The sequence below is a fragment of the Streptomyces pseudoechinosporeus genome, assembly GCF_054783935.1.
In genome coordinates this window covers 351,885-401,573 of record NZ_BAAGPS010000009.1, presented here as the reverse complement: position 1 = coordinate 401,573, position 49,689 = coordinate 351,885, and the positions used below count along the sequence as shown (strand labels likewise).

Genomic DNA, 49,689 nt, shown 5'->3' with positions numbered 1-49,689 from the left:
CTCCATTCGTCAGGCCGCCGCTGCGGCCGAGGCAGGCGGGTCCTCAGCTCCTGCGAGGAGTTCGATGAGGGCCACCCGGGCCCGTGCCACCCGCGAGCGGATCGTCCCGACGGGGCAGCCGCTGAACTCGGCGGCCTCTTCGTAGGGCAGTCCCGCCAACTGGGTGAGGACGAACGCCTGGCGGCGCTCTGAGGGCAGGGCGTTCAGCAGGTCGAGCAACGCCACACCTTCCTCGAAGCCGGGCAGGCCTCTCGGCTGAGCCCTCTCGGCCCGTATCGTCCAGTCGTCCGCGTCGGCCAACCGCGGCCGCGTGGCGGCGTACCGCCAACTGTCGATCACCGTACGACGCGCGATGGACAGCAGCCACGTACGCGCCGACGAGCGCCCTTCGAACCGGTGCAGGCTGCCGAGCGCCCGCAGAAACGTGTCCTGCGCCAGGTCGTCGGCGAGCTGGCGATCGGAGGAGAGGTGGGTGATGTAGCGGACGACGTCGGGATGCAGGGCCCGTACGAACCGGTCGACGGCGTCAGGGTCACCACCGCGGGCGGCCAGCGCCCAGGCGGTGGCCGCCTCGTCGCGCGATGCCGCACCGGACTCGTCCGTCGTCTCGTACCCCGCCTCACGCGTTTCGCGCGAGGCGGTCAGGACAGGAGTGATCACCTGTATGTCCTTCTCGGGTTGTCCGGGACCCGGCAAGGCGGCATGCGCGACCGCGCACTCGCGAGCGACGCGCTTGGCGCGCAGGGGTGCGCGGTGCGCTGCTGCGGAAACGTCCCGGAACGGGAGGGAAGTGGGATGGGGCCGTACGACGTGAACGACCCGTGCCCGAAAGCCCTGCCCTCCGGCCCTGGCGTCGACGACGCGGCGCTCGTGGGGACGAGGGAATGGCCTCGGGGAACCGGCTGTCTCAGGCGACAGCGGTTCCGGCCGGAGGCCCCCGAGAAATGATCGTGTGAGCGAGAGTCAGCCTTGGTACCCGTGCCGAACGCTCGCGCGTCGGCCGCGGGCGCGGCCGGTGGGGCGGCGTGGCGGGCAGGGCGATCGGCAGCCGCAGCGGAGCGGCCAGCCATCCCTCGACCGCTCGCAGGACACGGAACGCGGCCCGCTCGCCGTGGGCCAGCCACAGGCCGCTCAGCAGGGCGGCCAGGGTGTGGGCGGCGAGCATCCCGAGTGACGACGTGCCACTCATGTCGTGAGCCATGTGACCGAGGTGCCCCGCATGCGCCGAGTGGCCCATGCCCATGGAGCCCATGTCGATCGCGTCCATGGAGGTGGAGCCCATGGGCATGCCGCTCGGGTCACCACGCATGTGGTGCACCGCGGAATCCGTGCTGGCCCCCGACGCCGCCGACTGGGCCGACGAGAAGGTCCAGTGGAGCGCGCCCTGGGCGAGGGCTACAGCGGACACCACCAGCGTGAGCCCGCGTTCACGGCCCGCCAGACACCAGCCGACACCGCTCGTGGCGACGAACCCGGCGGTCATCGTCCACCAGGGCACGGTGGAGCCCGACATCAGTACGTGGCCGAGGGCCGCGAGCAGCACGCAGACGGCCGCGAACACCGCGGCCCGTGTCGTGCGCGCACACCACCCAGCAGTCATGTCGGCCTCATCCTTGCATCCGAGCCCCGCTCGTCACAGGTGGGTACGCACAACACCCGGGCCTGCCACTCACCCCGGAATGAGTGATACAGGACACGCCAACGTGCCGGAACTCAACGGAGGACCCGCCCGACTTCTGGGGGTGGGGAAGTCACGTTCCGTCCTGGCCCCGGCGAACCACGACCACGGGGTGGTTCACGGCCCCGCTGCGCTCGAAGTGCAGCGTGAACGAGACGAGATCACCGGGCCGCCAGTCCGGATCGGCCGCCACTGTCACATCAAGGTCGTACGGGGACATGGTGAGGCTGTCACCGGCCGGGACTGCGACCGAGGCCACCGTCTGCGCGGAGGTCGGGCGGGTGCTGCTCGCACGGGGGCGGCAACTGGTCGACACCCATCTCCTCATGTTCACTGGGGAGTTGAGGGCTGCCGGGGCGGTACGGGCCAACACATCGGCAACCGAACCGTGGGCTGAAAGGCCGGGGCCCGGGGATTTGTGTTCGCCCGGCCCCTCAGCCCACGGGCGCAGCGGAGCCGTCGCCGTCGTGGCTCACGATGCCGGCCGACCGGGCTGCTTCGGCGCCCGCACACCCGGCACCGGCGTCTGCCCGGCGGCCTTCCGCTCCGCATCCAGGGCACGTCCGGCTGCCCGCAGCGTGCCGAGGACCGCGGTCATCTCGCGTACGGACTGCTCGGGAATCACCGACCCGATACGCAGCTCCAGCTCCTCCTCGAAGACCTTCAGCGCCCCGTTCACCAGCTTGCGCCCCTCAGACGTCAGCTCGACGACCGAGGAACGGCGGTCGTTCGGGTTGGCCCGCCGCGCGCACCAGCCCGCCGCCTCCAGACGGTCGACCACCTTGCTCGTGCCGCCCACCGTGATCGAGAACTCCTCCGCGATGTCCTGGATCCGCCGCCCGGGCCGCCGCAGCAGCAGATGCAGCACCTCGAACGAGGTCAGCGGCAGGTCGTACTCCGCCCGCAACCGCCCCTCGATGCCATTCCACAGCTCGATCTCCAGCGAGACCAGCTCCCGGTACAGCAGCTTCAGGTCAGCGTCAGCCATCACTCATCTTCCGTAGAATTATCTTCCATAGGCTGTTAATTGTATGCCGTTGCGGCCCTCCATCAGGCGCACCCGACAGAGGCGGACTGCCTGTCCTGCCCGGACCGCACCCGGTGCACGTCCTCCGCGACCCGGCCCCTCTCTGTAGCGGTGCTGCCCTGGCCGCCGCATGAGACCCAGACGCGCAAGCGGCTCGACCAGCAGACCGAGCAATGGCAGTGCAATTACGCGATACGCGCCGGCATCGAGGCCACCCTCTCGCAGAACGTCCGGACCCACGGGCTACGACGTTCCCGCCACCGCGGCCTGGTCGACCCCCAGGCGGCCAGGAAATCGGGGCAATCCATTCCTTGTGTCACACCAAAAGAATCATATACATTACATGGAAACAACTTCCGAGGATTGATTCTGTGAGTGCGGGTCGTTGGTGAACCCGAAGATGCCGTTGGAGGGAGAACCGATGATGCACAGCAGCGCGGGCGATGCAGTATCCGCGCCGACCGGGGCCGCAGGCGAGGGTGCGGGGGATCCGCCCCTGACAATCCAGGTGCGCGGGGCGAAGGTCCACAACCTCAAAGACATCGACGTGACGGTGCCGCTCCGCCAACTCGTCGCGGTGGCAGGCGTGTCCGGCTCCGGCAAGTCCTCGCTGGCGATGGGGGTCCTGTACGCGGAGGGATCACGCCGGTACCTGGAGGCGCTGTCCACGTACACCCGCCGGCGCATGGCGCAGGCACCTCGCGCGGCGGTGGACAGTGTCGAGCATGTGCCCGCGGCGCTCGCGCTGCGGCAGCGACCCGGTGTCCCCGGGGTGCGCAGCACCTTCGGTACGTCGACCGAGCTACTGAACGTCCTGCGCCTGTTGTTCTCCCGCCTGGGAGCACACCTGTGCCCCAACGGCCACCGGCAGGACCCGACGATCGACGTTGCCGCTGGGCTGGACCTGACCTGCCCTGTGTGCGAGGTGACGTTCTACCCGCCGGGCGCGGAGTCGCTGGCCTTCAACTCGGACGGCGCGTGCCCGCGGTGCACCGGCACCGGCATGGTCCGGGAAGTCGACGAAGCAGCTCTCGTCCCGGATCCGCAACGCACCATCGCCGAGAAGGCGGTGGCTCCGTGGTCGATGTTCGGGCTGACGGTGATGCCGCAGGTCGTCGCCGAGTTCGGGGTTCGCACCGATGTGCCGTACGCGGAACTGACCGCCCACGAGCGGGACATCGTCATGCACGGCCCCGCCGAGAAGCGGCACATCAGCGTGCGGTCCAAGAACGGCAAGCTCTTCGAGCTGGACTTCACCTACCGCAACGCCCGTCAAGCGGTCGAGGATGCCTTGAACAACGCCACGACCGAGCGTGGTCTGAACCGGGTGAACAAGTTCATCAGCGCCCAGACCTGCCCTGCCTGCGGTGGCACTCGGCTCAGCGAGCAGGCGCGCGCCACCCTTGTCGACGGCATCAACCTTGCCGAGGCCGCCGCGAAGACTCTTGACGACCTCGTCGTGTGGGCCCCTGCCCTCACCGACACCCTGCCACCGGAGATGCGCCCGATGGCGCGGAACATCGTCGCCACTCTGCTGGAGGCCGCCCGCCGCCTGGTCGAACTCGGCCTGGGCTACCTCGCCTTGGATCGGGCCAGCTCAACCCTGTCGACCGGTGAACGGCAGCGTGTCCAGCTGGCCCGCGCGGTGCGGAACCAGACCACTGGAGTGCTCTACGTCCTGGACGAGCCCTCCATCGGCCTGCATCCCTCGAACGTGGACGGTCTCCTCGGTGTAATGCGCGACCTGCTGCGCGACGGCAACTCCGTCGTGCTCGTCGACCATGACGTCCAGGTCCTGCGCGAAGCCGACTGGCTCATCGAGATCGGCCCCGGCTCCGGTACCGAAGGCGGCACCGTCCTGGCCGCCGGCGACGTCACCGCCCTCGGCAAGGACCCCGACTCCCTGATCGGCGGATTCCTCGTCGGCCGCGAGCCCGCCCTCGTACGCGACCGAGCCGACCGCGACGCGATGTTCGACCAGGGCCGCATCCACTTGGACACCCGCCCCCTGCACACGGTGCACGCCCTGGCCGTCGACGTCCCCCAGGGGCGTCTGACCGCGGTGACCGGCGTGTCCGGATCGGGCAAGACCACGCTGATCCTCGACAGCCTCGTCCCCGCCCTCCGGGCGCAAGCCGCCGGCCGCCCGCTGCCCGGTCATGTCTCGAAGGTGGACGCGCAGGGGATCACCCGGGTGAACATGGTCGACGCCACCCCCATCGGCGTCAACGTCCGGTCCACCGTCGCCACCTACAGCGGCGTCCTCGACGACCTGCGTCGTGCCTACGCCGCCACCGGCACGGCCAGGCAACAGAGCCTGACCGCCGCGGACTTCTCGTACAACACGGGCTCCCTGCGCTGTCCCCGCTGCGAAGGCACCGGCCAGATCTCCCTGGACGTGCAGTTCCTCCCCGACGTCGATATCGCCTGCCCGGCCTGCGACGGCGCCCGCTACGCTCCCCGAGCCGCCGACATCCTCCGTCCGACCCCCAGCAACCCCGACGGCGGGATCAGCCTGCCCGACCTGCTCGCTCTCACCGTGCGGCAGGCCATCGAGCAGGTCGGAGACATCCGGCGGGTGCGCACCCGGCTCCAGTCCCTCATCGACCTCGGCCTCGGCTACCTCACCCTCGGCGAGGACACCCCGGCCCTGTCCGGTGGCGAGGCGCAGCGGCTGAAGCTCGCCACCGAGCTCACCCGCAACCAGTCCGACGCCCTCTTCATCCTCGACGAACCCAGCGTCGGACTCCACCCCCTCGACATCCGTACCCTCCTGGACGTCCTCCAGCGTCTGGTCGACAACGGCGCCACCGTCATCGTCATCGAGCACGACCTCGACATGATCACCAACGCCGACCATGTCATCGACATGGGACCCGGAGGCGGTGCCGTCGGCGGCACCGTCGTTGCCACCGGGACCCCCGACGACATCACACAGCACCCGCACAGCATCACCGGCCGCTACCTCGGCAAACACCTCACCTGACGACGTGCGTCCGTGCATCGGTTCCATAGGGCGGTGTTCAGCGGGTGACGGTCACCCCCACGACTCCCCCTTCGGTCGATCGGCTTCTTCGACCGGTGCCGCGGCAGGGACGGGGACGCGCCGGGGCAGCAGCCCCTCGGCGCGCAGTCCGTCCCAGACCGCGGCCGGCATCGTTCGCCGCAGCTGATCCACTGTGTCGCGGACCTCCTCGGCGGAACGAGCTCCGGACAGTACGCTCGCGACCGCCGGATGGCCGAACGGGAAGCGCAGAGCGGCTGCGCGCAGCGGTACGCCGTGGCGTTCGGTGACCGCCTTCATGCGCAGGGCCCGGTCCAGCACATGTGGTGGGGCTGGCGCGTAGTCGTACGTGGTCCCGGGTTTCGGGTCGGTGAGCAGACCCGAGTTGAACACCCCGCCGACGATGACACTCCTGCCGCGGGCGGCGGCCTCCGGCAGTACCTCAGCAAGCCCCTCCTGCTCCAGCAGGGTGTAGCGGCCGGCGAGCAGCACCACGTCGATGTCGGTCTCGCGCAGGAAGCGGGCGGGGAGCGCGCACTGGTTCACTCCGATGCCGATCGCCTTGACGACGCCTTCCCCGCGCAGCCGTTCCAGCGCTGGGTATGCCTCGGTGAGAGCCTGCTCGGCGTGGTGGTCCGGGTCGTGCAGCAAGGCGATGTCCACACGGTCCAGGCCAAGGCGGTCCAGGCTCCCTTCCAGGGAGCGCAGGACTCCGTCGCAGCTGAAGTCCCAGACTCGCCGGTGAGTGTCGGGCACGGCGAAGCCGTGGGCGAGATCGTCGCCGCGGCCGCCTTCAGGGTTGGGTTCGAGCAGCCGCCCGACCTTGGTGGACACGGTGTACGCGTCGCGGTCGCGTCCGCGCAGCGCGGCGCCCAGGCGTCGCTCGGACAGCCCGAGTCCATAGTGCGGGGCGGTGTCGAAGGTGCGTACGCCCGCGTCCCAGGCCGCGTCCACCGCGGCGAACGCGGCCTCGTCGGTGACCGGGCGGAAGAGGTTGCCGATGCCCGCGGCCCCGAACGACAGCTCGGTGACCCTGACACCGGTGCCGACCGGCGTCGTCGCTCTCATGCGCCGACCGCCGGGCGCAGCCGGAGCCCCTGCATGCCACCGTCGACGGCGAGGGCGATGCCGGTGACGGAGGCCGCGGCGGGGCTCGCCAGGTAGATCACGGCCGCCGCCACCTCGTCCGCGGTGACCAGCCGTCCCAGGAGCTGGCGTGCGTCGAGGGCGGCGCGTTCCGTCTCTGGGTCGCCTGCGGCGTCCAGGAGCCGGGTCACCCAGGGTGTGTCGGCGGTGCCGGGGTTGACGCAGTTGACACGGATGCCCTCACGGACATGGTCCGCGGCCATCGCCAGGGTCAGCGACAGCACCGCACCCTTGCTGGCGGAGTACAGGGCGCGCTGGGGGAGGCCCGCGGTGGCCGCGATGGAGCATGTGTTGACGACCGCCGCGTGCGACGAGCGCCGTAGATACGGCAGGGCGGCCCGGGTGGTGCGCACCGTCCCTAGGACGTTGACGTCGAGGACGCGGTGCCACTCCTCGTCCGGGTTGTCCTCGACGGTACCGACGGCGCCGATGCCCGCGTTGTTGACCAGGATGTCCAGGCCACCGAGCTGCCCGGCAGCGGTCTCCACGGCGACGCGTACCGAGGCGTCGTCGCCGAGGTCGGCCTCGAAGTCGTCGCCGTGGTACTCGAAGTAGCCGAACAGCGTGTCCTCGCGCAGGAAGATGCTGTAGTTGCGGATGTTCGCGGCCCGCAGCGCGCCCTCGACGCCCGGCCAGACCGCGGAATGCAGGCGCAGATACAGCTCACGGTGCTCGGGCCGCAGGCGGATCGTCTGGGCAACCCGTTTCATCGGGTCCTTCCGGTGAGTGTGGGCGGCGTTGCCGGACAGCCCGCCATGGGCCTGCCTGGTGACGCACTGGCGTGGCCGTCCGCACGGCGTGGGGCTTGGCACGACGCCGACGTCAGGGAACGCCGGTTGAATACGGCGGCGGCGCCAAGGGTGCGGCTGCCGCCTCACTCCTTTGTCGCGCCGGCGAGCATGCCGGACACGAGAGCGCGTTGGGAGAAGAGGAACACGATCAGAACAGGGACGATGGTCACCAGGGTGGCCAGGGCCAGTTCGGGCCGCATGATCTGGTTTCCCGCGCCGCTGGAGGTGTTGAACAGCGGCGAGGCGGCGAGCAGGTTGTTCAGCCCCACCTGCGCCGGATATTGGGAGCTGTCGGGCAGCATCACGAACGGCAGGAAGAAGTTGTTCCAGTTGCCGACGAAGTTGAAGAAGCCGACCAGGGCGATCACGGGCTTGGCCAGCGGCATCGCGATGAGACGGAAGACCTGCCACTCCGAGCAGCCGTCGATGCGCGCTGCGGCCAGCAGGTCGGAGGGGACGTTGGAGGAGAAGTAGATGTAGGTGAGGTAGACCCCGAACGGGAAGAAGGAGAAGGGCAGGATGACCGACCAGATCGTGCCGTCCAGGTGCACGGCGTTCATCCCCAGGTACAGGGGCAGCACCATCGCGGCCGTCGGCATGAGCATCACGAGCATGGTGATGGTCAGCAGCATCCGTCGCCCGATGAACTGGGTGAGAGCCAGCGCGTACCCGGCGGGGATCGACGTCACCAGGGTCACGGCCAGCGCGCCGAACGTGTAGAGCGCCGAGTTCAGCAGCCAGGTGAGGATGGTGCCGTCCTGGAACGCGTAGAGGTGGTGCCAGGTGTCGGCGACCGCGCCGAGAGAGCCGAAGGAGAACGGGTTGTCCCGCACGATCTGGCTGTCGGTCTTGGTCGGGGCCAGCAGGAGCCACACCACCGGCACGCAGAAGAACAGCGCGGACAGGCCCATGACGATGAGCCAGGCCAGCCGGGCGGCCAGTGAGCTTGGGCGGCGCTTCCAGCGCATGGGCTTCCTCGGGCTGGTGCGGGCGCCGGCGGTACGGGGCGGCGGGGTTCGGCGGGCTGTGGTCGTGGGAGCGGTGGTCATCCTTCGTCCCTGTCGAACAGGCCGGTACGGAAGACGACGAGCGCCGCGCAGGCGAGGCCCAGGATGAGGAGGTCGACGGAGAGCGCCGCCGCGCCGTTGAAGTCGCCTGCCTGGAAGGCGTACTGGTAGGAGAGCTGGTTCGGTGACCAGCTGTCGGGGATCATGCCCCAGCTGGCGAGGGAGACCAGTTGCGGCTCGACGAAGAGCTGGGTGCCGGCCGCGAAGGCCAGGATCAGCATGTACGCGATCCACTTGGTGATCATCGGGATCTGGATGCGCAGGGCGATCTGGAACGTGCTGGCGCCGTCGATGCGGGCAGCCTCCAGGATCTCGTCCGGGATGCTGTTGAGCGCGCCGTACATGACCACGATCCAGCCGCCGGCCCCGGTCCAGAAGGCGATGACGGTGAAGAGCACCGGCAGGTGACCGGGGGCGTTGACCTCGGCGAGGGTGTTCCAGCCGAAGCCCTTCAGCAGCCAGCCGACGGGGCTGGCCGCCGGGTCGAGGAGGATCAGGAAGAGCAGTACGCTCGCCACCCCGGCGAGGGCACCCGGTAGGTAGAACAGGAACCGCAGGCTGGTGGAGGCCCTGCGCATGCGGCCGTGCAGCATCAGGGAGAGCAGCACCACCAGGATCATCAGGCTGGCCAGCCAGACCACCAGGTACAGGCCGATGTGGAGGAAGGCCGGTCCGAAGCGGTAGTCGGCGAACGTCCGGGTGAAGTTGCCGAGTCCGACGAGCTGGTTGCGGGAGTTGGACAGCGCCAGCCACACCGCGTAACAGGTGGGCAGGACGCCGAAGGCGAACAGCAGGAGGACGTAGCCGGAGACGAAGACGTAGCCGGCGCCTCCGGCGGGGTTGCGGGCGGAGCGGCCGCGTCGGCGGCCGCTCCGCTCCGTCGCGAGGTGGGTGGTCATGGGTCCGCTTCGCTAGTTGACGGTGTAGCCGAGGGACTTGGCCTTGTTGGTGATGGCCGTCTGCCAGGTGCCCAGAGTGTCGGTGAGGGTCTTGCCGGAGTTCAGGGCGGGGACCACGGTGGAGGAGTAGATCGCTTCCTGGCTGTACTGGGTGGCGGACCAGCCGGGCCAGATCAGTTCCGCGGCTTCCTCGAAGACGGGGCTGATGTCCTTGGCGAAGTAGCCGGTCTTCTTCTGGTTGGCGAGCCAGGTGGTCGCGGCCTTCTTGTACGCGGGGTAGGTGCCCGCGGTGCCCTGGTAGTCGTCCGAGGTCGTCATCCAGGTGACCAGGTCGGCGGCCGCCTTGAGGTTCTTGCTGTGGGAGGAGACGAACCACAGACCACCGCCGACATTGCCGGTGTAGTTCTTGGCGTCGCCCTCGAACTTCAGCGGGGAGGCGGCGGCGATCTGCCCCTTGGGGATCTTGAAGGTGGAGTTGAAGAGCACCTGGCCGTACCAGGAAGGGCCGGGGAGCATCAGGACCTTGCTCGCCTGGTTCTTGATGAAGCCGGCGCTGAAGACGGTGTCCTTGGAGACCGAGCCCTTGGCGATCAGGGTGTCGAGCAGCTTGGCCATCCGGGTGCACTTGGCGTCCTGCAGATCCACCTTCACCTTCTTGGCGCCGGTAGTGGTGCTGGCCGTGCATTGGCTCGCCCAGAAGTACACCTCAGGAGTCCAGGCGTCTCCGGCGGTGCCGACCAGGTAGCCGGGGTGCTCCTTGGCGACCTTCTCGCCGAGTGCCTGGTACTCCTCCCAAGTGGTCGGGACCTTGTACCCGAACTTGTCCATGAGGGACTTGTTGTACCAGAGCACGTTCTGGGCCAGGTCGTTGCGGAGGCAGTAGGTGTTGCCGTTGAAGGTGCAGGGATTCAGCGCGCCGTCCGCGAAGCCGTCGAGGGTGGTCTTCGGGATGATGTCCCGGTTGACGGGGGCGGCGTAGGGCGTCTTGCCCTGGGAGGCCCAGGTGCCGTCGTTGACGTTGGCGCTGAAGGCGACGTCGGGCCAGCCGCTGCCGGTCCGGTCGAACAGCTGCACCTTGGTCTGCAGGTCATTGGCCCCGTTGGCGTCGCCGCTGTATGTGACGATCTTCATCTTCACGTCCGGGTGCGCCTTCTGGAAGGCCTTCACGCCAGGTACACGGGTGGCGTCCGCCCAGACCGTGATCTCACTGCCCTGCTGCTGAGCCACGGGCTTGAAGGCCGCCGGGGAGGAAGTCGCCGTGGGTGTGGGGTCCGCGCTGCCGCAGGCAGCGAACGCGAGCAGGGAGACGGCGCCCAGGAAGGCGACGGCCGTGTGCCTGAGTCGGCGGCGGGAGGAAACCGGAACGTCGTCGTTCATGACTGACCTCAGATCTTGGGAAAGGGCGCACAGCGGTGAGAGGTGCCGCGTTCGGGGTGTTCGAGACGGGCCGTCGGTCCTGGGGCTCCGGTCATCAGGCCCGGGGCGGGGTGACGGTCTTCTTGTCGACAAATGCCTGAAGGGCGGGAGGGTAGTCCAGGCCCGCCGGAAGGGCGACGCCCGGACCGGTGGGGGCATGAACGAGGCCATGGGCGTCGATGCCGCTCTCGCGGCTGATGGGATTGCCCATGACCAGCGACTCGTAGTAGGTGGTGTTCGAGATGGCCATGCACAGGTGCCGGTTGGGGATCTCCGGCCCGTGCACCTCGGCACGCAGCCGGTAGGCGTCGGCGAGGTGGGCGGTGCGCATCGCGCCGGTGAAGCCGCCGCGCAGTTGGGTGGAGGCGCGGACTCCGAAGGTGGCGGCGCCGGCCTGGATGAAATCGGCCGAGTTCATGTGCGCCCCGTCGGAGGTCTCGGCCACGAGGAGGGGAACGGCCACCGCGTCTGCGAGGCGCTTGTACGCGGTGACACTGAACTCCCTCATCGGCTCCTCGTACCAGAGGTAGCCGACGTCCGAGAGAGCGTGCCCGAGATAGATCGCGTCGGGGAGGTCGAAGCCCGCCGACCCGTCGAACATCAGCGGGATGTCATCCCCCACATGTTCACGCAAAGCCACCGACAGGCGGGCGTCGCGGCGGGCGTCACCCCAGGCGTGGAGCTTGATGGCCGGGTAGCCGAGCTCCAGGGCCTGGTCGGCGATGTCCAGGTACTCCTCGACCGAGGAGTAGGTGACAGTGGAGGCGTAGGCGGGTATCGAGGTGCGGTAACCGCCGAGCATCTGCCAGGTGGGCCGGTCGGCGAGTCGTCCGGCCAGGTCCCAAAGCGCGGTGTCGACCAGACCCAGCAGATAGAGCGGTAGCTCCTCCGTGCGGTCCAGCTCCCACATGCGGTGCCAGAGCCATTCCCGCTGCAGGGGATCGTGCCCCACCAACTCCTTGCGCAGTACGCGGTCCAGCAAGTCCGCCAGGATGACACCGCTGCCTCGCCGGGGGGACATCGCCACCCCCTCGACCCCTTCGTCCGTGCAGATGCGCAGCACCGCGGCCTCGCCCTCGGACGGGCTGCCCAGGAGTCCGTCCCGCCAGACGAAGGGCGGACTGACTCCCGGCACCCGGACCCGATGGCACTCGACTTCGGTAATGCGCACGGCTTGCACCCCTTGGGCGGGAAAGTACTGCTGAGAAATTTTCGTGTAACGTAAGTCGTCATACGAATGCTGTCAAGGAGTTTCCGCGCAGTAGACTCGCCGTCATCCGCATCAGCAAGGGGGACATGCATGGCCAAGGAGAGCACCGGCAGAACAGGAGAGCCTCCTGTTCTCAAGCCCTGGCCCAAGCGTCCGGCTCGACTGGCGCAGGCCGTCATGGAGAGCCTGACCGACACGATCGTGTCGGGCGCCATTCCCCCAGGATCGACCCTGCCGGTGGAACCCGAGCTCTCCGAGACGTTCGGCGTCAGCCGGATCACCATCCGCGAGGCGGTCAAGTCCCTGGAGGCCAAGGGGCTGGTCCAGGCCCGGCAGGGCTACGGCACCACCGTCACTCCACCCGAGGAATGGAACCTCCTCGACCCCGTCGTGCTCGCCGCGACCGTCCAGCATGACGACCAGCTCGTCGTCCTCGACCAGTTGGTCGACATCCGGTCGACGCTGGAGGCCCAGATGACAGCCCAGGCCGCGGAGCTGGCCACCGACGACGACCTGCGAGCCATCGAGCAGCTACTCGTCCGGCTCGACGAGGAGACCGTCGTCCCGGCACGCTTCATCGAGACCGATGTGGCCTTCCACGACCGGATCATGCAGGCATCCCACAACAGGCTCGGGCGTTCCATCATCCGGATCCTCCACGCCCAGGCGCGCACGACGTTCCTGTACAACGGCACACCGGACGCGACCGCATGCGAGCAGGCCAACGAGGAGCACCGCGCGGTCGCCGAGCGGCTGCTGGCCCGGGACTCCGACGGGGCCGCGCAAGCCATGGCGGCACACATCCAAACCGCGTGGAGCCGCCGCCGCCTGCCAAACGTAAGCTCCCCCGCCTCCTGAGAGCACCCGCACCGACCTCGCCCCCGAGCCGACAGGCCGGGGGCGTTCGCATGCCCGGGCCAACTCCGGCCGAGTCGGCATGCGCGATCTATTGACGAAATTCATATGACGTCTAATGTTACATCGCCATTTCCCTTCCCCTCCCGTCGCTGGGTTCTCCCCTGCCCGCCATGGGCACCGCAGGCCCCTCTGAACCACCCGGAAGGTGTCACGTGCGAACACTCCGCATCCGTCCCGCGGTTCCCAACCGTCTCAGATCATGGCTGGCCACAGCCGCCGTCCTCACCGCCTCGACCGCCACGGTCCTCGTCCAGGCCGGCCCCGCCTTCGCGGCCGGCACGACGCTCCACGCCTCACCGAGCGGCTCCGGCACCGCCTGCTCCGTGAGCCGGCCGTGCTCCGTCACCCAGGCCAAGACCAAGGTGCGGGCGATCAACAACTCCATGACAGGCAACATCACCGTCGAGCTCGCCGACGGCACCTACCGGCTCTCCTCGCCACTCGCCTTCACCTCGGCGGACTCCGGCACAGGCGGCTACACGGTGACCTGGAAGGCCGCACTGGGCGCCCACCCCGTCATCACCGGAGCGCAGAAGGCCACCGGCTGGACCGTGCAGGACTCGGCCAAGAACATCTGGAAGAGCAACGTCGGCACCGGCTTCGACACGCGCCATCTGTCCGTCGACGGCGTCATGGCCACCAGGGCCCGCGCCGAGGTCACCCGCTCGGACCTGACCGCGACCACCAGCGGCTACACGTTCACCAACAGCTCGCTGAGCTACCTCAACAGCCTCGCGCAGCCCGGCCGGACCGAGATCCACGGCATCGGATCCTTCACCGACCGCTATGCCCCGGTGACCGGCATCAGCAGCGGCACCATCACCATGGCCCAGCCCTCGTGGAACAACAACACGTTCGGCTACGACACCCTGACGAGCCCCTTCCGGGCCGGCCCTCTCTACATCGAGAACGCCTACGAGTTCCTCGACACGGCCGGCGAGTGGTACCTCGACACTGCTACCGGCACCCTGTACTACAAGCCGCTCACCGGGCAGGACATGAGTGAGGCCGACGTCGAGGTGCCGAAGCTGGAGTCGCTCATCAGCGTCGGAGGGACGTACTCCTCCCCCGCCACCCACATCGCCTTCTCAGGGCTGCAGTTCTCGGGCACCAGTTGGCTGGACCCCACCGCCCACGGCTACGCCAGCCAGCAGACCGGCGCGTACCTCTCCGGTACCTGGGACCGCCCGTCGGACGCGCTGACCTCGTGCCAGAGCGGCTGCCCGCTCTTCGAGGCGACACGCCCTCACTGGGAGCAGATGCCCTCCGCCGTCCAGGTCTCGGCCGCCGACCACATCGCGTTCACCGGTAACCGGTTCACCCAGCTCGGACAGAGCGGCCTCGGCATCGGCAACGACGCCAACGCCCACACCACCGGCGTGGGACTCGGCGCCCGCACCATCACCGCGACCGGCAACGTCTTCACCCAGGACGCGGGCGGCGGCATCGTCGTCGGCGGCGTTCGGGCGGACGCGCACCACCCCAGTGACAGGCGGATGACCAACCGGAACATCACGCTGAGCAACAACCTCATCCATGACGTGGCACTGGAATACCGTGACATGTCGGCCATCCTCGTCACCTACGTGAGCGGCGCGACCGTCTCGCACAACGAGGTGTACAACCTGCCCTACTCCGGCCTCACCATCGGCTACGGCTGGGGCACCAACGACATCGGCGGCAGCCAGGACTACGTCAACCGCGGCCTGTACAACTACCAGCCCACCTACACGACGGCGACCACCGCCGCGAACAACCACATCACCGACAACTACATCCACGACCTCATGCAGCAGATGACCGACGGCGGCTGCATGTACACCCTGTCGGCGTCACCGGGCAGCACCTTCGAACGCAACTACTGCCACAGCAACAACGGTTGGTTCGGCTTCTACCACGACGAGGGCTCCCGGAACTTCACGGACACCAACAACGTCTTCCGGAACACCGGCGAATGGGGCCACGAGAACAGCAGTGCGACCAACAACACCGGCGCCCTGACCCTGACCGACAACTGGACGAGCAACAGTTCCGCGAACATCACCAACACCAACGGCCGCGGTGACGTAGTCAGCGGCACCGTCGTCGTCAGAGACGGCAACTGGCCGTCAGCGGCCAAGACGGTCATGAACAACGCCGGTATCCAGCCCCGGTACCGTCCGCTGACCACCGACCCCGTCAGCTCCCCCTACAGCGCCTACTCCTCCACCCCCGCCAACACCGGCCAGAGCGGCGGCCACTTCACGATCACCGACGCGGGCGAGGACATCTGGGGTGCCGGCGGACAGCACGAAGACGAGTACGGCACCGTCTTCCGAAACGGGGCAGCTGTCGACGGCACGTCGGTGACCGCCCGGGTCGACAGCCTGGACAAGACCAGCGGCTGGGCCAAGGCCGGCGTCGTCCTGCGCAACGACCTCACGGACGACGGCTCCTCCGCCGGATACGCGGCTGTGGTGGTGACCCCGAACAACGGCGTCAGCTTCCAGCGGGACTCCAACGCCGACGGCTACCTCGACCAGCTCACGTCCACCGCTGCCACCGTCAAGGCACCGGTCTGGTTGCGGCTCACCCGCACTGCCACCCAGGTGTCCGCCTACTACTCCACCGACGGATCCACCTTCACTCAGGTCGGCTCGACGGTGACCCTGCTGTCCATGGCGACCACCCAGGATGCCGGTGTCATCCACACAGCCCACAGCACCACCGCCGGCAGCGCGACATTCAGCAACCTGCGAATCGTCACCTCTCCCTACAAGGCATACAGTTCGATTCCGGCCGCCGTCAGCCAAAGCGGCGGAGTGACCTCCCTGACCAGCGCGGGCATCGACATATGGCGCTCCGGCACGGCATACGACGACGAGTATTCCGCCGCCTACCAGACGGGGGCCGCTGGAACGTCCTCGACCGTCACCGTCCGCGTCGCCAGTCAGGACAAGACCAACAGCTGGGCCAAAGCCGGTTTGATGCTGCGAAACAGCATCGCCTCCGCCGGCTCGTCCACCGGGTACCTCGTCCTCGCCACCACCCCCGGCAACGGAATCGCCCTGTCGTCGGACTCCAACGGTGACGGCTACCTCGACACCAACACCATCAAGACCGGAAGCGCCACCGTCGCCCCGGTCTGGCTCCGCCTGGTCAGGAGCGGCACGTCGGTCACCGGCTCCTACTCCGCCGACGGCACCACCTGGACCACCGTCGGCACCGCGACACTGACCGGGCGAACAGCACCCTGGACGCGGGCATGTTCTCCACGGCCCACGCCGGAAGTATCGGCACCGCGAGCTTCAGCCAGTTCTCCGTCAGCTGACGAAGCGGTTCGGGTCACGAGCTCCGAAACGAGCTCCGCGTGCCGGTGCGACCTCCGCACCGGCACGCGGAGCCCCGTCATGTCCGGGCCGACCTGCGTGCGGCATGGCAACGCGCACGCGGCATCGACGGTGCCGCACCCACCCCTGCAACGCGCGGAGTGTTCACGGCCGCGCCGACGAGCCGGTCGGCCGCCCCGGGTACGGGCGGCGGGCCCGCAGCGCGTCGGTGCGAGCAAGAACCTCAGCAGAGGATGAATCCTGGATTCGGACACGCGTTCCGCGGGCGCGGGGTGCTCAGGTGCCCCGCGTCGTGTCTTCGCGGTCCGGGATCACGCCCGGACCGAGACGGGTGGATATCAGGCCGCCGCGAGGTCGAGCCGCCGAAGTGTGATGCCGGGGGCCGCGGTCAGGGCCTGCCGGTCTCGGCTGCCTCCTCTGGCACCGAAGCGGCGCTTCTAGACTGCGGCTCGGCGCGCCTGGTCAACGGGCGGTCACCGTTGAGTGGCGTCGGCGGCCGGATTCCTTTCCTGCACACCGCCACCGCCCGCCGACAAGCGGCCGTACACCTGACACCCGGGCCCGCGGATACACGCGCCGCTCGGCGGAGGTGAGCACTCGCCGACCACGTCACGTGGTCTGCCCGGGCCTGTTTGGTCCGGCGAGGGATCAGTGGCGGCTGTCGTAGGCCTCGCGGGCGTCGAGGACCTCGCGGATGTGTTCCTCGGCCCAATGTCCCAGCGCCCGCAGAGGTGTGTGCAGCGTGTGTCCCAGTGCGGTCAGCTCGTACTCCACCCGGGGTGGTATCTCCGGGTAGGCGTGCCGCGTCACCAGTCCGTCGCGTTCCAGGTTCCTCAAGGTGTCGGTGAGGACCTTGGGGCTGATCCCGCCGACCGCGGTACGCAGGTCGCCGAAGCGCATCCTGCCGGTACCGAGCGCGATGACCACCATGGCCGTCCACTTGTTGGCGATGCGATCCAGCGACGTGCGGGAAGGGCAGTCCGCCGTAAATATGCTGAACTCCGACTTCTCTGACATATTTCACTTCGCTTCAGGGGGTCGGCTGGTGCGGTCCTCACCACATCCCCGCATATCCACCGGGCAGCCGACAGCGTCCCGGCGCCCCTGGTGAATGCCGGGATCGCCGACATCCCCATACGTGGCCCACGCCGGGTGATGCCGGTAGCCGACGGCCCGTCGCGGCTCAGGATGCGGCCCCGGCGGCCGGTGCAGAGGACCGCCGGGGCCTGATGGCGCCCGGGCGACGGGGGAAAATCACCGGGCGACAGTCCGGGAGGAAGAATCCGGTCAGGATTCTGTCGTGCGTTGCGTGCCACCGAGATGCCGCGATCGGCTCGGGCCGGACCCCGAACCCGGCTCGGCGGCTGGGCCGCCGGTGACGAACACAGCGGGCCGGACTTCAGGAGTTGTCGGCGGGCGGCCACGCTTCAACGCGACCACCCGCCAACGCCCCAGGGCCCGGGCCGTTCTCTACTTCCCCCAGAAGGCGTCCTCGGCCGCCTGGTCGCCGGAGAACAGCCACATCTCGACGACCTTGCCGTCCTTGAGGCGCAGGACATCCACGCCGTCCATGCTCATGGAGGCGTCCTCGCGCCGCCCGGCGAAGTGGATCGAGGCGGCCACCATGTCGCCGTTGCCCATCAGGGCGCGGACCGCGTCGATGGCGAAGCTGCCCTGGCTGGCCTCCATCATCCCGCCGAGCATCGCGAAGACCGCATCACGCCCCTGGTGCTCACCGGAGAACTGGTTGCCGCCCGGCTGGTGCCAGACGACCTCCTCCGCCAGAAGCTCCCCCACCCGGGCCAGATCACCCTTCTGGATCGACTCGAAGTACTCACGGGCGATGTCGACGTTCGTGCTGCTCATGACCATCTACTCCTTACGCCCCGGATATCGGGACAGAACGATGCTGCTGTACTTGCAAGTTGGATTCGTAACCCGGCCGGCACTGCCCGGGACCGGTCACATGCCGCACTCGGCATGTTCCGGGCCTCACCGGAAGCGGTCGGCATTCGGCGCCGACCGCTTTACCGCAGGGCGGTAGAGACGGCCTTCTATGGAGGCGACCCACCCTCAGGCGGTGCCCCAGAAGGCGTCCTCACCGCCCTGGCCCGCGGAGAAGAGCCAGACCTCGGCGATCCGGTCGCCCTCGACCCTCAGGAGGTCGACGCCGTTCATCCCCATCACCTCGCCGCTACGCCTGGCGGAGAAGTGGACCGGTGTGGCGACCAGTGCACCGTTGACCATGGGGTTGCCGGTCGTCCTGAGTTCGAACGTCCCCTCGGTGACCGCCATCATGCCGCCGAACATCTCGCCGATCGCGGCCGCACCGCGGTGACTGCCGGAGAACTGGTTCCTGCCCGGCTGGTGCCACACGATGTCGTCGGTGAACATGTGCGTGACCGCGCCGAAATCCCTGGCCGACACCGCGGCGGCGTACTGGCGGGCGATGCTGAGTACGGCGCTGGACTCCATGGTCGCTCTCTCCCTCGGTGAGTTCGTTCCGACAGCACCCATGCTCACCGCCAGTAACCAGTCACCTCAACGTAACCAATGGCGAGACGTGTCGCACATCACACTTGTAGGTGCGCACCTGGTTGACGGGACCGGCGCGGAGTCGCCCTTGATCGCCAGGTGGGCGGTGAGCTCACGCTCTACCAGGAGCGTGACCGCAGCATGAGGTCTGACGGCCACCCCGCGCGGCGCATCCGCCGTCGTCGGCCCACGCAGCAGGCGACACACAAGACTGTCGGGCGGCCGCAGGAGGCAGGTCCCAGGTGCGGAGGCCATGCCCGCCCTTCCGCACACAGAGCGTCCGCGATCACAGCCTCCGCTTCATTCCACCGCCGCTTCCACACCTCAGTTGTCGGCGAGCGAGGGGCCGTCTTTCCTTGGTCCGGTTGATGCCGGTGTCCTGGGGTGCGTGCCCCTTACGCCCCCACAGGCCGATCAATTTGTGATGTGCACCACAAGTCCCCGACGGTTACGTTGAGGTGACTGGTTACCAGTGGAAAGTATCGGGGCGGCGAAACAGTCCCGGGGTGTAGATCCCACCGAAACCAGGGAGATCAGGATGAAGAACCGCGTTCGCACACGTACCGTTGTGGCCACCACTCTCGCACTCGCCGTCGTCGGCACCCTCACCGCCGGCATGAGCTACGCGACGGCGGACACACCCGTTGCCGCCACGGCCCACAAGCCGGTCACCCGTTCCACCGACGGATGGAAGGCCCAGCAGCAGGCTGCCAACGTCAAGATCGCCGGCGAGTATTTCCAGGCCATCCAGAAGGGCGACTTCGACAAGGTGGGCAGAATCCTGGACAAGAACGTCGTCTGGCATCAGCCGGGCTTCAACCAGTTCTCCGGGACGCACAAGGGGCGCGACGCCGTCTTCAAGATGCTCGGCGGGATGACCGAGGCCAGCCAGGGCACCTTCGCCATCGACAAGGTCAACGGCCTCATGCCCAACGGCGACAAGGTGGCAGCCCCCATCCACTTCTCGGGCAAGCGCGACGACAGGTCCATGAGCATGGACGGTGTGGATGTCCTGCGCTTCAAGCACGGCAAGGTCGTCGAGGTGTGGCTGTACTCCGGCGACCAGGCGGCCGAGGACGCCTTCTGGGGCCGGTGACCGGCGCCTCCTCGCGGAAGGACGGCCGTCGCCGCCCTTCCGCGAGGAGAACTCCGCAATGACAGTGGATCCCAGGGCCGGAACTCCTCGGATCGGGACGGAGTGCCGTCCCGCTCTTCGGCCGTTCCCTTGCCGCCTGACCCTGGAGTGGTCGCAGTCGCCTCTACCCCACTTGTTCACGGGCCATGGGCGGCGCCCACCTCGCCACCGCATGGACCATCTGGCATCGCGGTCGGCCGGGTGCCGTCGGTCTGTTCCGGTCCACGACGCCGATCAGGGACTGGGTCGTCTTTCTGCGATCCGTATGCTCTGCCGGCCCGCGTGTGCATCGAGGCTGCGAACCGGCTATGAGGCTGGGTGGTGGCAAGGGGCTGCGAAGGGGGGCACCGACGGGTCGGTGTGCCTCCCGTCCACCTTGCCGCTGTCACTCCTGGGCGCCGGAAGCCAATCGGCCGTCGGTGCCCCCGCGTTCAATCATTGCATAGTGCAAAATGAGATTGCTAGCCCCCCGGCCGACTTCCGCACGCTTCCCGCGACGGTGCGGGTGGTGAGACGTGTGCCACAGATCCTCGCTGAGGTCGGCTTGGGACATGAGGCCGTCTTCCTCAACTACGGCCATCCCGCCCCGATGGTCGTACGTCGGCACAGCGCCGTCGACTTCCCGCAGCCGACCTCCTACGCCCTTCCGCTGGGGCTGGGCGCGCACGGGAGCGAGGGCCCAAGCCCTATCAGGTGGAGTTCGCCTTCGGCGAGCAGCTCCTGCTGTACACCGCCGGCGTCACCGAGGCCCGGAATGAGGACCGCCATTTCCATCCGCTCGGCGAGCGCGCGCACCTGCTGAAGGACCCCGACGCGCACCGAGCCCTGGCAGCCCTGCGTTCGGACCTGGCCCCAGCATGCCGGCGGGCCGCCCCACGACGACGCCGCGATGCTCCTACTGCGTCACCACGGTCATGGGGAGGAAAATCTGTTCCCATCGAGTGAGTGAGCAGGCACTTCGGCACGGTACAAAGGACGTATGCCGGAGCGTGAGACCCCCACGGGGGCGATGGACGATGTTGACGTGGTGACCCATGCGGTGCTGAACGCGTCGCGACTGCTGGTGGCGCTCTCCGCCCGCTCCCTCGCCGAGGTCGAAGAACGCGTGACGCTTCCGCAGTTCAGAATGCTGGTGGTGCTGTCTACGCGCGGGGCCACCAAGCTGGTCGCGCTCGCCGACCTGCTCCAGGTGGCGCCCTCCACCGCTATGCGGATGGTGGACCGGCTGATCGCGGCCGGGCTGGCCGACCGGCACCTCAACCCCGACAACCGCCGCGAGACCCTCCTGCAGCTCACCGAGGAAGGCCGGCGCACGGTCGAGGACGTCACCGCCCGACGGCGCACCGAGATCACCGCGATCGTCGAACGGCTCACGCCGGTGCAGCGCCTGGCACTCATGGAGGCTCTCGCCGCCTTCAACGAAGCCGGGCGAGAGCCCTCGGTTCCAGCACTCGACGACGCGGAGCCGCACCCGCTGGGCTGGACGGTGGACCTCCCGATGGCCCGCGACGCCTGACCCGGGTGTCGTCATCGTCGGATGTGGGCTGCTATCCCCCGCTTCTGCATTTTGCACAGTGCAAGGGAATCATTCCTGTGTCCGGTCTCGCTGCCTGATCCCGGCAGCGCAGGCCGCTTGGGGGTGTCCCGACGAGGGCAGTGCGAACGTTTGTCTGCCGCACCAGGACGGCCGACGCTGAAGAACGCCGAAAGGGGAGACACACGCATGCGCCGACGACGTCACCCCCTGCCCACGCAGGAACCGCACTCGGTGGCGCATCTGCGGAGCATGGTGTGGGGCCCGCCAAGTTCGTCGGCCTGCCGCCATGGTTGCTGGCAGCCGAAGCGCTCCTCGCCGCATGCGTAGGAGCGGGAGCGATCATCGGGGTGACGGTCGCCGGTGCTTGGCACAGGGCTGGCGGACAGCGAGGGTGGCTGGTGTGTGCCGTCGCGCTCGCCCTCTACCTTCGCGTGGTGCGGGCCGGCCGGGCGCTGATCGCCGTCGTCGCCCTGCTTGGGGTCCGTCTCGCGTTTCAGGCGCCTCAGGCGGCCGTGGGCCTGGTGTTGGCGGCTGACCGCGCAGGTCACGCTTCGGGGACAGACGAATGCCGGCGGTGGAAGATCCCACCGCCGGCTTCCTCGTCACTGCTTCAGGACTACTGGCAGTCCTGGCCGCTGTTGATGCAGTCGACCATCTGCTTCATCGTGTTCTCGTCGAAGAAGTTGAGGAAGTCGTTGTGGTCGGTGATCGGCTTGTGCAGCTGGTCCGGGAAGGAGTCCACTGCGAACGGGTTCACGACCTGTCCGTTCTGGATCTGCGGGGCCGGAACGTCGTAGACCAGACGGGCCTGGAGCTGGGGGATGGCCTGGAAGCCGTTGGCACAGGTACCGTCCTCCTGCACGAAGTCCACGTGGTCACGGTGGTTGGCGCTGTCGCTGTTCTGGCCGTCCCAGCAACTCTGGAAGAAGGACGTCCGTACCACCGAGCTGCCCTCGGGGCAGATCGGGTACTTGTCCGTCAGCTGCCGGTCCTCGAAGCCGGTGCAGCTCCAGTTCGTGTTGGCGTTGGCGAGACCGTTGGTGAAGGCCTTGGCATCACCGGTGATGATGCGCAGGGCCTGCGGCATCGCGACGACATCGCTCTTCTTGTTGCCGACGAACTTCAGCTCCGCCTCGGTGGCTTCGAGGATCCTGCCGATGTTGCCTTCCGCACCGCCACCGAGGTCGTTCGCGTCGAACTCGTCCGTACCGTCCTGCAGACGCAGCACCGGCCAGTAGTACGACGACTTGTCGCCCTGGTTCTGGCAGCTGGTGTCGGCCTGGAGGAACTCCTGGTCGCTGGTGAAGGCGTTGTTGTCCTGGTTGCCGACGTAGTCGTGCGTGTGCTGCGCACCGTTGCTGACACCCGGAGCGTTGATGATGTTGTCCGAGTTGTGGTTGTCGTTCCCGTTGGTGCCACAGCTCGTGGTGAAGGTACCCGTCGAACCACCGTCACCGTTCGCGGCGAGACCGTTTCCGTTCACACCCTGCGGGCCGCCGTTCGGCTGGACCTGGGTGATGTCCTGGAAGTCGGCCGCAGCCAGACCGTTGCCGGCCTGACCCTGGTTCTGGCCGTTGCCCTGGCCTTGGCCGCCATTGTTGCCCTGGTTCTGCCCCTGGCCACCCCCGGGGTTGGGCTGGTTCTGGTCCGCGACGCCCTGGCAGGTGGCGAGCTGGTCCGTGCCCTGCGGGGTCTTGCCGCCCGCGTTCCGGATGTTGATGCCGATCCGGTCGAGGGTGGCGACTCGCTTGGACTTGAGCGGGCCGAGAATGGCGTTGTCGACGAAGCCGGGATCCCCCGCCTGGGCCTGGCGCGTGTCCGCGAGGCGCTTGTAGGCCTCGGTGATCTGCTGGTCCAGTAGCGCCAGCTCCTTCGCGACACCCGCGCGTGCCCCCTCGGGCACGCTCGTCAGCTGCTGGCCGACGTCCGGGCAGTCGATGGTGGCCACCGGTGCGGAGGACAGCGTGCTGTGCTGCTTGGACTTCGACTCGCCCGCTGAGGCGTAGAAGTTCGCCCAGACCAGGCCGCCGCCCGCGACCGCGAGCGCCGCGGATGCGGCAACGGCCCGAACGGCCAGCGGCGAACGTCGTTTGCGTGTGTTGCGTCCCATGGAATTCCTCTGACTGCCTTGTGAGGCTATCGAGGCGCCCGACAGGAGTGAAGCGGCTCCATCAAATACGCGGGGAGCCCCAGAAGTGTTCAGGCGACTCAGAAATTGATGAGAGATTCGTGGGACAAACTGGCTGCAACACCCAATGAAACACAGGGAGTTGACGATCCCTTACGGCGTGCACACGGTGAAGGTCCCCTCTGGGGCCCGCGAAGGGGGCGTTCCGGCGACCCTGGCCAAAATGCGCCAGAACCGCCGTCCGCATGCCGATTTGTCGTCAAGCTTGGCGTCTATGCAGCTTTGCTGTTTGTGATGGCTGCCGCGAGGTTCGGTTTGCCCTGTTTGCCGACAAGGTGCTCGCGTGCACGGCGCTTGTTCTTCATGCCGGTTGGTGTCGGCGTATGACTCTTTGTGTCCCGCCGCGTACACCGAAACGTCCTCCGTCGAATCCCGCGGCGGCGGCCGGCGGAAGCCGGGTGCCTGTTGACTCTCCCTTCGTGGGAGACCCAAAGGTGGAGCGCATGCACGTCGGTGACAACACGTTCTGGCGGTGACAACACGTTCTGGAGTATCGGGGAGGTCGCCCGGAAGACCGGGCTGTCGGTGAAGCTGATCCGGCACTGGTCGGACGCCGGGGTCGTTCACCCGGCACGGCGGACTTCGGCCGGCTACCGGCTGTACGGCACCGAGGCACTGTTCGGCGCTTACCGGGCGAAGTCGAGGCGGTCGGTCAGGCCGGCCTCGGCGAAGGCGGCCTCGATCTCGGCGCGGCCTTCCTGGAAGTGGGCCCAGCTGTCGTAGTGCGCGGGGACGATGCGGCGGGCGCCGAGGATCTTCGCGGCCTCGGCGCCCTGGGCGCTGTCGAGGGTGAGCAGACCGTTGTCGAAGGCGAAGGCCATGCGGGCGCCGCCGAGGAAGAGGATCGCGGTGTCGACGGGAGCGAACTTCTCGGCGATCTCTTCGACGTGCTCCAGGGCGGCGTTGTCGCCGCTGACGTAGACCGAGGGCAGGTCGCGGGAGGTGAGCATGAAGCCGACGACGTCACCGGTGATCGGCTCGCAGCCCACGGGGCCGTGCCGGGCGGGCACGCCCGTGACGGTCACAGTGCCGCCGTCGGGCCTCCAGAGCTCGGCGGTCTCCCAGAAGGCGAGCCCGTGGGCGTTGCCGCCCAGACGACCGGCACCGCTGACCGTGGTGAAAACGACCGGCGTCCCGGGCAGGAAGGCGCGTCCGGCGTTGTCGAGGTTGTCGTCGTGTTCGTCGTGGGAGAGCAGGACGGCGTCGACGGGGCCGAGGTCGGCGGCGGTGACGGGTGAGGGGTCGGTCTTGACGAGCTTGTGATCGCCGGGGAGGGGCATGGGGTATTCGCCCGGCGGGTCGAAGGTCGGGTCGGCGACGAACCTGAGCCCTCCGTACTCAATGAGGGTGGTGGGGCCGCCGTACACACGGACGTCGACCTTCTCGCTGGTAGCGCTGGACATTCGGGGACCTTCCGGTTGCTGGAGCTCGGGTTCTTGGCGGGGCCGGGCGGTGCGGCGGACCGGCCGAGGACCGGTCCGCCGACGGACCACGCGCGGTGGGGCCGCCCGGTGAGCCTGGGACGCGTCACGGGGCGGGTGCGGAGAACACGCCGAAGTGGTGGCCCGCGCTGTCCTCCAGGCGGGCGAAGGTGAGGCCCGCGGCGTCGGCGACAGGCGGCATGAGCACCTTGCCGCCCAGTTCCTCGGCGCGCTGGACGATCGTGGCGACGTCCTGGACAAGGACGTAGAAGATCGCGTAGTCGGGGAACTTCCCCTCCGACTCCCACACGCCACCGGTGGGCTGCTGGGCGCTCGGCGTGACGACGGCGTGGTAGTTGACGCCGGGCGTGTTGGTGTTGAGCTGGAAGTTCCAGTCGAACAGCTGGCCGTAGAACTGTTTGACCTCTTCCGGTTGGTCAGTGCCGATCTCGAACCAGGCGACGGAGTTGAAGGCAGGGCTGGGCATCGAATTCTCCCTTGCTGTCCATGCAGGACATATCGGCATCCTCTGCACATCGCAGTCGGGGTCGGCCGGCGTCTGCCAGAGTTGCTGCGCTCAGACTAGGCAAATACATTCCATGGAAGCAACTTCCTTAGATGAATGTTCCACATCGAGCTTCAATCGGCCGCCGGAGAGGAACGCCAGGTCATGAAGCCAGTGGAGATCGAGGCGAAGACGCCGATCCAGAAGTCGAGGGACCAAGTCGCCCGTCGTCACCCGCGACATCGACCTGCTCGCCAGCCTGTCCTGGCCGAGGTCGGCATGACCGTAACCACCACCGACGACAAGGTCAGCCGCTGGCTGGCGGAGAAGCTGTCGCCGTCGGGGTCGTCGCAGTACGTCGATCGCCCGGCCATCGCCGTCACCAGGCCAAGGTGGCACCGGAGACAATCTGCGCGGAACCGGCGGTGAAAGGACCCTCATTCAGCGCGAACCCAGATCGCTGAGGCGAGCGGGGCCAACGAGGATCTCACCCGGAACCACGCCCCTCCTACACCTCGGACGCCGACAGCAACTCCAGAGCCCGTCGCTTCAGTTCGTCGCTCGCCTCCGCCGCGTTGCCCGAGTCGAAGGGCGGCTGCGGGTCGTACTCGACGGCGAGCTGGATCGCCCTCGCCGTGTCCTCTCCCGCGATCAGGGACGCGAGGTACAGGGACATGTCCACGCCCGCCGACACCCCGGCGGAGGTGATGATCTTGCCGGAGCGTACGTAGCGCTGCGGCACGTAGGTCACGCCGAACCTCTTCTGGAGTTGCTCGGCAGCGGCCCAGTGGACGGCGGCCTTGCGGCCCTTCAGCAGGCCGGCGGCAGCGAGGAGGAGGCCGCCACTGCACACGGAGGTGGTCCAGACGGTGTGCCGGTGGGCCTTGCGGATGAAGTCCAGGAGGGTCTGGTTCTCCAACGCCTCGGCCATACCGCGGTTGCCCCCGCCCGACACGAGCAGGACGTCGAGACGGCCGGCCTCGGCGAGGGAACGCTCGGCCACCAGGGCCACGTCACCGGTGTCCGTACGGACCGGGCCGCGCTGCTCGGCGATCATCGTCACGGTCGCGTCCGGCATCCGGGAGAGGATCTCTGCCGGGCCGGTGGGGTCCAGCATGCTGTAGCCGTTGAACAGCAGGATGCCGATGGTCGGTCCCGAGCGGCCCTTCGCGTCGGTGAGCGCTGCCCCAGCTGGGGCAGCCTGTGCCGCTCTGGTCGGGGCCGCTGCCGTGGCGGCGAGGGCGGTGGCCGCCGTGCCGCGGAGAACGTTTCTGCGTGTCGTCGGATGCGTCATGGCACGCGAGTCTCGTGCCTCGGTGCGACGCGCGGGGGTGGCATGTCCGGCATCCTGCGAAGCATGTCCCCCGTGATCCCGTAGCGGTCCAGAAACGCCTGTCGCAGTGTCTCCGCCGATCCGAAACCGCAGCGGCGGGCGATCGCCGCCATCGGCAGTCCGCTGTTCCTCGCCAGGTGCGCCGCTGCCTCGGTGCGGGCTACGCGCACGGCCCGTGCCGGAGTGGTCCCGAGATGTGCGCCGAAGAGCCGGGCCAGGTGCCGGGCGCTGACCCCCGCCCGGGCCGCAAGCGCCGGCGGTGAGAGGTCCTCGGCCAGATGGCCGGCGACGTAGCCCATGAGGTCCCGCACCAGCCGGTGCTCCGGCGGCGGAGCGGACAGGTACAGGGAGATCTGTGCCTGGTCGGCTGGACGGTGCACATGAGTGACGAGTTCTCGGGCGACGGTTCGGGCCAGGGTCGGTCCGTGGTCGTCCTCGATCAGCTCCAGCGTCAGGTCGAGGGCGCTGGTGAGGCCGGCGGAGGTGTAGACGTTGCCGTCGCGTATGCGGATCGGGTCCACGTCGACGGCCACCGAGGGATGCCGCTCGGCCAGCCGTTCCCCCCACCGCCAGTGAGTCGTGGCTCTGCGGTCGTCCAACAGCCCGGCGGCGGCCAGCACATAGGCGCCGGTGCAGACCGAGGCCACGCGCCGGCTGTGCCCGGCCAGCCGCCGCACCTGGGCCAGTAGTTTCTCGTCCGCCGCCGCGCCCTCACAGCCGAGGCCGCCCACGACCAGCAGCGTGTCCAGGCGCCCCCCGACCGTCTCCAAGTCCTGTCCCCCGCCCACCTGGATCCCGGCCGAGCTCCGGGCGGCCCGACCGCCGAGGGTGCCCAGCTCGATGGAGTACGGCGGGCTCGCACCGAACCAGTTGGCGATGTCCAACGCACTGCTGGGCGCGGCGATGTCGAGAATCTGAGCGTTGTCATAGGCGACGATGAGTACACGTCGGCTGGTGTCCATGCCTGATGGCAGCACATTCAGAGGCGTGGTGTCGCACCGGGCACGCTTGGGAAGCGGCCACGGAGGCCGCCTGACGGCCCGCCCGGCCGGTGGATGAGGGCGCGTGTGACAAGGTGCTGCGGCCAAGCCCCGCCGGAAAAGGATTCTTTCCCTGCCCAAGGTCGAGCTGACCACCAGCTTTCGACCTGCGCGACGTCCTCGGCGACCTTCCCCACGACACAAAACGCGCCCGCGTCCACGACCAGTACGCCCCACCCTGGAGGTCCTGCGCGCCGAGGTCCGCGCCGACGCCCACACCCTCGCCCTGTACCGGGGCATCACCCGCTTCCTCCTCGACGACACCATCGGCTTCACCGGCAGCCACTCCGCCCTCCAGCGCGAATGCCGTAGACGCGCCTACGGCGTCATCCAGCGCAGCCGCGCCTGGGGCGACCTGATCGCCGAGCACAACCCCGCGCCGTACGCCCGTCCATCCACCCCCAGCCCGTCGGCGCCGCCAAGTTCGGCATCCGTCTCCTCGACGCACCCGACGCCTGGACCACCCACTGGCACTCAGCCGCCCTACGCGATTCCGACGGCAGGTGGACGCTCATGCCGCGGGCGAGGGCGGAGCGGCTCGGCCGTCTGGTCCACCAGAACGGCAGACCGAGCCACTTCGAGGGGGCTGACACACGCGCCGCCGTCAACCGATGGCGTGCGTGAACGCCGCTGCCCGGCAGAAAGCGCACGCCATTCCAGCCAGAGGGCGGAAACACTGTGATCCGTGAGGCCGGCGTCTCACCGGTGAACGTGTTGAATATCCGGGAGCGAGGCGGCGGAGAATCCCGGATCAACCGACTCCGCCGAACTGTCGACGCGATGCGAACTGCCCGGCGGAGTCGGTCGAACGGACATTACCTGGTCATGCGGAAGGCGCTCCGGTGAGCACTTCCACTCGGCCGGTGTCGAGCGAGTAATAGGCGCTGACCACCGCCAGGGATCCCTTCTTCACGAGCGGGGCGAGATCCTTGTTGGACCGCAGTGCGGCGGAGGTCTGCTTGACGTGGATGCGGGTCATCGCGTCCACCGGGTCATCGTGCTTTTCCTTGGCAGACTCCTCGTACGCCGGCCGCAGCGCGTCGGCGATCGACTGGAGGTTGCCGGGGAGCTTCTTGCCGTCGCGCATGGCCTCGTACGACGCCTTGACGGCGCCACAGCGCTGGTGCCCGAGGACGACGATCAGCGGGGTCCCGGACGTCATGGGCCCGTACTCGACGGAACCGGTGACCACCGGTCCGACCACCTGCCCGCCGGTGCGCATCACGAACAGGTCGCCGAGCCCGGTATCGAAGAGCAGCTCCGGCGGCACCCGGGAGTCGATGCAGGACAGGACCACGCCGAAGGGATCCTGCTCCTCGGCCACGAAATCGCGTCGCTTGGGGTCTCGATCGGGATGCTGGAGATTACCGTCCTGCCAGCGCTCGTTGCCGTCCATCAGCCGTGAGAACGCCCCCCACGGCGAGGAGGGGCGGTCGCTCGGAGTCGGCGAGGCGCTTGCCGCGCTCCCTGCGTTTGCCGCCTTGCCCGTTTCCTTTTCCTCCGTCTTCGAGGAACAGCCGGAGAGCACGGCAGCGGTGGCCGCCAGTCCCCCGGTGAGAATGGTTCTGCGGAGTGGATGTCCAGCTATAGACATTGGCCGGTCTTTCCTTCGGTTCACGCCGGATTCCCCCCGAGCGCTTCCAGACACGTAGTTATAGCAGGGGGAAGGTAATGCGACACAAAAGACCGATGGGCGGCTTCACGCTGAATTGATGGAGTGTGGGTGGGAAATGTGCTCGGCGTGTGGGTAGTGTTGTGGGCAGAGTGATGTGCATCACATTGATCCATTGGTTACGTTGAGGTGACTGGTTACGGATCGTGAGTATGGGTGGCACCAGGAAGGACTCGACACACCAAGGAGATCCGTCATGGGGTTCACCCGAACGCTCTTCGCCGAGGACATCGTGTGGCACCAGCCCGGAGACAACCAGCTCTCCGGCACCCATCGCGGTGCGGCCACCGTCAGGGAAGTGATGGGCAGAACGATGGCCATCAGCGAGGGGACGTTCGAGCTCGCGGTGACCGGCGCACCGATGGTCAACGGCGCCATGTTCGCGGTGCCGGTGCACTTCTCGGCCAAGCGCCAGGGTGCCGAGCTGTCGATGGACGGCATCGACGTGCTGAGGGTCGAGGGCGGCAAGATCGCGGAAGTGTGGCTGTTCTCCGTCGTCCAGGAGGACGAGGACGCCTTCTGGAACGGCAACTGAGCCCGAAGGCTCTGGAATCGGTCTCGTCGGCGGCCACTCTCGGCCGATGTGCCCCTGAACTGTCGCCCGGAATCCGATCCCCCCGAGTGCCCGGGCGACACCGAGGCCCCGGCGGTCTCTGTACCGGCCGCCGGGGCCGCTTCCTGAGTCGCGGCAGTGCCGCCGGTCCAGGGCGGCGCTGCCCGCCGTAGCCGCCGAGCCCTGCGGCAGCCCGGAAGGCGAGGTGAGTCGGCGAATCACCGACCGTGACCAGACCCCTTTGCTCGACCGTATGGAGAGGCGCGACACATGACGGAGCAGCTGGACTTCAACGTGCTCACGGAGACCTGCCCCTCCCGGACGTCCCTGGCCCGCATCGCCAACAAGTGGACCGCGATGGTGGTGATCACGCTCGGCACCGGCCGGATGCGCTTCGGTGACCTGCGCGCCACGGTCCAGGGCATCAGCCCGAAGGTGCTCACTGACACGTTGCGGGACCTGGAACGCGACGGCCTCGTCGCGCGGTACGCCTACGCCGAGATACCACTCAGGGTCGAGTACGAACTGACCGCGCTGGGACGCACCCTGCACACACCGCTGCACGCACTGGGCCGCTGGGCAGAGGAGAACATTCCCGAGGTACTCGCCGCCCGCGAGGCTTACGACACCCTTCGCTGACTTCCTTCCCTGGCATCCCGTCTCACGACGCCGCGTCAGGAACCGGATCCGGGATCGACAGCGCCCAGGTGGCCATGGCCTCGAGAACCTCGCGCAGTCCCTCGCCGAGAGGGGTGAGGCGGTATTCGACGCGCGGCGGGATCTCGGCGTACGCGGTGCCGGTGACGATGCCGCTCTCCTCGAACTGGCGCAGCCGGCTGGTGAGAGTGTGCGGGCTGATGCCGGGCAGAGCGTCGCGCAACTCGGTGAACCGCCTGAGGCCCAGAAGGAGTTCCCGCACGATCAGCGTGGCCTACGGACCGTTGAGCAGGGTGAGAAACCGGGCGACCCCGCACTTGTGATCGCAGAGCTTGTTCATTTTTTGAGCGTAGCCCATTAGTGCAGTTGATGTAACCAGTGCACCCCGTGCACTAATGGGACTCATGACCTACGTGATTCATGGCGCCACCGGCGCCCAAGGTGCTCCCGTCGTCGCCGCCCTCGCCGCTGCGGGCAAGTCCGTCGTGGCCCTGACCCGCGATGCGGAGGCCATCGTCGTCGGCGCGCGCGTGGTGGCCGCCGACTACTCCTCCGCCGAAGATCTGACCGAGGTTTACCGTGACGCCGAGGGGGTGTTCGTCCACCTGCCGATCGTCGCGGAAGAGGACCGCCGGGCCTTCGCACGCAACGTCGTCGCCGCCGTCCGCGCGGCCCGGCCAGCCCGCGTGGTGTTCTCCACCAGCGGCTTCGTCGTCGATGACCCCGGTAACAGCGATCAGGACGGCACGGCCGAGAGCGCGGTCGCGACGCTGGCCGGCGGGCTGGCGGACAGCGGAGTGTCCTACGCGGTGATCGAGCCCCGGCTGTTCTTCGAGAACCTGCTCATGCCGCACGTGGCCGGAGCCGTCCGCGAGCAGGGCGTACTGCGCTATCCGCTGCCCGCCGGCTTCCGCGTCTCATGGGCCTCGCACCTGGACATCGCCGACGTCGCCGCCGCGCTGTTCGAGAGCCCGGACGTCACCGGTGTGGTCTCCGTCGGGCAGTACCCGGCCATCACCGGACAGGACCTGGCCGAGGCGTTCAGTGCCCGGCTCGGGCGGGACGTGGTCTACGAGGGGATTACCCCCGACGCCTTCCGCGCATCCGTCGCGCCCCTGATCGGGGAGGGCCCCGCCGCGGACGTCGCGGGCAGCTACCAGGCCATGCAAGCGCTGCCGGACCGCTCGATCGCACCCGAGCGCTCCGCCCAGAAACTGCTGGGCATCACTCCCCGGACCGCGAGCCAGTGGCTGACCGACATCGGTTGGGCATAGCACGTGCCCACGGCATCGGGGCCGGGCAGGTGCACACAGGACCGCCCGGCCCTGTTGCCGCACCTGACGTCACGCTGAAGCAGGTGCTCGCGGAGTGCGACCTGGTGGCCGTACACGCCCACTTCGTGAACGCGCCGGGCGAGCGGGGCCAGGCGATGGTCGACCTCTTCCGCGTGCTGGACGGGAAGATCGTCGGGCATTGGGATGTCATCCAGGACGTGCTGGAGACCTCCGCGAACAGCAACACGATGTTCCAGACACGCCAGGACTGCGGGTCGTCGCCGGCGGTTGCTCCGCCGGTGCGCGATCGCACGGACAGAAAGCGGCCTTTCAGGTGGCCGCCACGCGAACGAGTACGAAGCCCGCGACCGCCAGTACGAAGACCGAGAACGCGCGTCGCAGGGCCCTGGCCGGAAGCCGACAGCCCACCGGTGCGGCCGCGGCGGCGCCGAGGAGGGCGCATGCCGTGAAACTGCCTGCTAGCAGCGGGTCGAGATCCACGTGGCCGAGCCAGGACACCAGCCCGCTGAACGAGTTCAGCACGATGATCACCAGCGACGTGCCCGCCGCCGTCGCGATCGGCAGCCCCAGCATCACCGTGAGTGCGGGAACGATGAGGAACCCGCCGCCCACGCCGAACAGTCCGGTCAGAAAACCGACCAGCGCGCCGATGGCCACCGCGCGTGGCAGACACCGGCGCAGCTCCGTCCCACCGTCCGGAGCGGCGCAACCGGTGCGGCGCACCGGACGGTCGAGGAACATCCGCGCCCCGGTGACGGCGAGCAGGATGCCGAATCCGGCGAGCACCAGGCGCGGGTCGAGCCGGCGGTTCACCAGGGCGCCGCCGTATGTCGCTGCCGCGCCGGTCACCGCGAAGATGCCCGCGATCCGCCAGTGGACGTGTCCGGCGCGGATCCGGCTCAGGGACGCGACCGCCGCTGAACAGCCCACCACCAGCAGCGACATCGGCACCGCCGACGTCGTCGGCAGCCCCGCCACGAAAACCAGGACCGGCAGAGCCAGGATCGAGCCGCCGCCTCCCAGCAGTCCGAGCGCGCCGCCGACGAGCAGCGCGAGCACGAGCGTGGCCGTCAGCGTCATGGCGATGCCTCGACGCCCGGTGATCCGGACTCCAGCCAGGCGCGCAGACAGCCGTCGACGAGAACGACGTCGTACCCGTGTGCTGCGAGCAGGGACGCCGCCACCGTCGCCCGGTAACCCGAGGCGCAGTGCACCCAGATCTGCCGGTCCGGCGGCAGTTCGCCGCGGCGCGCCAGGAGTTCGTGCAGCGGGATGGGGACCGAGCCGTGGACAACCCCGTCGGCGTGTTCCGCGGTCCGGCGTACGTCGAGCACGAGCACGTCGGTCCGCTCTCGGGCCCGCGCCAGTTCCTCGTACGACGCGCGCGGCAACGACGCCAGTGTCGCTTTCCCGGCGAGCGCCTCAATGGGGCCGCTGGCCGCACCGGCCAGCTCGTCGACGCCGATCCGTACCAACTCGCGCTGTGCCTCGGCCACCTGCTCGGACGTCTCGCCGACGAGCGTGAGCGGCATGCTCTCCGGCAGCAGCCAGCCGAGGTGAGTGAGGAAGCTCGTGGACAGCTCGAAGCTGAGGGAGCCGGGCAGATGCCGACGTGCGTACGCCGTGCGGTCCCGCAGGTCGACCACCCACTCTCCGCGGTCGATCCGGGCGTGCAACTCCTGCGGCGCGGCCGTTTCGGGCGGGGTCAGGTCCACGGGCGAGGGGCCCGCCCGGTTGACCGGGGCCATGCGGGCGTACCAGGCCGGGACATCGGACAGCCCGGCGAGCAACCGTGCGACGTAGGCGTCCTCGTCGAGCAGCAGCGCGGGATTGCGCTCGCGTTCCCGCCCGATGGTCGAGTCGTCGCCGTCGGCCGGGGTGGCCGCGCAGAAGGAGCCGAATCCGTGTGTCGGCAGCACCCGGGTCGTGGCCGCCACCTCCGTGGCGAGCCGGCGGACCGACGCGTGCTGGGACCGGGCGAGCGGCTCGGTGTGCTCCGAACCCAGCAGGTCGGTGCGCCCGGTGGTGCCGTACAGCATCGAACCGCCGGTGAACACCACCATCTCGTCGCCGGCGGCGTCGGTCAGCAGGTAGCTCACGTGGTGGTGGGTGTGCCCGGGCGTCGCCACGACTCGCATCCGCATGCTGCCGACGTCGAGCACCTCGCCGTCGACCACGCCGAGCCGCCCGAAGCTCACCTTCTCGGCCGCCGGCAGGACGTACGTCGCCTCCAGCGACCGCGCGAGCTCCAGACCCCCGGTCACATAGTCGTTGTGGACATGGGTCTCGAACACATGGCTGAGGCGGACGCCCGCACGGTCCAGCAGCGTCCGTATCCGGTCGGTGTCGCGCTGAGGGTCCACGACCAGTGCCATGTGGCCGTCGTGGGCGAGGTAGCTCCGGTTGCCCAGTCCTGGCGTCTCGATGATCTCGACGGTCAGGGGATGTACGGCCTTGGGCTGCTCCAGTGGGCCGCCGTCGCGCTGCCACCGCACGATGCCGCCAGTGAGGGTGCGGGCGTCGTACCCTCTGCCGCCGAGCCAGGAGCTGATGCGGTCGGCGCGGCGACCGGACCGGCAGATCACCAGGACCGGGCGGCCGGGGTCGAGTTCACCGAGCCGGTCGGGAACCTCGTCCATGGGGATGTGCCGTGATCCGGGGATGCGTCCGGTGCTCCACTCGTGGATTTCGCGGATGTCGAGGAGCTGGAGGTCGGTGCGGGCGGTGACCTGGTCCGGGGTCATCGGGCTGCTGCCTTGCGCTCACGGCGGGGCTGCAGCAGCCACCGTGCCTGGGCGTCGATGGCGTATCCGATGAGGCCGATGATGAGGATGAGTGCGGTGATGTCGCTGTAGGCGAGCTGGTCCTTGGCGTTGAGGATCGCGTACCCGAGCCCGGAGGTGACGCCGAGCATCTCGGCCGGCACCAGCACGACCCAGCTGATGCCGATCGCCATCCGGATGCCCGACAGCAGGTAGGGCTGTGCGGAGGGCCACGCCACCGAGCGGACGACTTCCCACCGGGTGGCGCCCAACCCTCGGGCCACGCGCAGGTGGTCGGGCTCGATCCGTCGTACGCCGTCGGCCGTGCTCATCAGGATCGGCCAGACCGCGGTCGCCGCGACGAGCGCGATCACCGGGCTGTCGCCGACGCCGAAGAGGCTGATCGCCACCGGTGCCCAGGACAGTGGCGAGATCATGCGCAGGAACATCAGTACCGGCCGGGTGCCACGCTCCACGATCCGCCGCGATCCGATCGCGGCGCCGGAGAGGATGCCGGCGACCGCGGCCAGGGCCAGGCCGGCCGTCAGCCGCCACATGCTGCTGGTCGCGTCGTCGAACACGGACCCCTTGCGCAGCAGCGCGACCAGGGCGTCCCAGGTCGGCTCGGGCGCGAAGTCGCGCAGCATGGAGCCGGTTGCGGCGAGCACCTCGGTGACGAACCACCACAGCAGCAGCGCCGCGGCGACTCCGATCACCGGCGCCAGGGTGTCCGCGGCAGTGCCCGCACGGGCAGGGGTACGACGGTCACGGCCGCTGCGCGGGCTCGGGGCGGTACCGGCGGTGACGTCTTCCTCAGTTTCCTCAGTGACGAGCGAGGTCATGGTTCGATCAGCTCCTTGCGGTTACGAACCAGCGGGATACCGGCGGCGCTCAGGGCCCGGGTGACGAAACGGTCGTCGACGAGCTCCCGGTGCGCGGCGGCACCGGTCAGGCCGGACAGGAACGAGGTGTCGCCGTCGACCGTCGTCCTGCCCATCAGCTCCACGAGAGAGGCGGTGTAACTGGCCGCCGGGAAGGCGGAGAAGCCGAGTCGCTGGCCCTGCCAGGCCGGGTGCCGCAGCACGTCGCGGTACGCGGCGGCGGTGCGGTTGAAAACCTTGTCGATCGCCTTCACCGGCTGCGGGAGGTAGCCGGTCGGCCCCAGCTCGCGCGCGCCGCGTGTGCGGTGCGCGGAGAGCCACTGCTGGGCCTGGACGACGGACGCGACCAGCGCGGTCGCGGCCTCGGGGTGCGCGGTGGCGAGGTCTTCGCGGACCGTGACCGCGCAGCAGGCGTGGTCCTTCCACACGTCGCCGAGGAAGCGGAGCACATGGCCGACCCCGTTCGCCTCGGCCAGCGCGGAGAACGGGTCGGCCACGACGAAGCCCGCGATCGAACCGGTCTGCAGCGCGGGCACCATGTCGGCCGGCGACATCACCAGCAGCTCGACGGTTCCGGCCCCGGCGGACGCCGTGCCGGTGACCGCCGTCAGACCGGCGGCGGCGAGCATCCGCTGGAGCAGGACGTTGTGCACCGACCACCAGAACGGGATCGCCACTTTCGCACCGGCCAGCTGAGCGACGTCGGTGATCCGCGGCGCGACGGTGAGCGCTGATCCGTTGGTGTGCCCCCAGGCGACCACCTTGATCGGCGCCTTCTTCGCGATCCGCAGCTGCAGCGCCATCGGCATCAGCATGTGGACGACATCCACCTGACCGGTCGTCAGCGCCTGGGCCAGGCTGTCCCAGGAGCGGAACAGCACGGGGCGTTCGGCATCAATGCCGGCGTCGGCCAGCAGGCCGCGCTCGTAGGCGACGAGGAGAGCACTGGCGTCGGTGATGGGCAGGTATCCGATGCGCAGCGGCCGGTCCAGGAGGCCGCCGTGGGTCGAGGCGGAGGGGGCGACGGAGCGGACCGCGCCCGTACCGGCCAGTCCGGCCAGCGTGGCCCCGGTCAGCACCCGGCCGCCGAGCCGCAGTGCGCCCCGGCGCGAGTACGGGCGGGAGGGCCGTGGGCTCTCAGACATGGTCCGGCTCCTTCGCCGCGGTGTGGTAGGCCGCCTGGATCTCTGCGCGCAGCTCCGCCCGGCGGGCGGAGCTGCCCGACGGGCTGTCCTGCGACTCGGGTTGGTGGGTCCAGCGGTGCGCGATACGGCCGCCTGTGCCCAGCAGCACGATCTCGTCGGCGAGCACGAGCGCCTCGTCGATGTCGTGGGTGACCATGACCGTGGTCCAGCCCCGCTCCAGCACCTGCCGGCGCAGCCAGCTCTGCAGCTCGGCGCGGGTGAGCGGATCGAGCGCGGAGAACGGCTCGTCGAGCAGCAGCACGTCCGGCGCGATGGCCAACGCCCTGGCGAGCGCGACCCGTTGGGCCTGGCCGCCGGAGATCTCTTCGGCGTAGCTGTCCGCCACGGCAGTCAGTCCCAGGAGCTCCAGCAACTCGTCGACGAGTTCCGGGGGGACGTCCTTGTTGGCGGCGTACGTCTGGCCGAGTCCGGCGTTCTCACGCACCGTCAGCCAGGGGAAAAGCAGCGGCGCCTGGTGGACGGTGCCCTTCTTGAGGTCGTGCCCGCCGGAGTCGATCTCGCCTTCGCTCGGCGCCAGGTCGCCCGTGAGGACGTGCAGCAGCGTGGACTTGCCGGCACCGGACTGGCCGAGCAGGGCCAGCACCCGGCCGCAGTTGATGGACAGGGAGATGCCGTCGAGCACCCGCTTGTCGCCGCGGCGCACGGACACGTCGATCAGTTGCGCCACCAGCCGGCCGGTGTGGAGTCTCGGCGTCATGGCGTGCCGTCCTTCCGGCCCGCCTGCCGGTCACCCGGCGGCGGCACCACGGTCGGCGTCCAGTCGTGCAGGGCGCCCGCCTGGTAGAGCAGCGGGGTGTGGGCCGACCGGTGCAGGGCGTGCACCCGGGCGAGGAGGATGACGTGGTCACCGCCGTCGTAGATCCGCACGATGTGGGTGGACAGCCAGGCGGCGCTCTCCTCGATGAGGGGGACGCCGTGCGGCCCGGTCCGGTGCTCCACGACGGCGAAGCGGTCTTCCACGGGAGAGGCGAACGTCTTCGCCACGTGCGCCTGGCCGCGGGACAGCACGTTCACGCCCATCGGGGAACCGACGCGGAAGGCTGGCAGGCAGCTCGCCGTCCGCGCGACGCACACCAGGATCAGCGGCGGGTCGAGGGAGACGCTGGTGAACGAGCTCACCGTCATCCCGACCGGCTTCCCGGCCGGAGCCGTGGTGATCACGGTGACCCCGCTGGGGAACGTGCCGGCCACGGCCTTGAGCGCCTTCGGGTCGATGGATTCCTCGGGCTGCCACTGCCCCACCGCGTCCTCCTCGACGAGGGTGAAGCGCGGCCGGGAGTCGACCTTGCCGAGCAGTTCCCTGACCCGCGGGTCATCGGCCGACAGCGTCTCGGAGTCCATGCCGCGCAGCAGGCGGCGCACGTCCTGCAGTTGTTCCAGATAGACCTCGCAGGGCGGGCAGTCCTTCAGGTGCTGGACCACCTCGGCCTGCCAGGTCTCCTCGTCGGCGTCGAGCAGGTCGTCGACCATGCCGACGAACTCACGGCAGTCGAGTACGGTCGTCACGGCCGCATTCCCTTCTTGTCCTGGTAACCCTCCAGCGCGCCGCGGAGCTTCACGCGGCCGCGGTGGAGGAGCGCACGCTGGTTGGTGTCGTCGAGGTCGAGCAGTTCGCGGGTCTCGGCCGCCGACAGCCCCTCGACGTCGCGCAGCAGCACGACCAGGCGCTGGTTGCGCGGCAGTTGGGCCAGTGCGGCGGAGACCACGCCCATCAGCTCGGCGAACATCGCCGACTCCTCGGGCAGAAAGCGGCTGGTCGGCGGCACGGACCAGTGGTGGGCCTTCGGATGGCCTTCCGGGTGCATGCGCTCCGCGAACAGGTCCGTCTCCTCGAATCCGGAGCTCTCCCGCTGGGCACGGCGCAGCTCGCGCTCGGCGAGCTTGAGCGCCTTGTTGCGCAGCACTCCGAACAGCCAGGTGCGAAACCGTGACCGCCCCTCGAAGGTGTCGACCCGGTTGAGAACAGCGATCCAGGTCTCCTGGACCACGTCCTCGGCCAGGGTCCGGTCACCGGGGATCAGCGAGTCGGCGAAGCGCAGCATCGCCGGGTAGTGCGCTGAGATGAGTGCCGCGACGGCGTCGCGGTCCCCGCCCTTGAGTACCGCCGCCTCCGGGCAGTACGACCGTGAATCCTCTTGGGGCGTCTCGCCCCGTAGCACCTGGCCGCTCAGGGCCGGCACTGGGCGAGCTCCCACTTCAGCTGGGCCTCGGAGGGGGACTGCACCGGGATGAAGAACGACTCCCTGAAGCGCCGCGAGGCGCCGGAGGTGCGGGCGTAGCCGCGCCCGCCGGCGGTTTTCGCCTCCAGGGTCGCCGCCTCCGTGGCGACCTCGGCCGCCGCGAGCCGCATCGACAGCATCTCCATGCGGCCGGCGGGGTTGCCGGATCCGACGCGACGCGCGACGTCACGCATCGCGGTGCGCGCGACGGACAGACGCCCGGTGGCCCGGTCGACATCTCCGGCGAACACCGTGTTCACCCCGGTCAGGCTGGCCCTTGCGTTGTCGAGGCAGGTGCCCGCGAGGCCGACGCACAGTGCCGTCTGCAGAGTGAGGAAGGTGCCCCGCACGGAGGCGAGGAAGCCTTCGAAGTCCCGGGTCAGCACCTGTTCGTGCGGCACCTTCACGTCCTTGAGGTTGAGGTAGGACGACGCGGTGCTGCTCAGCGCGAGCAGCGGGAAGGGACGGCCGACGCTGATGCCCTCGCTGTCGAGCGGCAGGGCGACGACGATCCGGTCGCCGGCGTCGGTGCGGGCCGCGGTGACCAGCACCGCGTCGTGGTAGAGGTTGGACGCCCAGCGGATCGGCCCCGACAGCTCGTAGCCGTCCTCGATGGCGGTCGCCGTGATCTCCAGCGAGCCGCAGCCCGCCAGCTCCCGGAAGGCCGAGGCCATCCCGGTCACGCCGGGCACGATGCCGGCGCGGAGCCGTTCGGCCTGGGCGAGGGCGTACGGCGTACCGGACATGAGCAGGTACTCCAGGCACATCCGGTGCGCCCATGTCGTGAACGCGGAGCTCACACAGCGGGCGGCCAGGGCGCTGATCACCTCGGCCATGGCCGGCAGCCCGCCGCCGGCGTTGCCGGGAGCACCCAGGTCCGTGGCACCGGCCTCCGCCAGCCAGGTCAGCACCTGCCGGGCCTGGCCGACCTCGTCGGTGTCCAGCCGGTCGGCTCCCTCACAGACGCGGGCCAGGAGGGCCTCGAAGGCCACTTGGTCGAGGTCGGCGACGCTGCCGACGGGGGATGCGTGCACGGTGGTCATCTGTCCTCCAGATGGTCGGAGAGTGGTCCGGTACGCCGGCTCTGCCTCGGCGCTACCAGCGGTAGTCGAGGAACTTGCCGTCGAACGTCACCACCACCCGGTCGCCGTCGGGGTGGGCGCGACGCCGGATGTCGACCTTGAAGTTGATCGCCGACATGATTCCGTCGCCGAACTCCTCGTGGATGAGCTCCTTCAGAGACGGGCCGTAGACCGCCAGTGCCTCGAAGAAGCGGTAGACCGTCGGGTCCTTCATCAGCTCCGGGGTGATGTCGCGTGCGGGCTGGAGCTGCAGCGACTCGACTACGTCGTCCCCGAGACCGAGCAGGACGGCGACGGCCGCCGCGTCCTCGGCGGTCATGGGGTGCTGTCCCAGCAGCGCCGCCGTCGTCCACACGACGGGCTTGTCGATCTCGGCGGCGATCCCCGACCAGGTCAGGCCCCGGCGGATCCGGGCGGCGGTCACCAGGGCCGCGGCCTCGGACTTGGGCAGGATCGGAGTGCTCATGGCGGGCCTCAGCCGACCGCGAGGGTGGAGGAGATCTCGACGTTGTTGGTGAACGTGTTGACCACTGGCGACCACCGCATCGCGCTGTTCTTGATCTCGCCGAGGACCTCGTCGTCGGCGTCGCCGGCGAGCGTGACGGAGCAGCGCACGGCGGTGAAGCCCAGGACCTTGTCCTCCGGGGTGTCGCCGACGCCCCAGACGGCGGAGATGTCGATGTCGCCCTCCATGGCGACCTCGATCCTGCTCAGGGTCACGCCGCGTTGGGTGGCGTTGGCGAGCAGGCCGACGGAGACGCAGGAGCCGAGGGCCGCGAGCGCCATCTCGGAGGGGTTGGGCGCGGCGTCGTCACCGAGCAGGTGGCAGGGCTCCGAGACCAGCACCGGCTCCAAGGTGCGGATCTGCGTGAGGTTACGGAAGCCGCCCTCGCAGGTGGTCACGGCCTTGAGCGTCTTGCGGCCGGTGCTCGGGTCTGCCTTGGCGCTGCCGGCGAGTGCTTCCAGGCCGTCGGCGTCGATGCTCTCAAGGCCATTGGTCGGCACGGTCTGAGTCATGGCTTCGGATCCCTCTCTTCGTGGTCCGCTCGCCTGCCGACGGCGGCCGACGGCGGCTTTCACGAGGTGAGTTCCGGTGGAGGCGCCAACCGTGACACCGGGCGGCCGGAAAACGCCGTCCGAGACGGGGTATTTACATCCCGCTAACAGCAGGGCCGTGAAGGGCGGGGCCGAGTAACCTCCGGGCAACACCGAGGCAGCGTGTGACGTGTGTCAGGTGATCCCATTGATTACGTTGAGGTGCCTGGTTACCGATGGTGAGTATGGAGGTGCAGCAGGACGAACTCACCGAAGGAGAAGGGTCGACTGTGGGGTCCACCACCGCGCTCAGGATCGTCCGGCAGTACGCCGACGCGGTCTCCGCCAAGGACCTCGTCACCATCGCGGACTTGTTCGCCGACGACATCGTGCAGCACCAGCCGAGCGGCAGCCGCTTCTCCGGTTCGCATCGCGGCACGTCGGTGATCCGCGAGATGTTCGGCGGCATGACGGCGCTCATGCCGACCGTCCCCGTACCGAACACCGCGATGCTGCTGCCTGCCCGAGGCCGCAGCGAGTTCAGGACGCCGCCCGCACCGCCGGGTCCACCTTCACGACGTTCCGCTCGCCGGTGAGCGCGGCGGACATCCGGTGCCGAGGTCCTTCCTGACGCCAAATGCTTACATCTGGTAACCAGTCACGGTCACTGGCGGGCGTCGTAGCTCTCGCGTGCCGCGAGTACTTCGGTCATGTGTTCCTCGGCCCAGAGGCCCAGTGCCTGAAGCGGAGCGTGCAGAGTGCGCCCCAGTGGGGTCAGCTCGTATTCGACCCTGGGTGGCACCTCGGCGTACACGTGCCGGGTGACGACCCCGTCCCGTTCCAGGTCCCGGAGGGTCTCGGTGAGGACCTTGCCGCTGATGCCGTCGACGGTGGCGCGCAGGTCGCGAAAGCGCATGCGGTCGGCGCTGAGGGCGATGACCACCATGGCCGTCCACTTGTTGGCGATGCGGGCGAGCGAGGTACGGGACGGGCAGGTCGCCGTCATGACATCGAAGGCCGGAAGCTGTGGCATGCGTTACATCCCCTCATTGGTTACGTCGGGGTGGCTGAATACCGATGGTGAGTGTAGGGCCTCAGCAGGCAGTACTTGACGGAACTCGACTGAGGAGAACCGATCATGGAGTCCGCCATCACGCTTGCCGTCGCCAACCGGTGTGCGGAGGAGTTCGGGATCACGGTCGGCGGGACGAGCAAGGTGGTCGACCGCATGGAGGCCGCCGGTTACTGCTGGAGGCGCGCCACCCCGCACGACGGGCGCTGCTCGCTCGTCGAGCTCACACCTGCTGGCCGGCGTTTGGTGGACAGGGCCACGAAAGTCTTCGAGGCAGAACTCGAGGCACGGATCGGTTCCGTGATTCCCGAGCAGGGCCTGGAAAGATTCGCCGCCACCCTGAGCACGGGTCGGGCGGCCGGACGTTCGGCGGGTGCACGTCAGTAGCCTGTGGCGTTTCAGCCACGGCACACCAGCTGCCCCGGCGCCCACATGCCGGGATTGGCTGTACGTCCGCGTCACGAGAAGCGTTCCCGGTAGTCGAGGGGCGAGATCCGCAGCACCCGCTGGAACGACCTGAGCATCGTGGCCTGTGTCCCGAACCCCGTTTCGCGCGCGATGGACCCGGGGCTGCGGGGCGTCTCAGTGAGGAGGCGGGAGGCGGCCACCACTCGGGCCCGCTCGATGTACTCCCGCGCCGACATGCCGACCTGAGCGCGGAACAGGCGGGTGAAGTGGCGCTCGGAGATGCCTGCCTGACGGGACAGAGAGCGGATCGACAGGTCGCCGCTCGGGTCGGCGAGGATCCGCCGCTGCACCGCGCGCAGTGCCGGGCTGCGTGCGTCGGGGCCGAGCGGCTCGGCGAACTGGAGCTGACCGCCCGGCCTGCGGTGGTACGTGACGAGGGACCTGGCGACCTGCTGGGCGGCCTCGCCGCCCAGGTCGTCCTCCACGAGGGCGAGGGCCAGGTCGAGGCCGGAGGCGGCGGCGCCCCCGGAGGTCGTGACGCGGCCGTCCCGTACCACCGTGTCCCGTGCGTCGGCCTCGACGGCTGGGAAACGACGGGCGAGTTCGTCCGCGAACTCCCAGTGCGTGGCCGCCCTGCGGCCGTCGAGAAGCCCGGCATCAGCGAGGAGGAAGGCGCCGGTGCCCACCGAGGCCACGCGCCGGGCCCGCCGGGCCATGGAACCCACCGCGTCGACGATCGCCCGATCGAGGGCAGGGATGCCGTCCGTGCCCGGCACGATCAGCGTGCCGGCCTTGGCCACGTCCGTCGTGTCGTGGTCCGGTTGGAGGGTGAGTCCGCCGGACGCGCGGACGGGTCCGCCGTCCAGAGAGGCTGTCCTCACCTCGTACCGGCAGGTTCCCGAACTCATCTCGCCCGCCGCGGCGAAGACATCGGCGGGCCCTGAGAAGCCGAGGCTCTGGACCCCGTCGAAGAGCAGGATGAGCACCAGGTGGGGCTGCTGCCCGCTCGTATGGTCCGGACTGTTCATTGCGACCTCGCTCGTACGCGCGTCATCCTGCGCGCGACTGTCATCCATGGGGGTGCTAAGCGGTCTCGGGGATAGGAAGGGCGCCGGCCCGCGCTTCGGACGGGCGGCGCCGGCGCCCTTCGATCAGGCAGCCAGCGGGGTCGGTTCGGCCGTCGCCTCGGCCTCGGCCAGCAGCTCGATGAGCGTCGCCCGGGCACGGGCCACGCGCGAGCGGACCGTTCCGATGGGGCAGCCACTGGCCTCGGCCGCCTCCGCGTAGGGCAGCCCCATCAACTGGGTGAGCATGAACGCCTCACGGCGCTCGTCGGGCAGCGCGTCCAGCAGGTCGAGCAGCGCGACGCCGTCTTCGAAGCCGGGCAGACCGCTCGGCTGGGCGCGTTCGACTGTCGTTCTCCAGTCGTCCGTGACGCACAGGCGTGGCCGGGCGGCGGCGTACCGGTAGCTGTCGATCACGGCGCGTCGTGCGATGGACAGCAGCCATGCTCGCGCCGAGGAACGCCCCTCGAACCGGTGCAGGCTGCCGAGCGCCCGCAGGAACGTGTCCTGGGCCAGGTCATCGGCGGCCTGGGGGTCGGAGGACAGATGCGCGACATAGCGGACGACGTCGGGGTGCAGGGCCCGTACGAAACGGTCGACGGCGGCCGGGTCTCCGGCGCGGGCGGCGAGCGCCCAGGCAGTCGTCGACTCGTCGAGCGACGCCACCGCACCGTCTATGTCCGCCTCTCTGCGTTTGTCGCGGGAGGCGGGCAGAACAGGAGTGATCACCTGATGTCCTTCTCGGGTCATCCGGCATCCGGCACGGCGGCACGCACGACCGTGCTGAGGCACGACGGCCGCGTGACACCGCTTGCGGATGGGTCCGGAAGTGAAGAGGAGATGGCCGTACGACGCGTACGGCCGATGCCCGAGGCGCGGGTGTCGATGACACGACACCCGGCTGCGGCCCCGGGGAACCGGCTGTCTCAGACGACAGCGGTCCCGGCCGGAGGCCCCCGAGGAGTGATCGAGTGAACGAGAAGAAGACTCCGCGGCACCCGTTCCGAGCGGGCGCGGTGCAGCCGGACGCCCAGTCCGCGTGGCGGCGCGACAACAGCGAACAGCAGCTGCAGGGGTGCGGCCAGCCAGCCGGCGACGGCCCGCAGGACACGGAACGCGGCACGCTCCCCATGGGCCAGCCACAGGCCGCACAGCAGCGCGGCGAGCGTGTGGGCGGCCAGCATGCCGAACGACGACATGCCGCCCATGTCGTGGCCCACGGGCCCCATGTGCCCCATGTGCGCCGCGTGGTCCGTGGCCATGTGACCCATGTCCATGGAGTCCGTGGGCATGGCGCTCATGTCGTGGCCCAGGGACTCCATGGCGTGTCCCGGGCCCTCCGAGCCGGGCGACGTGGTGTCCGGTCCCGCTGCGCTCGTGGCGGTCGACTGCGCGAGTTCGAAGACCGAGTGGAGCACGCCCTGGGTGACCACGACCAGGGATACGACCAGTGGAAATCCGCGCTCACGGCCCGCGAGGCTCCAGCCCGCACCGCCCGTGACGGCAAGTCCGGCCGCCAGTGCCCACCACGGGACGGTGGTGCCGGACATCAGGACGTGGCCGAGGGCGGCGAGCAGCACGCAGACGGCCGCGAACACCGCGGCCCGTATCGTGCGCGCACACCGTCCAGCAGTCATGACGGCCCTCATCCTCGCATCCGGGGTCCCGTCGTCATGGAGAGGTACGGAATAGGCCCCCGCCCTTCACTCAATCCCGGACCGGTGATGCAGAAAACGCCAACGGGCCGGAACTCGGTGCACGCTTCGGCCGACATGTGAAGGTGCGGGGTCTCTCCCGGACGGCCGCGACCCACCGCGTATCGGGCCGCGGCAGCAACCGCGGCCTGGGACTGCTCGCCGCGCAGGTCGCAGCGTGCCTCATCGCCTGCCTGCGCAGTCACGATCCGTGCGGGCAGCACGCACAGCACCCCGAACACTGCCGTATCCGCGTCGCGTCCACCGGGCAGGCCGCCGGTCACGTCCCGCCCGTGCCCGGGCGGACCACCACCGCAAGGGTCCTGATCCGACCGCTGCGTGCGAAGTGCAGCGTGAACGGCACGAGGTCGCCCTCGCGCCACGTCTCCTTCGCCCTCACGGTCACATCCGTGCCGAACGGAGACATGGCGAGGCTTTCGCCGGCCGGGACGGCGGCGGAGTCCACCGTCTGCCCGTACGCCGCCCGTGCGCCGGCCATGCGGTGGCGGCTGAGCGTGGCGTCGCCGCCGGTGGCGGAGGACGTGACCTTCAGCAGCCGGTCGTCCGCGCCGCCGGAGTTGGTGATGCGGAAGAACGCGGAGGTCTCCCGGGTGCTGCTGAACGGGAGGAAGACGCGCCCGCCGGTGACCGCGATCCGTGCGGGGCTGCCCGCGTTGCCCTGGGCGACCCAGGTGGTGAGGCCGCCGAGGGCGACGCCGCACGCGGCGACGGGCGCGAGCGCGGCGATCAGGCTGTCGGTGACTCGGCGCCGGGTCGGACGCCACAGGCGCTGTCCGGTCATCGGGTACCGCCCCGGCCCCGCGACGGCTGCCATGCCCGCAGGCGCAGACTGTTGCCGACCACCAGCAGGGAGCTCACCGACATCGCCGCCGCGGCGAGCATCGGGTTGAGCAGGCCGACCATGGCGAGCGGCACGGTCACCACGTTGTAGCCGAACGCCCACAGGAGGTTGACGCGGATCGTGCCCAGGGTGCGCCGAGCGAGCCGGACCGCGTCGCCCAGGGCCTCGATGTCACCGCGTACGAGTGTCACGTCGGCGGCCCCGATCGCCACGTCCGTGCCACCTCCCATGGCGATGCCGAGGTCGGCTCCGGCCAGCGCGGCGGCGTCGTTGACCCCGTCGCCGACAACCGCGACCCGGCAGCCCCGCTCCCTCAACTCCCGTACGAGGCCGGCCTTGTCCTCGGGCGTGCAGCGGGAGTGCACCTCCTCGATGCCGAGCGCGGCGGCGACCGCCCGCGCCGGTGCCTCCCGGTCGCCGGTGGCGAGCACCGGCCGCACACCGAGGCGCCGCAGCCGGTCCACGGCCCGGTAACTGCCAGGGCGTACGACGTCCCCGACCTCGATCAGCGCCTCGGCGGCCCCGTCGACACGGACCAGGACGGGGGTGTTGACGCCGGACTCCGCCGCCCGCAGCGCTTCGGTGAGGGCGGCGGGCAACTCCTCGTCCGGCGCGAGAACTTCGACCAGCCGCCCCTCGACCCGGCCGCGCACGCCGCGCCCCGCGGTCGCGGCGAAGCCGCTCACCTCCGGCAGCGTGACCTGACCGGTCAGGGCTTCACCCGACGCTCGAATACGGTCGCGCGGGGGCGCCCCCATGGCGTACGCGACGATCGCTCGGCCCAGTGGGTGTTCCGAGCCCTGCTCCACCGCACCGGCCAGCCGCAGCACCGCCTCGCGCCCGAGCCCGTCCGGCACGGCCGTGACCCTGGCGACGGTCATGTGGCCGGAGGTGAGGGTGCCGGTCTTGTCGAGCACGATCGTGTCGATATGCTGCAACCCCTCCAGGGCCTGTGGGCCCCGGACCAGGACACCGAGCTGCGCGCCGCGCCCGGTGGCGGCCATCAGCGCGGTCGGCGTGGCCAGCCCCAGCGCACACGGGCACGCCACCACCAGGACGGCCACGCACACGGTGACGGCGGCCTGCGGGTCGGCCCCGGCGCCCAGCCAGAACCCGAGCACGGTCACAGCGAGCGCCAGCACCACCGGCACGAACACCCCGGCCACCGCGTCCGCCAGCCGCTGCGCCCGCGCCTTGCCCGCCTGCGCCTCGGTCACCAGCCGGGTGATGCGGGCAAGCTGTGTGTCCGCACCGATCGCAGTAGCCCGTACGAGCAGCAGTCCGCCGACGTTGACCGCCCCGCCGACCACGGCCGAACCCGGTCCGACCTCGACCGGCTCGCTCTCCCCGGTGACCAGGGACAGGTCCACGGCGGAGTTGCCCTCCGCCACCACGCCGTCGGTGGCGACGCGCTCGCCGGGACGGACGACGAAGACCTGCGCGACCCTCAACTCCTCGACAGGGATCAGCCGCTCGGCCCCGTCCTCTCGTACCGCCACTTCCTTCGCGGCGAGTTGGGCCAGCGACCGCAGGGCCGCCCCGGTGCCGTTGCGGGCCCGCGCTTCCAGGAACCGCCCAGTGAGCACGAACAGCGGTACGACGACGGCCACTTCGAGGTAGACGTGCGCCGTGCCGTCGGAGGCTTCGGGCAGCAGGCTGAACGGCATCGTCATGCCCAGCACGCCCGCGCCGCCGAAGAAGAGCGCGTACACCGACCAGGCGAAGGACGCCGCCACGCCCAGCGAGACCAGGGTGTCCATGGTCGCCGTCGAGTGCCGCAGCCCGCGCAGCGCCCGCACGTGGAACGGCCACGCGCTCCACACCGCGACCGGCGTGGCCAGTACGAAACACAGCCACTGCCAGGCGCGGAACTGCAGGTCGGGAACCATGGACAGCAGGACCACCGGCACCGCGAGCAGCGCCGTGACCACCAGCCGCTCGAGCTCCTGCCGGGTGCCATCGGACTCCCCGCCCCGGCCCTCCTCGCGCTGCTGCTTCGGCGGCTCGGGCAGCGCGGCCGTGTACCCGGCCTGCTCGACCGTCGCCATGAGTTCGTCGGGGCTGACGTGCGACGGATGGCTCACCCTGGCGCCCCCGGTGGCCAGATTGACCGTCGCGGTCACGCCCTCCAGCTTCGCGAGCTTCTTCTCCACCCGCCGCACGCAGGCCGCACAGGTCATCCCGCCGACGGTCAGGTCGGTGGTCACCACAGAGGTGGCCGGTTCCGTGGTCATCAGCCGCCACTCCCGTGCTTGTTCATGTCGCCCATGTCCATGCCGCCACCGCCGTCGCCGCTCGTTCCGGAGCGCTGCATATCGGGCGCAACTGGGTCGACGGCTGCTCCGACGGCGTACGCCCCCGCGAAGACCAGGGCGAGCAGAAGAAGGAAACCGCAGAGAGCGGGCGGCGGCGCCAGTCTCCGCAGCGCGAAACCCGCTTCAGTGGAGGACTGCTGGGGCTCTTCCATCACCGGCCTCCTGACCTTGGTCGGACGGCTCGGAAATGGGGATCACGGCTGGATCCCCTACGGCCGTACCGATAGAGGAGTCGGGCCACGCAAGGAGCGAGTTCCGTGCGCCCCTGCCCTGTGGGGTACGCCACAACCGCCGGGGATTTCAGGCCGACCTCCACCGCGACGGCCCTGAGCCGCCACTCCCGTACCCCGGTACTGAGCAGGAGGACGGCAACGCCGGCACCGACAGGGACGGCAAGCTGGGTCGCTGGAGACCGTGACCGTGCCGTCCCAACCACTGTTGTCTTCACCCACGGGTGGCTTCGGCCCGGAAACGGTGCAAACACGGCCGGTGGGCCGGGCAGCAGAGCGAGCCGATCCCGACGCTTCGGCCATCGCGCTCACGCGATATCCCGCCGGTCCACGGCGTCGTGCCCATAGCGTGCCCGTAAGGGGGGACAACCACGGCCAACAGCGGTGCTACCAGACCCTCACGACTACAGCGGCACAACGAATCTGTGCAGGTCAGCAGCCATGCACCCCCTCAAGCGCCGTAGCTTCCCAAGCTGAGAGCGCCAGCCTGGACAGATCGCGGGC

General features: G+C 69.4%; 50 protein-coding genes and 2 pseudogenes. 15 read left to right on the top strand and 37 right to left on the bottom strand.

What is annotated here, in order from left to right:
- Positions 1 to 9 precede the first annotated feature (9 nt).
- The 4 genes from ACYVO6_RS13420 to ACYVO6_RS13405 all read right to left on the bottom strand — a co-directional run bounded on the left by ACYVO6_RS13420 (position 10) and on the right by ACYVO6_RS13405 (position 2,666).
- Positions 10 to 660: a sigma-70 family RNA polymerase sigma factor gene (locus ACYVO6_RS13420; RefSeq protein ID WP_461060712.1), complete on the bottom strand. Its 651-nt coding sequence runs from the start codon at positions 658 to 660 to the stop codon at positions 10 to 12.
- A 247-nt stretch (positions 661 to 907) separates the two neighbouring features.
- Entirely contained in the window at positions 908 to 1,600 is a 693-nt protein-coding gene (locus ACYVO6_RS13415) for a hypothetical protein (protein WP_461060710.1), read from the bottom strand.
- Between the two features lie 151 nt (positions 1,601 to 1,751).
- Positions 1,752 to 1,994 (bottom strand): copper chaperone PCu(A)C, encoded by a 243-nt coding sequence (locus ACYVO6_RS13410; RefSeq protein WP_461060708.1) that lies wholly within the window; start codon positions 1,992 to 1,994, stop codon positions 1,752 to 1,754.
- A 156-nt stretch (positions 1,995 to 2,150) separates the two neighbouring features.
- A complete protein-coding gene (locus ACYVO6_RS13405) occupies positions 2,151 to 2,666 on the bottom strand; it encodes a MarR family winged helix-turn-helix transcriptional regulator (protein ID WP_461060706.1) in 516 nt (171 codons plus the stop codon).
- Positions 2,667 to 2,705: 39 nt separating this feature from the next.
- On the opposite strand from ACYVO6_RS13405, the gene ACYVO6_RS13400 reads away from it, so the two are divergent.
- Positions 2,706 to 3,080 carry a transposase gene (locus ACYVO6_RS13400; RefSeq protein WP_461060704.1) on the top strand — a complete coding sequence of 125 codons (375 nt, stop codon included), beginning with the start codon at positions 2,706 to 2,708 and terminating at the stop codon, positions 3,078 to 3,080.
- Between the two features lie 46 nt (positions 3,081 to 3,126).
- Entirely contained in the window at positions 3,127 to 5,691 is a 2,565-nt protein-coding gene (locus tag ACYVO6_RS13395; RefSeq protein ID WP_461060702.1) for an excinuclease ABC subunit UvrA, read from the top strand.
- A 51-nt stretch (positions 5,692 to 5,742) separates the two neighbouring features.
- On the opposite strand, the gene ACYVO6_RS13390 is transcribed toward ACYVO6_RS13395, so the two are convergent.
- The 6 genes from ACYVO6_RS13390 to ACYVO6_RS13365 all read right to left on the bottom strand — a co-directional run bounded on the left by ACYVO6_RS13390 (position 5,743) and on the right by ACYVO6_RS13365 (position 12,199).
- A complete protein-coding gene (locus ACYVO6_RS13390) occupies positions 5,743 to 6,777 on the bottom strand; it encodes an aldo/keto reductase (RefSeq protein WP_461060700.1) in 1,035 nt (344 codons plus the stop codon).
- Positions 6,774 to 7,565: an SDR family oxidoreductase gene (locus tag ACYVO6_RS13385; RefSeq protein ID WP_461060698.1), complete on the bottom strand. Its 792-nt coding sequence runs from the start codon at positions 7,563 to 7,565 to the stop codon at positions 6,774 to 6,776. Before ACYVO6_RS13385 ends, ACYVO6_RS13390 begins: the two co-directional genes overlap by 4 nt.
- Before the next feature lie 164 nt (positions 7,566 to 7,729).
- On the bottom strand, positions 7,730 to 8,614 hold the full coding sequence (locus tag ACYVO6_RS13380) for a carbohydrate ABC transporter permease (RefSeq protein WP_461061375.1): 885 nt from the start codon (positions 8,612 to 8,614) through the stop codon (positions 7,730 to 7,732).
- A gap of 77 nt (positions 8,615 to 8,691) precedes the next feature.
- Positions 8,692 to 9,612: a carbohydrate ABC transporter permease gene (locus ACYVO6_RS13375; RefSeq protein ID WP_461060696.1), complete on the bottom strand. Its 921-nt coding sequence runs from the start codon at positions 9,610 to 9,612 to the stop codon at positions 8,692 to 8,694.
- 12 nt (positions 9,613 to 9,624) lie between these two features.
- Positions 9,625 to 10,989 (bottom strand): ABC transporter substrate-binding protein, encoded by a 1,365-nt coding sequence (locus ACYVO6_RS13370; RefSeq protein WP_461060694.1) that lies wholly within the window; start codon positions 10,987 to 10,989, stop codon positions 9,625 to 9,627.
- A 94-nt stretch (positions 10,990 to 11,083) separates the two neighbouring features.
- Entirely contained in the window at positions 11,084 to 12,199 is a 1,116-nt protein-coding gene (locus ACYVO6_RS13365; RefSeq protein WP_461060692.1) for an enolase C-terminal domain-like protein, read from the bottom strand.
- 129 nt (positions 12,200 to 12,328) lie between these two features.
- Here ACYVO6_RS13365 and ACYVO6_RS13360 point away from each other — a divergent pair, with 129 nt between their 5' ends.
- On the top strand, positions 12,329 to 13,096 hold the full coding sequence (locus ACYVO6_RS13360; RefSeq protein ID WP_461060690.1) for a FadR/GntR family transcriptional regulator: 768 nt from the start codon (positions 12,329 to 12,331) through the stop codon (positions 13,094 to 13,096).
- Between the two features lie 212 nt (positions 13,097 to 13,308).
- Positions 13,309 to 16,722, top strand: a complete 3,414-nt coding sequence (locus ACYVO6_RS13355; protein ID WP_461060688.1) for a DUF1349 domain-containing protein — start codon at positions 13,309 to 13,311, stop codon at positions 16,720 to 16,722.
- A 411-nt stretch (positions 16,723 to 17,133) separates the two neighbouring features.
- Here ACYVO6_RS13355 and ACYVO6_RS13350 read toward each other — a convergent pair whose 3' ends face one another.
- The 3 genes from ACYVO6_RS13350 to ACYVO6_RS13340 form a co-directional block, all read right to left on the bottom strand.
- A complete protein-coding gene (locus ACYVO6_RS13350; protein WP_461060686.1) occupies positions 17,134 to 17,502 on the bottom strand; it encodes a winged helix-turn-helix transcriptional regulator in 369 nt (122 codons plus the stop codon).
- A 453-nt stretch (positions 17,503 to 17,955) separates the two neighbouring features.
- On the bottom strand, positions 17,956 to 18,351 hold the full coding sequence (locus ACYVO6_RS13345) for a nuclear transport factor 2 family protein (protein ID WP_461060684.1): 396 nt from the start codon (positions 18,349 to 18,351) through the stop codon (positions 17,956 to 17,958).
- A 207-nt stretch (positions 18,352 to 18,558) separates the two neighbouring features.
- Positions 18,559 to 18,960, bottom strand: a complete 402-nt coding sequence (locus tag ACYVO6_RS13340; RefSeq protein WP_461060683.1) for a nuclear transport factor 2 family protein — start codon at positions 18,958 to 18,960, stop codon at positions 18,559 to 18,561.
- Between the two features lie 598 nt (positions 18,961 to 19,558).
- On the opposite strand from ACYVO6_RS13340, the gene ACYVO6_RS13335 reads away from it, so the two are divergent.
- The 3 genes and pseudogenes from ACYVO6_RS13335 (at position 19,559) to ACYVO6_RS13325 (ending at position 21,671) form a co-directional block, all read left to right on the top strand.
- On the top strand, positions 19,559 to 20,116 hold the full coding sequence (locus ACYVO6_RS13335; RefSeq protein ID WP_461060681.1) for a nuclear transport factor 2 family protein: 558 nt from the start codon (positions 19,559 to 19,561) through the stop codon (positions 20,114 to 20,116).
- Between the two features lie 556 nt (positions 20,117 to 20,672).
- Positions 20,673 to 21,104: pseudogene (locus ACYVO6_RS13330) on the top strand (PP2C family protein-serine/threonine phosphatase); the annotation flags it as partial.
- Between the two features lie 30 nt (positions 21,105 to 21,134).
- The gene (locus ACYVO6_RS13325) at positions 21,135 to 21,671 is read left to right on the top strand and encodes a MarR family winged helix-turn-helix transcriptional regulator (RefSeq protein ID WP_461060679.1); all 537 of its coding nucleotides are present in this window, start codon (positions 21,135 to 21,137) and stop codon (positions 21,669 to 21,671) included.
- A gap of 637 nt (positions 21,672 to 22,308) precedes the next feature.
- On the opposite strand, the gene ACYVO6_RS13320 is transcribed toward ACYVO6_RS13325, so the two are convergent.
- Entirely contained in the window at positions 22,309 to 23,802 is a 1,494-nt protein-coding gene (locus tag ACYVO6_RS13320; protein ID WP_461060677.1) for a DUF1996 domain-containing protein, read from the bottom strand.
- A gap of 411 nt (positions 23,803 to 24,213) precedes the next feature.
- Between ACYVO6_RS13320 and ACYVO6_RS13315 the strand changes: the two genes are divergently transcribed.
- Positions 24,214 to 24,603 (top strand): MerR family DNA-binding transcriptional regulator, encoded by a 390-nt coding sequence (locus tag ACYVO6_RS13315; protein WP_461060675.1) that lies wholly within the window; start codon positions 24,214 to 24,216, stop codon positions 24,601 to 24,603.
- Here ACYVO6_RS13315 and ACYVO6_RS13310 read toward each other — a convergent pair.
- The gene (locus ACYVO6_RS13310) at positions 24,507 to 25,283 is read right to left on the bottom strand and encodes an MBL fold metallo-hydrolase (RefSeq protein WP_461060673.1); all 777 of its coding nucleotides are present in this window, start codon (positions 25,281 to 25,283) and stop codon (positions 24,507 to 24,509) included. The genes ACYVO6_RS13315 and ACYVO6_RS13310 overlap by 97 nt on opposite strands.
- Positions 25,284 to 25,407: 124 nt before the next feature.
- Positions 25,408 to 25,788 carry a VOC family protein gene (locus tag ACYVO6_RS13305; RefSeq protein WP_461060671.1) on the bottom strand — a complete coding sequence of 127 codons (381 nt, stop codon included), beginning with the start codon at positions 25,786 to 25,788 and terminating at the stop codon, positions 25,408 to 25,410.
- Between the two features lie 135 nt (positions 25,789 to 25,923).
- Here ACYVO6_RS13305 and ACYVO6_RS13300 point away from each other — a divergent pair, with 135 nt between their 5' ends.
- Positions 25,924 to 26,235, top strand: a complete 312-nt coding sequence (locus tag ACYVO6_RS13300) for a hypothetical protein (RefSeq protein ID WP_461060669.1) — start codon at positions 25,924 to 25,926, stop codon at positions 26,233 to 26,235.
- Between the two features lie 79 nt (positions 26,236 to 26,314).
- Here the strand turns inward: ACYVO6_RS13300 and ACYVO6_RS13295 are convergent, their stop codons facing one another.
- Complete coding sequence (locus tag ACYVO6_RS13295) at positions 26,315 to 27,100, bottom strand: DJ-1/PfpI family protein (RefSeq protein WP_461060667.1); 786 nt, start codon at positions 27,098 to 27,100, stop codon at positions 26,315 to 26,317.
- Positions 27,097 to 28,101: a GlxA family transcriptional regulator gene (locus ACYVO6_RS13290; protein ID WP_461060665.1), complete on the bottom strand. Its 1,005-nt coding sequence runs from the start codon at positions 28,099 to 28,101 to the stop codon at positions 27,097 to 27,099. The genes ACYVO6_RS13295 and ACYVO6_RS13290 overlap by 4 nt, the downstream gene beginning before the upstream one ends.
- Positions 28,102 to 28,280: 179 nt before the next feature.
- On the opposite strand from ACYVO6_RS13290, the pseudogene ACYVO6_RS13285 reads away from it, so the two are divergent.
- A pseudogene (locus ACYVO6_RS13285) lies at positions 28,281 to 28,803 on the top strand (L-tyrosine/L-tryptophan isonitrile synthase family protein); the annotation flags it as partial.
- A gap of 199 nt (positions 28,804 to 29,002) precedes the next feature.
- Here ACYVO6_RS13285 and ACYVO6_RS13280 read toward each other — a convergent pair.
- Entirely contained in the window at positions 29,003 to 29,575 is a 573-nt protein-coding gene (locus tag ACYVO6_RS13280; protein WP_461060663.1) for a carbonic anhydrase, read from the bottom strand.
- A gap of 472 nt (positions 29,576 to 30,047) precedes the next feature.
- Between ACYVO6_RS13280 and ACYVO6_RS13275 the strand changes: the two genes are divergently transcribed.
- Positions 30,048 to 30,386 carry a nuclear transport factor 2 family protein gene (locus tag ACYVO6_RS13275; protein ID WP_461060661.1) on the top strand — a complete coding sequence of 113 codons (339 nt, stop codon included), beginning with the start codon at positions 30,048 to 30,050 and terminating at the stop codon, positions 30,384 to 30,386.
- Between the two features lie 288 nt (positions 30,387 to 30,674).
- Positions 30,675 to 31,043 carry a winged helix-turn-helix transcriptional regulator gene (locus tag ACYVO6_RS13270; protein ID WP_461060659.1) on the top strand — a complete coding sequence of 123 codons (369 nt, stop codon included), beginning with the start codon at positions 30,675 to 30,677 and terminating at the stop codon, positions 31,041 to 31,043.
- A 22-nt stretch (positions 31,044 to 31,065) separates the two neighbouring features.
- Here ACYVO6_RS13270 and ACYVO6_RS13265 read toward each other — a convergent pair whose 3' ends face one another.
- The gene (locus ACYVO6_RS13265; RefSeq protein WP_461060657.1) at positions 31,066 to 31,323 is read right to left on the bottom strand and encodes a winged helix-turn-helix transcriptional regulator; all 258 of its coding nucleotides are present in this window, start codon (positions 31,321 to 31,323) and stop codon (positions 31,066 to 31,068) included.
- A gap of 142 nt (positions 31,324 to 31,465) precedes the next feature.
- Between ACYVO6_RS13265 and ACYVO6_RS13260 the strand changes: the two genes are divergently transcribed.
- On the top strand, positions 31,466 to 32,335 hold the full coding sequence (locus ACYVO6_RS13260; RefSeq protein ID WP_461060655.1) for an NmrA family NAD(P)-binding protein: 870 nt from the start codon (positions 31,466 to 31,468) through the stop codon (positions 32,333 to 32,335).
- A 330-nt stretch (positions 32,336 to 32,665) separates the two neighbouring features.
- Here ACYVO6_RS13260 and ACYVO6_RS13255 read toward each other — a convergent pair whose 3' ends face one another.
- From ACYVO6_RS13255 to ACYVO6_RS13210, 10 genes are read right to left on the bottom strand one after another with little or no spacing between them, the layout of a single operon-like run.
- Positions 32,666 to 33,436, bottom strand: a complete 771-nt coding sequence (locus ACYVO6_RS13255) for a sulfite exporter TauE/SafE family protein (RefSeq protein WP_461060653.1) — start codon at positions 33,434 to 33,436, stop codon at positions 32,666 to 32,668.
- The gene (locus tag ACYVO6_RS13250) at positions 33,433 to 35,100 is read right to left on the bottom strand and encodes a rhodanese-like domain-containing protein (protein WP_461060651.1); all 1,668 of its coding nucleotides are present in this window, start codon (positions 35,098 to 35,100) and stop codon (positions 33,433 to 33,435) included. The genes ACYVO6_RS13255 and ACYVO6_RS13250 overlap by 4 nt, the downstream gene beginning before the upstream one ends.
- Positions 35,097 to 35,960, bottom strand: coding sequence for an ABC transporter permease (locus ACYVO6_RS13245; protein ID WP_461060649.1), 864 nt, complete (start codon positions 35,958 to 35,960; stop codon positions 35,097 to 35,099). The genes ACYVO6_RS13250 and ACYVO6_RS13245 overlap by 4 nt, the downstream gene beginning before the upstream one ends.
- On the bottom strand, positions 35,957 to 37,144 hold the full coding sequence (locus ACYVO6_RS13240; protein WP_461060647.1) for an ABC transporter substrate-binding protein: 1,188 nt from the start codon (positions 37,142 to 37,144) through the stop codon (positions 35,957 to 35,959). Before ACYVO6_RS13240 ends, ACYVO6_RS13245 begins: the two co-directional genes overlap by 4 nt.
- Complete coding sequence (locus ACYVO6_RS13235) at positions 37,137 to 37,901, bottom strand: ABC transporter ATP-binding protein (RefSeq protein WP_461060645.1); 765 nt, start codon at positions 37,899 to 37,901, stop codon at positions 37,137 to 37,139. Before ACYVO6_RS13235 ends, ACYVO6_RS13240 begins: the two co-directional genes overlap by 8 nt.
- Complete coding sequence (locus ACYVO6_RS13230; protein ID WP_461060643.1) at positions 37,898 to 38,710, bottom strand: flavin reductase; 813 nt, start codon at positions 38,708 to 38,710, stop codon at positions 37,898 to 37,900. Before ACYVO6_RS13230 ends, ACYVO6_RS13235 begins: the two co-directional genes overlap by 4 nt.
- Positions 38,707 to 39,384, bottom strand: coding sequence for an RNA polymerase sigma factor (locus tag ACYVO6_RS13225; protein ID WP_461060641.1), 678 nt, complete (start codon positions 39,382 to 39,384; stop codon positions 38,707 to 38,709). Before ACYVO6_RS13225 ends, ACYVO6_RS13230 begins: the two co-directional genes overlap by 4 nt.
- Complete coding sequence (locus tag ACYVO6_RS13220) at positions 39,372 to 40,466, bottom strand: hypothetical protein (RefSeq protein WP_461060639.1); 1,095 nt, start codon at positions 40,464 to 40,466, stop codon at positions 39,372 to 39,374. The genes ACYVO6_RS13225 and ACYVO6_RS13220 overlap by 13 nt, the downstream gene beginning before the upstream one ends.
- Positions 40,467 to 40,518: 52 nt before the next feature.
- Positions 40,519 to 40,971, bottom strand: coding sequence for a cyanase (gene cynS, locus ACYVO6_RS13215; RefSeq protein ID WP_461060638.1), 453 nt, complete (start codon positions 40,969 to 40,971; stop codon positions 40,519 to 40,521).
- 8 nt (positions 40,972 to 40,979) lie between these two features.
- Complete coding sequence (locus tag ACYVO6_RS13210; RefSeq protein WP_461060636.1) at positions 40,980 to 41,522, bottom strand: OsmC family protein; 543 nt, start codon at positions 41,520 to 41,522, stop codon at positions 40,980 to 40,982.
- 254 nt (positions 41,523 to 41,776) lie between these two features.
- On the opposite strand from ACYVO6_RS13210, the gene ACYVO6_RS13205 reads away from it, so the two are divergent.
- Positions 41,777 to 42,136 (top strand): nuclear transport factor 2 family protein, encoded by a 360-nt coding sequence (locus tag ACYVO6_RS13205; RefSeq protein ID WP_461060634.1) that lies wholly within the window; start codon positions 41,777 to 41,779, stop codon positions 42,134 to 42,136.
- Positions 42,137 to 42,204: 68 nt separating this feature from the next.
- On the opposite strand, the gene ACYVO6_RS13200 is transcribed toward ACYVO6_RS13205, so the two are convergent.
- Positions 42,205 to 42,573, bottom strand: coding sequence for a winged helix-turn-helix transcriptional regulator (locus ACYVO6_RS13200; RefSeq protein ID WP_461060632.1), 369 nt, complete (start codon positions 42,571 to 42,573; stop codon positions 42,205 to 42,207).
- A gap of 105 nt (positions 42,574 to 42,678) precedes the next feature.
- Between ACYVO6_RS13200 and ACYVO6_RS13195 the strand changes: the two genes are divergently transcribed.
- The gene (locus ACYVO6_RS13195; protein WP_461060630.1) at positions 42,679 to 42,999 is read left to right on the top strand and encodes a MarR family winged helix-turn-helix transcriptional regulator; all 321 of its coding nucleotides are present in this window, start codon (positions 42,679 to 42,681) and stop codon (positions 42,997 to 42,999) included.
- 71 nt (positions 43,000 to 43,070) lie between these two features.
- On the opposite strand, the gene ACYVO6_RS13190 is transcribed toward ACYVO6_RS13195, so the two are convergent.
- From ACYVO6_RS13190 to ACYVO6_RS13165, 6 genes are all read right to left on the bottom strand, one after another.
- Positions 43,071 to 44,048, bottom strand: coding sequence for a GlxA family transcriptional regulator (locus tag ACYVO6_RS13190; protein WP_461060628.1), 978 nt, complete (start codon positions 44,046 to 44,048; stop codon positions 43,071 to 43,073).
- A gap of 123 nt (positions 44,049 to 44,171) precedes the next feature.
- On the bottom strand, positions 44,172 to 44,813 hold the full coding sequence (locus ACYVO6_RS13185) for a sigma-70 family RNA polymerase sigma factor (protein ID WP_461060626.1): 642 nt from the start codon (positions 44,811 to 44,813) through the stop codon (positions 44,172 to 44,174).
- A gap of 197 nt (positions 44,814 to 45,010) precedes the next feature.
- Complete coding sequence (locus ACYVO6_RS13180; protein WP_461060625.1) at positions 45,011 to 45,721, bottom strand: hypothetical protein; 711 nt, start codon at positions 45,719 to 45,721, stop codon at positions 45,011 to 45,013.
- A gap of 337 nt (positions 45,722 to 46,058) precedes the next feature.
- A complete protein-coding gene (locus ACYVO6_RS13175) occupies positions 46,059 to 46,580 on the bottom strand; it encodes a copper chaperone PCu(A)C (RefSeq protein ID WP_461060623.1) in 522 nt (173 codons plus the stop codon).
- On the bottom strand, positions 46,577 to 48,874 hold the full coding sequence (locus ACYVO6_RS13170) for a heavy metal translocating P-type ATPase (RefSeq protein WP_461060621.1): 2,298 nt from the start codon (positions 48,872 to 48,874) through the stop codon (positions 46,577 to 46,579). Before ACYVO6_RS13170 ends, ACYVO6_RS13175 begins: the two co-directional genes overlap by 4 nt.
- Positions 48,874 to 49,107, bottom strand: a complete 234-nt coding sequence (locus tag ACYVO6_RS13165; RefSeq protein WP_461060619.1) for a hypothetical protein — start codon at positions 49,105 to 49,107, stop codon at positions 48,874 to 48,876. Before ACYVO6_RS13165 ends, ACYVO6_RS13170 begins: the two co-directional genes overlap by 1 nt.
- Positions 49,108 to 49,689 lie beyond the last annotated feature (582 nt).

Coding starts and splice junctions, on each gene's coding strand:
- ACYVO6_RS13205 (WP_461060634.1), top strand. CDS start 41,777: ATGGTGAGTATGGAGGTGCAGCAGGACGAACTCACCGAAGGAGAAGGG.
- ACYVO6_RS13405 (WP_461060706.1), bottom strand. CDS start 2,666: ATGGCTGACGCTGACCTGAAGCTGCTGTACCGGGAGCTGGTCTCGCTG.
- ACYVO6_RS13175 (WP_461060623.1), bottom strand. CDS start 46,580: ATGACCGGACAGCGCCTGTGGCGTCCGACCCGGCGCCGAGTCACCGAC.
- ACYVO6_RS13300 (WP_461060669.1), top strand. CDS start 25,924: ATGTTCCACATCGAGCTTCAATCGGCCGCCGGAGAGGAACGCCAGGTC.
- ACYVO6_RS13250 (WP_461060651.1), bottom strand. CDS start 35,100: ATGACCCCGGACCAGGTCACCGCCCGCACCGACCTCCAGCTCCTCGAC.
- ACYVO6_RS13360 (WP_461060690.1), top strand. CDS start 12,329: ATGGCCAAGGAGAGCACCGGCAGAACAGGAGAGCCTCCTGTTCTCAAG.
- ACYVO6_RS13335 (WP_461060681.1), top strand. CDS start 19,559: ATGAAGAACCGCGTTCGCACACGTACCGTTGTGGCCACCACTCTCGCA.
- ACYVO6_RS13195 (WP_461060630.1), top strand. CDS start 42,679: ATGGAGTCCGCCATCACGCTTGCCGTCGCCAACCGGTGTGCGGAGGAG.
- ACYVO6_RS13385 (WP_461060698.1), bottom strand. CDS start 7,565: ATGAAACGGGTTGCCCAGACGATCCGCCTGCGGCCCGAGCACCGTGAG.
- ACYVO6_RS13350 (WP_461060686.1), bottom strand. CDS start 17,502: ATGTCAGAGAAGTCGGAGTTCAGCATATTTACGGCGGACTGCCCTTCC.
- ACYVO6_RS13395 (WP_461060702.1), top strand. CDS start 3,127: ATGATGCACAGCAGCGCGGGCGATGCAGTATCCGCGCCGACCGGGGCC.
- ACYVO6_RS13290 (WP_461060665.1), bottom strand. CDS start 28,101: ATGGACACCAGCCGACGTGTACTCATCGTCGCCTATGACAACGCTCAG.
- ACYVO6_RS13370 (WP_461060694.1), bottom strand. CDS start 10,989: ATGAACGACGACGTTCCGGTTTCCTCCCGCCGCCGACTCAGGCACACG.
- ACYVO6_RS13310 (WP_461060673.1), bottom strand. CDS start 25,283: ATGTCCAGCGCTACCAGCGAGAAGGTCGACGTCCGTGTGTACGGCGGC.
- ACYVO6_RS13245 (WP_461060649.1), bottom strand. CDS start 35,960: ATGACCTCGCTCGTCACTGAGGAAACTGAGGAAGACGTCACCGCCGGT.
- ACYVO6_RS13280 (WP_461060663.1), bottom strand. CDS start 29,575: ATGGACGGCAACGAGCGCTGGCAGGACGGTAATCTCCAGCATCCCGAT.
- cynS (WP_461060638.1), bottom strand. CDS start 40,971: ATGAGCACTCCGATCCTGCCCAAGTCCGAGGCCGCGGCCCTGGTGACC.
- ACYVO6_RS13270 (WP_461060659.1), top strand. CDS start 30,675: ATGACGGAGCAGCTGGACTTCAACGTGCTCACGGAGACCTGCCCCTCC.
- ACYVO6_RS13240 (WP_461060647.1), bottom strand. CDS start 37,144: ATGTCTGAGAGCCCACGGCCCTCCCGCCCGTACTCGCGCCGGGGCGCA.
- ACYVO6_RS13210 (WP_461060636.1), bottom strand. CDS start 41,522: ATGACTCAGACCGTGCCGACCAATGGCCTTGAGAGCATCGACGCCGAC.
- ACYVO6_RS13325 (WP_461060679.1), top strand. CDS start 21,135: ATGCCGGAGCGTGAGACCCCCACGGGGGCGATGGACGATGTTGACGTG.
- ACYVO6_RS13340 (WP_461060683.1), bottom strand. CDS start 18,960: ATGGAGTCCAGCGCCGTACTCAGCATCGCCCGCCAGTACGCCGCCGCG.
- ACYVO6_RS13235 (WP_461060645.1), bottom strand. CDS start 37,901: ATGACGCCGAGACTCCACACCGGCCGGCTGGTGGCGCAACTGATCGAC.
- ACYVO6_RS13170 (WP_461060621.1), bottom strand. CDS start 48,874: ATGACCACGGAACCGGCCACCTCTGTGGTGACCACCGACCTGACCGTC.
- ACYVO6_RS13255 (WP_461060653.1), bottom strand. CDS start 33,436: ATGACGCTGACGGCCACGCTCGTGCTCGCGCTGCTCGTCGGCGGCGCG.
- ACYVO6_RS13415 (WP_461060710.1), bottom strand. CDS start 1,600: ATGACTGCTGGGTGGTGTGCGCGCACGACACGGGCCGCGGTGTTCGCG.
- ACYVO6_RS13345 (WP_461060684.1), bottom strand. CDS start 18,351: ATGAGCAGCACGAACGTCGACATCGCCCGTGAGTACTTCGAGTCGATC.
- ACYVO6_RS13295 (WP_461060667.1), bottom strand. CDS start 27,100: ATGACGCATCCGACGACACGCAGAAACGTTCTCCGCGGCACGGCGGCC.
- ACYVO6_RS13180 (WP_461060625.1), bottom strand. CDS start 45,721: ATGACTGCTGGACGGTGTGCGCGCACGATACGGGCCGCGGTGTTCGCG.
- ACYVO6_RS13260 (WP_461060655.1), top strand. CDS start 31,466: ATGACCTACGTGATTCATGGCGCCACCGGCGCCCAAGGTGCTCCCGTC.
- ACYVO6_RS13375 (WP_461060696.1), bottom strand. CDS start 9,612: ATGACCACCCACCTCGCGACGGAGCGGAGCGGCCGCCGACGCGGCCGC.
- ACYVO6_RS13165 (WP_461060619.1), bottom strand. CDS start 49,107: ATGGAAGAGCCCCAGCAGTCCTCCACTGAAGCGGGTTTCGCGCTGCGG.
- ACYVO6_RS13305 (WP_461060671.1), bottom strand. CDS start 25,788: ATGCCCAGCCCTGCCTTCAACTCCGTCGCCTGGTTCGAGATCGGCACT.
- ACYVO6_RS13190 (WP_461060628.1), bottom strand. CDS start 44,048: ATGAACAGTCCGGACCATACGAGCGGGCAGCAGCCCCACCTGGTGCTC.
- ACYVO6_RS13220 (WP_461060639.1), bottom strand. CDS start 40,466: ATGACCACCGTGCACGCATCCCCCGTCGGCAGCGTCGCCGACCTCGAC.
- ACYVO6_RS13390 (WP_461060700.1), bottom strand. CDS start 6,777: ATGAGAGCGACGACGCCGGTCGGCACCGGTGTCAGGGTCACCGAGCTG.
- ACYVO6_RS13320 (WP_461060677.1), bottom strand. CDS start 23,802: ATGGGACGCAACACACGCAAACGACGTTCGCCGCTGGCCGTTCGGGCC.
- ACYVO6_RS13380 (WP_461061375.1), bottom strand. CDS start 8,614: ATGCGCTGGAAGCGCCGCCCAAGCTCACTGGCCGCCCGGCTGGCCTGG.
- ACYVO6_RS13275 (WP_461060661.1), top strand. CDS start 30,048: ATGGGGTTCACCCGAACGCTCTTCGCCGAGGACATCGTGTGGCACCAG.
- ACYVO6_RS13200 (WP_461060632.1), bottom strand. CDS start 42,573: ATGCCACAGCTTCCGGCCTTCGATGTCATGACGGCGACCTGCCCGTCC.